The organism is Streptomyces albus subsp. chlorinus (genome assembly GCF_013302895.1).
Classification (GTDB): Bacteria; Actinomycetota; Actinomycetes; order Streptomycetales; family Streptomycetaceae; genus Streptomyces; species Streptomyces chlorinus.
This window is the reverse complement of record NZ_VJOK01000001.1, coordinates 2914600-2971469: the sequence shown is the minus strand read 5'-3', so window position 1 is coordinate 2971469 and position 56870 is coordinate 2914600. Positions and strand designations below refer to the sequence as shown.

Genomic DNA, 56870 nt, shown 5'->3' with positions numbered 1-56870 from the left:
AGTTCCGACGGGCCGGTGAGCTTCTTGACGTCGGCGTCCTCGCGGTACGGGTCGTCGCCGAGCGCGGTCAGTGCGGCCAGGATGCGCATGGCGTCGGGCCGGCTGACGGCCCGGAGTTGCCGCTGCGCCGCCGTGGTGAACCGGAAGGCGTATTTCACGCCGCCTCGCCGCCCCGCTCGGTGAAGAGATCCGCCAGCAGTTCCGCCATCGTCACGGTGGGGCCGCCCTCGGCCAGGACCGCCTCCGCCTCCCGCGCCAGCATCACATCGGCCGCTTCCTCCAGCGCCTCGAAGTCCGCGATCGGGACCACGGCCGCCACCGGAGCGCCGTTGCGCGTGATGACGGTCGGAACGCCTTCCTCGGCGCGGTTGATGTGGTCGGCGAGGTGCGCGCGGGCTTCCCGTACGGTCACGGTGTTCTCGGTCATGAGGCGAGTGTACGCGTCGACGTGTACACGCTCTCGGTCCGACGAGGCGGCCCCTGGCCGGCGGCCAGGCTCTCACTTGAGCAAGTGCCTCCTCTCCTGATAGAGGTGAAGGCACTCGTGCCAGGGCTTCAGCCGCCCCCTCGCGGGAACTTTCGTGAAATGTTTCACATGGAAAAGTGCCCGGTGAGGGCAGGTTTTTACGTGGGAGCAACCGGTGGTGCCGGGTGCGGCGGCGGCTCGGTCCGCGCGGTGCTCGGTCACCTGGGCGGCGCCCGGCCCGGCGTACCGGGTGGTCCACTCGCGCCGCCGCAGATCCCCGCAGCTCAAAAGGTGCACCAACGGTTCGCGGCGGCCAGTGGTTCCGTGTCCGTGCTGTGGGGTCGGTCACGGGGCGGCGAAGTGTAGCAGAGAGGGCGGGCATCCTTGTGAAGACCCTCACGAAGTGACCCCCGCCGGTGGGTGGATACTCGATTTCATGAGCACCACGGAGCGTCCCCGAATCCTCGTAGTGGGTGGCGGGTACGTCGGTCTGTACACAGCGCGGCGCATCCTCAAGAAGATGCGCTACGGCGAGGCGACCGTCACGGTCGTCGACCCCCGCTCGTACATGACGTACCAGCCCTTCCTCCCAGAAGCTGCGGCCGGCAGCATCTCCCCCCGCCACGTCGTGGTCCCCCTGCGACGCGTGCTCCCGAAGGCAGAGGTCCTCACCGGTCGCGTCACCTCCATCGACCAGGACCGCAAGGTGGCCACTGTCTCGCCGCTGGTCGGCGACGCGTACGAGCTGCCCTTCGACTACCTGGTCGTCGCCATGGGTGCCGTCTCGCGCACCTTCCCCGTGCCGGGTCTCGCCGAGAACGGCATCGGGATGAAGGGCGTCGAGGAGGCGATCGGCCTGCGCAACCACGTGCTGGAGCAGCTGGACAAGGCCGACTCCACGCGTGACGAGGAGGCCCGCCGCAAGGCCCTCACCTTCGTCTTCATCGGCGGCGGGTTCGCCGGCGCCGAGACCATCGGCGAGGTCGAGGACATGGCGCGCGACGCCGCCAAGTACTACCCCAACGTCAAGCGCGAGGACATGCGGTTCGTCCTCGTCGACGCGGCCCCCGGGATCCTGCCCGAGGTCGGCCCGAAGCTCGGCGAGTGGGGCCTGGAGCACCTCAAGAAGCGCGGCGTGGAGGTGTACCTCAACACCTCCATGGAGTCCTGTGTGGACGGCCACGTGGTGCTCAAGAACGGCCTGGAGGTCGACTCCAGCACCATCGTGTGGACCGCGGGCGTCAAGCCCAACCCGGTGCTCTCCCGCTTCGGCCTGCCGCTCGGCCCCAAGGGGCACGTGGACGTGGACGCCACCATGCAGGTCAAGGGCATGGACTACGCCTGGGCCGCCGGTGACAACGCGCAGGTCCCGGACCTGGCCTCCGACAAGGAGAACGCGTTCTGCCCGCCCAACGCGCAGCACGCGCTGCGCCAGGCCAAGGTGCTCGGCGACAACGTCATCTCCGGGATGCGCGGCTTCCCGCAGGGCAAGTACAAGCACCACAACAAGGGTGCCGTCGCGGGCCTGGGTCTGCACAAGGGCGTCGCGATGATCGTCTTCGGCAAGACGAAGATCAAGCTGCGGGGCCGGCTGGCCTGGTACTTCCACCGCGCGTACCACGGCTTGGCCGTGCCCACCTGGAACCGCAAGATCCGGGTCTTCGCCGACTGGACGCTGGGCATGTTCCTCAAGCGCGAGGTCGTCTCGCTGGGCGCCATGGAGCACCCGCGCGGCGAGTTCTACGAGGCGGCGGCGCCGGTGACGGCCGCGGCCCTCGCCAAGGCGGACGCCTCCGCGCCGGCCGACACCAGCAAGGCGACCGCCGACGGCCGGGCCGACAGCACGGTCGACGGCAAGGGGGAGAAGGCGGGCGCCTCCTCCTGACCGCCGCCCCTCCGCGCGGGGCGCGCGGAGGGGCACGCGGGGATACGCCGGGGAAAACGCCTGAGAGGGGCGTGAGCCATCCGTGGGGCTCACGCCCCTCGCCCGTATCCGCCGTACGCGAACGGCCGGTTCCTTGTGCACAGTGGGCATACATCACCCCCCGCCAGTGTTAGGTGTAGGGGGAATCCACCCCTTCCTTCCACGGAGGTGTGCTCTATGCCCGGTGCCGCCAGGCGGATCGTCGCGCTCGCGGAGAAGGTGCTGCCGGCCCCGCTCCCCGTGCGGGTGCGAGCCTGGGACCACAGTGAGGCGGGGCCGCCCGGGGCCCCCGTACTGGTCATCCGCAACCGCCGGGCCCTGCGCCGCGTGCTGTGGCGGCCGGGCGAACTGGGGCTGGCCCGGGCATGGGTCGCCGGGGACCTGGATGTCGAGGGCGACCTGTACGAGGCACTGGACGTGCTCGCGGGTCTGATCTGGGAGCGGGACGAGTCCCCCGCCGCGGCGTCCGCCGCCCCCGCCTCCCCCGCGCCGAGGGCCGGGCGGCTGGGCAGCGCGCTGGCGCTGGCCCGCGATCCGGCGGCCCGCGAGGCCGCCGCCGAACTGCTGAAGCTGGCAGGTCCCGGACTGCCGCCCCCGCCGCCCGCCGAGGAGTCCCGCCGCCGCACCGGTCTGCGCCACACCCTCGGCCGCGACCGCAAGGCCATCAGCCACCACTACGACGTCGGCAACGACTTCTACGAACTCGTGCTCGGCCCCAGCATGGTCTACTCCTGCGCCTACTGGCAGCCGGGCGGCACCCTGGAGCAGGCCCAGCACGACAAGATCGACCTCATCTGCCGCAAGCTCGCCCTGCGCGAGGGCCAGCGGCTGCTGGACGTCGGCGGCGGCTGGGGCTCGCTCGTCCTGCACGCGGCACGCGAGTACGGGGTGCGCGCCGTCGCCGTCACCCTCTCCCGCGAACAAGCCGCCTACGGCCGCAAACGCGTCGCCGAGGAGGGCCTCGCGGACCGCGTGGAGATCCGCGTCCAGGACTACCGCGAGATCGACGACGGCCCCTACGACGCGATCTCGTCGGTCGGCATGGCCGAGCACGTGGGCGCGGCCCGCTACCGCGAGTACGCCGACGACCTGTACGCCCTCCTGCGGCCCGGCGGGCGGCTGCTCAACCACCAGATCGCCCGCCGCCCCCTCGCGGACGAGGAGTCCTACAGCGTCGACGAGTTCATCGACGCCTACGTCTTCCCGGACGGCGAACTGGCCCCCGTCGGCCGCACGGTGAGCCTGCTGGAGCGGGCCGGCTTCGAGGTCCGGGACGTGGAGTCGCTGCGGGAGCACTACGCGCTGACACTGCGCGCCTGGGTGCGCAACCTGGAGGCCGGCTTCGCGCGGGCCGCCCGTCTCACCACGCCGGGCCGCGCCCGCGTCTGGCGCCTCTACATGGCCGCCTCCGCGCTCGCCTTCGAGCACAACCGCATCGGCGTCAACCAGGTGCTGGCCGTCAAGACCCCGGAGTCCGGGGCCTCCGGACTGCCGCTGCGCACCCGCACCTGGACGGCGGACGCCACCGCGCGCGACTGATCGGCCGCTCCCACCCGGAACCCACCCGAAAGCCGTCTTCCCCGTCCCTGGCCGGGACGGGGAAGACGGCTTTCTCCAGCGGTCGCCGTACGGAGCGGGTGACTGCCCCGCGCGGGTCACTCCGCCTTGATCGCGGCGAGCATGTTGAGCCTGGCCGCCCGCCGTGCGGGCCACAGCGCGGCCAGCACACCCACCAGGGCGGCGAGGGCGAGGAAGAGGGCCATCCGGCCCCAGGGGAGCACCAGGCTGTAGGTGTCCAGCCCGGCGCCGGTGATCAGCTCTCCGGCGGCCCAGCCGAAGAAGACGCCGAGGCCGATGCCGAGCACCCCGCCGAAGAGCGAGATGACCAGCGACTCCAGCCGCACCATCCGCTTGATGCCGCGCCGGTCGAGCCCGATGGCGCGCAGCATCCCGATCTCCTGGCCGCGTTCGAAGACCGACATGGCGAGCGTGTTGATCACGCCGAGGACGGCGACGATGACGGCCATCGCGAGCAGCCCGTAGAGCATGTTCAGCAGGATGTTGATCGTCTGCGCGACGCCCTCGGAGATGTCCTTCTTGTCCTGGACCTTGATCGCCGGGTTGTCACCGAGCTGCTTTTCGAGGGAGTCCTTGACCGCGCCGGTCGCCCCGTCCTTCGTCTTGGCGAGCACCTGCATGTCGGCGACCTGGGACATGTGCGGGGTGACGGCCTTGCTGTCGACGAGGATGCCCTTGATCATCTCGTTGCCCTTGTAGAGCCCGCCGACGGTCAACTGCCCCTTCGCGCCGTCCTCGTACGTCACCTGGAGGCGGGAGCCGACCTTCCACCCCTTGTTCTTGGCGGTGGTGTCGTCCACGACGATCTTCTGCCCGCTGCCGAGGCCGGACCAGCCGCCCGCCGTGAAGTCGAGCGAGGTCAGCTTGCCGATGGTCGAGCCGTTGACACCGGTCAGGTACTCGGTGTTGCCGCCGATGCGGGCCTGCGCGTTGCGCAGCGGGGAGGTCGCGGTGATCTCGTCGGACTGGGCCAGCTTCTTCTCCACCGCGGGGGAGAGCGGCGTGAAGTTCGCCATGGAGACGGTGTAGTCCGCCTTCAGCGAGTCCGACGCCATCTTGTCGATGCCCTTCTGCACACCGCCCGCGATGACCGTCAGACCCGTGATCAGCGTCAGACCGACCATCAGCGCGGAGGCGGTGGCCGCCGTGCGGCGCGGGTTGCGGACCGCGTTCTGGCGGGCCAGCTTGCCGCTGATGTGGAACATCCGCAGCACCGGCGCCGCCGCCGCGATCAGCGGACGGGACAGCAGCGGCGTCAGCACGAACACGCCGATCAGAAGCAGCGCCGCGCCCAGTCCCATGGGCCCCTTGCCGCCCTCGTCCATCTTCGTCGCCACCAGCACCAGCGCCGCACCCGCGGCGGACAGCAGCGCGCCGATGGTGTTGCGCACGACCAGGGAGCGCGTCGAGGCCGGGGCGTGCAGGGCGCCCATCGCGGCGACCGGCGGGATCTTGGCGGCACGCCGGGCCGGCAGCCAGGCCGCCAGGACGGTGACGACAATGCCGACGAGGAGCGCGACGAGGGTCGTGCTCGGCTCGATGACCAGCGGACCGTCGGGCATGGCGCCCATGTTGCCGATCACGGCGCGCAGCCCCGCGGCGATGCCGACGCCCGCCGCCATGCCGGCCAGGCCCGCGACCGCGCCCACGACCAGCGCCTCGATCAGCACCGAGCGGGTCACCTGGCGGCGGCTGGCACCCACCGCGCGCAGCAGCGCCAGCTCCTTGGTGCGCTGGGCGACCAGCATGGTGAAGGTGTTGGCGATGATGAAGATGCCGACGAACAGCGCGATCCCCGCGAAGGCCAGCAGACTGGTCTTCATGCCGGACATGCTGCTCTCGATGGCCTTCGACTCGTCGTCGGCGAGCTTCTTGCCGGTGACGGCCTCGGCGTCGGCGGGCAGGATCTTCTCGGCCCGCTCCTTGAGCGCGGCCTGGGAGACGCCGGGGTCCGCCTTGAGGGAGATCTCGGTGTACTCGCCGGGCTTGGCGAACAGCCGCTGCGCCGTGGCGTTGTCGAAGAGGACCAGCGTGCCGCCCGCGGCGACGCTGCCGTCGTCGGTGGTGAAGACGCCGGTGACCTTCTCCGTGCGCACGGGGCCGTTCACCGACATGCGCACGGTGTCCCCGACCTGGTAGCCGGTGCGCTCGGCGGTCTTGGCGTCCAGCGCGATCTGGCCCTGGGCGCGGGGCGCCGTGCCGTCCTTCATCGGGTACCGCGGGTCGGTGCCCTTGCCGTCGCCGCCCGCGTAGTAGTTGGCGCCCTGGGTGGAGAAGCCGTCACCGACGAGCTTGCCGTCCTTGTCGGAGAGCGCGGCGAAGCCGGAGACGACACCGGTCGCGGAGGCGACGCCGGGCAGCCGGCCGGCCTTCTCCAGGGTGCGCTGGCTCAGCGGCGAGACGGTGCTGCGGCCCTGGGGGGCGTCGCCGTTCTCCTGGCGTATGGAGACGTCGACATCCGCGTAGCCCTTCTCGGAGCTCTTGTGGAAGGCCTCGGAAATGGTGGAGGTGAAGACCAGGGTGCCGGAGACGAAGGCCACGCCGAGCAGTACGGCGAGCATCGTCATCAGCAGCCGGGCCTTGTGCGCGAAGACGTTGCGCAAGGCTGTACGGAGCATGGGGAGGTCCTGAAGCGTCCTTCTGGGAGAGGTCCTTGGGGGGTCGGCCGGGGCGTCGGCCGCGGCTCAGCTCGTGCGGGCCCTGGCGTCGAAGGACTTCATCCGCTCCAGCACGCTGTCGGCGGTCGGCCCCCGCATGTCGTCGACGATGCGCCCGTCGGCGAGGAAGACGACACGGTCGGCGTAGGCCGCGGCCACCGGGTCGTGGGTGACCATGACGACGGTCTGGCCCAGCTCCCGCACCGAGTTGCGCAGGAAGCCGAGCACCTCGGCGCCCGCCCGCGAGTCGAGGTTGCCGGTCGGCTCGTCCCCGAAGATGATCTCCGGCTTGGAGGCGAGGGCGCGGGCGACGGCCACGCGCTGCTGCTGCCCGCCGGAGAGCTGGTTGGGCCGGTGCTTGAGCCGGTCGGCCAGGCCGACGGTCCCGATGACGCGGTCCAGCCACGCCTTGTCGGGCTTGCGGCCGGCGATGTCCATCGGCAGCGTGATGTTCTCCAGCGCGGTGAGCGTGGGCAGCAGGTTGAACGCCTGGAAGATGAACCCGACGCGGTCGCGCCGCAGCTGGGTCAGCTTCTTGTCCTTCAGCCCGGTCAGCTCCGTGTCGCCGATGCGGGCGCTGCCGCTGGTGATCGAGTCGAGCCCCGCCATGCAGTGCATCAGCGTGGACTTGCCGGAGCCGGAGGGGCCCATGATGGCGGTGAACTCGGCCTGCCGGAACTCGACCGATATCCGGTCGAGGGCGACCACCTGGGTCTCGCCCTGGCCGTAGACCTTGCACAGGTCCGTGGCCCGCGCCGCGGCGACGCCGGTGTTCGGGTGGGCTTCGGGGGCTCCGGGGTACGGGCCACCCGCAAAGTGGTGCGGACGGGTGCTGGTCGTCACGGCGCGGTGCTCCTGTCGGGATCTCGGTTGGGAAGAGCGGAGGTTTCCAAGTGCTCACCATCGTTCCGTCCCGCCCGCGCCCCCGGATCCGTCCGGGCTCCGGTTTTCGGGGGAGCCTTCGGAGGTAGCTCCCGGCCCCTCCGTCATCCTTGGGTATGACGGCGGACCCTGAGACGGCCGGGAGCGGAACGGACTCGTTTGGAGGCGTGCGGTGCCGTGCGAAACGAGCCGAAGAGGCCGTTGGCATATGCCGATGGTCAGGAAGCGACGTACATCCGGGTGATCGAGCGGCGACTTTCCGTCATTTCTGGCGAGCCGGACGGACGCGGAAGAGCGCTGCGAAGTGGTGCATGTGACGCTGATGCCCCGTCAGTTGCCAATAAAATAAGACAACATCGGTCTGTCGATCCGCTGTTCGGGGGACGACCCTGGATAGGCTCGTCCCGCGTCCTGGGGAGGGCCGTGTGCGCCCAGCGGTGCACGGAGCGCTCCAGCAGACCGGTGCCCGGATGGTGGAATGCAGACACGACGAGCTTAAACCTCGTTGGCCCTAGGGGCCGTGCCGGTTCAAGTCCGGCTCCGGGCACCAACCGACGCAGGCCGGGCGCCTGCGTCCCGCCCTCTTCCGCTCCCGCCCCGGCGGGCCCGCGACCCGTACCGGGGTCACCCTCTTCGGGGACGCCTCCCCGCAGTACCGCGCCCCCCGGCAGCCGCTGCCAGGTTGGCGCGAAATCAGCGGCGCCGCGCGGGGATACGGCCGGAACCGGCCGTGCCCCCGCGCCGCCGGGCGGACGCGGCTCCCCGACGGGCTCGGTGGTTCCCGAGGAGTCCACCGGCTCCCGGAGGGGTTCAGCGGCTCTCCAGGCGGAGCCGCAGCTGCTTCTCCTGGTCGCCGGCCACCTCCAGCACCTCCACCACGCCGAAGGCCTCCAGCAGCGTGCGGTGCAGCCTCTCGACCGCGTACGGGGAGCCCTGCAGCTCGGCCGTCACCCGGGAGCCGAGCGGCACCACGTCCGGCTGCGCCGCCTCGCGGGTCACATCGAACCGGGACAGCCATACGTTCGCCTTGCGTCCCTCCGGGCGCAGCTCCCCCCAGTCCGAGGGAAACAACCCGCTCAGCACCCTGAAGACCGCTTCGGCGTCCTCGCAGGCGCAGTCGCTGAGCTCCACGGAGACTTCCATCTCCCCTTCGGACATCTCGGCCGTCATCTGGCGGGCCTCCCTTTCTCGCGAATTCGCTCCAGGCCCAATATCGGCCCGCAGGTACCCGTTCGGCGTGATCCCAACCGGCGATTCGCGGGCCCGGTGCGGCGCGCGCCTCCGCGCGATGAGTCCGCGCGGCGGGGAGAGTCCCTCTCCCGTGCTCCCTCCCGCCCGCGTCCGCGCCGGGAGGCCCGCCCCGAGAGGCGGGAGACGTCCACCCCGAGGAGGGATCCGCCATGGCACTCGCGACCGTCACCGTCAGCCTGCCCGTCGCAGACCGCATGAGGGCTTATACGTTCTACCGGGACGGACTGGGGCTGGAGGCCGTCGGCAAGCTCGCCGAGGACGGGGTGCCCGAGCCGCTGCGGTTCGTCGTCAACGACGGAATGCGGCTCATGCTCATCCCCACCGGTGGTTTCGGATGGGTCATCGGCGACCACACCGTCGCCGAACCCGGGAGCAGCGAGTGCGTCCTCGCCGTGCCCGTAGCCGACGAGAGCGACGTCGACGCACTGGTGGCCCGCGCCGTGCGCGCCGGTGCCGGCACCGTCTCCGCGCCCGCCCGGCGCCCGTGGGGCTACGCCGGAGCCTTCACCGACCCGGACGGCCACATCTGGCTCGTCCAGGCGCGGACGGCGGCCGAGGCCGGGTGACACGGGCGGCGTCCGCGCCCCGGGGCGGGCGGGGGCGAAAGCCGGTTGAGGCGCGGCCCCGGGCGGTGCGAGGGCGGCACGGTGACCGATCCCGGACTCTCCGGCCGCACGGTGCTGGTCACCGGCGCGGTGGGCGGCATCGGTGAGGCGACGGCCCGTGCGTTCGCGCGGCTGGGCGCGCGGGTGGCGGCGCACTGGTATCCGGGCGGCCCGAACCCCCGGGACGTGACGTACGCGCACACGGCGCCGACCCGCGCACAGGCCGAGGCGGTCCTCGCCCGGCTGCGCGAGGACGGCGCCGCACAGGCCGTGCCCCTCCCCGCCGACCTGGCCGCGCCGGACGCGGCCGAGTGCCTGCTGGAGGCCGTCACCGCCCGCCTCGGACCCGTCGACGTCCTCGTGAACAACGCGGCGCACTGCGAACTCCCGGACACCGCCGACGCGCTGACGTATCAGGCGATGGAGCGCACCTACCGGGTCAACACGTTCGCGCCCGCCGTACTGACCGCCGAACTCGCCCGGCGCGGACGCCCCGCCGCCGTCGTCAACGTCTCCACGGACGCGGCCCGCGCCTTTCCCGGCCAGGTCGCCTACGGCACCTCCAAGGCGGCGCTGGAGGCCGTCACCCGGGCCGCCGCGCTCGACCTGGGGCCGCGCGGCATCCGCGTCAACGCCGTGGTGCCCGGGTCCGTGCAGACCGGCTGGATGCCGCGGGAACCGGTCGAGCAGCGGTCGTGCCCGGGGTTCCGCCGCGCCGGGTCGGGACCCCCGAGGAGATCGCGGACGCGGTCGTGTTCCTGGCCTCCGGCCAGGCGCGCTGGATCACCGGACAGGTCCTCCAGGTCGCCGGCGGCCACGCGCTCTGACCCCGTCCGGACGCCCGGACGACCACATACCGGATACCAGTGGGCAGGTTCGCACAGGGTTCCTAAGCTGCGGGAATGACATCCAGCACCCTCGCGGGCCCCGCCCCCGCCGCAGCTCCCGCGCCCCCGCTCGCCGCCCGCGCCGCCTCGGTCGGAGCCTCGCCCGTACGCGAGATCCTGGCGCTCACGGAGCGCCCCGAGGTGATCTCCTTCGCCGGAGGACTCCCCGCGCCGGAACTGTTCGACACGGAGGGCGTACGGGCCGCCTTCGACCGGGTGCTCGCCGAGGAGCCGCAGCGCGTGCTCCAGTACTCCACCACCGAGGGTGACCCGGCGCTGCGGGCGGCGGTCGCCGACCGGCTCACGGGCACCGGCCTGCCGACCGGCCCCGCCGACCTGCTGGTGACCACCGGCTCCCAGCAGGCCCTCACCCTCCTGGCCACCGCCCTGCTGGAGCCGGGCGACACCGTGCTGGTGGAGAACCCCACCTATCTGGCCGCGCTGCAGTGCTTCGGCTTCGCGGGCGCGCGCGTCGTGCCCGTCAGCTCGGACGACGAGGGGATCGACCCCGGGGCGCTGGCCGAGGCGGTGGAGCGGGAGCGGCCCAAGCTGCTCTACCTGGTGCCCACCTTCCAGAACCCCACGGGCCGCACCCTCCCCCTGGCCCGGCGGCAGGCCGTCGCCGAGGTCGCCGCGCGGCACGGGCTGTGGCTGGTCGAGGACGACCCGTACGGCGAACTGCGGTTCGAGGGCGAGCCGGTGCCCCGGCTCGCGTCGCTGCCCGAGGCGGCCGACCGCACGGTGCTGATGGGCAGCTTCTCCAAGGTGATGTCGCCCGGGATGCGACTCGGCTGGCTGCGGGCGCCCGGCGCGCTGCGCCGCGCCTGTGTCATCGCCAAGCAGTCGTTCGACCTGCACTGCTCCACCGTCGACCAGGCGGCGGCGGCCCGCTACCTGACGGAGCACGACCTCGACGCGCACCTGGACCGCGTCCGCGCCTCCTACCGGCAGCGCCGCGACGCCCTGGTGGACGGACTGTCCGCCGCCCTCCCGCCCGGCAGCACATGGAACCGTCCGGAGGGCGGCATGTTCGTGTGGGCACGGCTGCCGGAGGGGCACGACGCGACGGCACTGCTGCGCGAGGCCGTCACCCATGACGTCGCCTACGTCCCCGGAGCGCCGTTCTTCGCCGGCTCCCCCGACCCGGCCACCCTCCGGCTGTCGTTCACCACCCACACCCCGGACGAGATCCGGGAGGGCCTGCGGCGACTGGGCACCGTACTGCGCGCCGGGAGCTGACCGCCGGGACGGTGGGACGGCAGTGCGCGGCGCCCCCTTCCGCCGTCCTCCCGCGCGGACCCGGGCCGGTCCCGGGAGGGGGAGGAGGAGAGCGAGAGCCGGCAGGGCGACGAGGCCGAGGACGGCGGCCATGGGGGCGAACACCGCGCCGCCCGGCGAGAACACCGCGGCGGGCCCGAGGACGGCCCTGAGAACCGGTCGCGGACGGCTCTTGAAACGCAGGCGGGAGGGCGGGTCGAATGGGCAGCCGTGCCGCGTGACGCTGCTGTGCGTACGGCAGTGGCATGGAGGCACCTGACGTGAGGAGTGCATCGTGCGTACACACACCGCCGGGCTCGTCTGACACGTGATCTTCTGATCCGCCGGCGGCCGGCGTTCCACCCGGCCGTCCCGGCGCGCTCGCTGCCCGCCAGGGGCCGAACCTGACTCCTCACCGGCCCAGCCGGTTCTTCCCACCCTGTCCCAGGCCCCACCCGCCCGCGTCCGGGCCGCCCGCCGAGGCGGCCCCGTGCGAACAGGGGCACCCGTGCGCCCGGAAGGCATCCATGAGCCGGAAGGCACCCGTGTGCGCGCAGGGGCCGCCACTCCCCATGGAGCTGTTTTCCTGAGCCCTTCTCCCTTTCCGCCCGCACCGCCCCGCGTCAGCGCTTTCAACCGCGCCGTCGTCGAGGAGTTCCGCGCCAACGCCGGCCGTGTCGGCGGGCCGTTCGAGGGTGGTGATCTGCTGCTGCTGACCACGCGGGGGGCGCGGACCGGCCAGGAGCAGACCTGCCCGCTCGGCTACGTCCGCGACGAGGACGGCGGCCTCCTCGTCGTCGCCTCCGCCGGTGGCGCGCCGCGCAACCCGGCCTGGTACCACAACCTGCTCGCCCACCCCGCCGTCCGCGTCGAGGTGGGGGCGGAGGCGTACGGGGCTGTCGCCGTGCCCACCGGGGGCGCCGAACGCGCGCGGCTGTTCGCACACGTCGTACGGCACGCACCCGGATACGCGGACTACCAGGCGCGGGTCGAGCGGCCGCTGCCCGTCGTACGGCTGGAGCGGCTCGTGCCGGAGGCGCCGTTCACCGGCCTCGTGGACAAGCTGCTGGAGATCCACGCCTGGCTGCGCGACCAGCTGCGGCACGTGGCCGACGAGGCGGAGGCGTACTTCGCTGCGCGGCGGACCGCACCGCACGCCCCGCCGCCGCTGGGGCTCCAACTGCGCCAGCACTGCCTCGCCTTCTGCGAGGGACTGCACACGCACCACACCTCGGAGGACCAGGGGGCCTTCCCGGCGCTGGCCGAGAAGTACCCCGGCCTCGCACCCGCGCTCGCCCGGCTGCGCGACGAGCACCGCACGGTGGACCGTATCCGCGGGGAGCTGGAGGACCTGCTGTCCTGTCTGGCGGCCCGCGGTCACGAACCGGGGCCGGGCACCGGAACCGGCACCGGCGCGGGCCACGGGCACGGTTCCGGAGCGGTCCCAGGCGCCGAGCGCTTCCGCGCCGAACTCGCCCGCATGACGCGGGAGCTGGAGGCCCACCTCGACTACGAGGAGGAGGTGCCGCTCCCGCCGCTGTCCGCGCTGCCCGTGCCCTGACGCGGCGGGCGCAGCCGCGCGCCGACGCGGCCCAGCGCGCGGGCGAGGACGTCGATCTCGTCGCGTTCGAGCACGTCGATCAGGGCTTCGCGGACGGCCGCCACGTGACCCGGGGCCGCGGCGCGCAGCACGTCGCGGCCCTCGTCCGTGAGGGCGGCGAGGACGCCGCGGACGTCGGTGGGGCAGGAGCGCCGCCGCACCAGGCCGCGCTTCTCCAGCTGGCCCACCTGGTAGGTGAGGTTGCTCTTGGAGGTGACCAGGCCCTCGGCCAGGTCCGTCATCCGTACCTCGCCATCGGGCGTGCCCGAGAGGCGGACGAGGATCTCGTACTGCGGGTGGGAGAGGCCCGCGTCCTCCTTCAGCTGCTGCTCCAGATGACGGGAGACCCGGCTGGTCGCCTCCAGGAAGCCCTGCCAGGCCGCCATCTCCCGCTCATCGAGCCACCTGGTCTCGGCCATACGGCCTATTCTACGTGTTGTTCAAATTCAAACCTCCTTGTTACGGTCGAGATCCTCGTTCGAATTCGAAACACTTCGCGTCGGTGGCCCGTCCCGGCCGCCCGAAGAAGGAGGCTCCGCTCATGACGTCCCCCCACACCGCCCAGGCCCCCGGGGCCCCGCGAGACGACCGGCTCCCCGCCGCCCCCCTCTCGCCCGGAGCGGCCCCGGCCGAGCAGTCCGGTCATGACGCCGGCCTGCTCCTGCTCCGCCTCGCGGTCGGCCTCACGATGGCGGCGCACGGCGCGCAGAAGCTCTTCGGCTGGTTCGGCGGCGGGCTGGAGGGCACCGCGCAGTTCTTCGCCTCGGCGGGCTACCCCTCGCACACGACCATGGCCGTCGTCGCCGGGCTCAGCGAGACACTCGGCGGACTCGGCCTCGCGCTGGGCCTGCTCACTCCGCTGGCGGGCGCCGCGGTCTTCGGCACGATGCTCAACGCGCTCGCCGTGAAGTGGGGCGGCGGCTTCTTCGCCCCCGAAGGCGTCGAGTACGAGCTGCTGCTCCTGGTGGCGGCCGCCGCGCTCACCCTCACCGGCCCCGGCAGGCTGGCGGCCGACCGGGTCCTTCCGCTGCCGCGGCCCCACCGGCTCGCCCACGGCGCGGGCGCCCTCGTCCTCGGCGCCGTGCTCGCGGGGGCCGTCCTGGTGCTGCGCTCCTGAACCGCGGTGCGCCGCCTGCCTCACCCGGGCGGGTGAGGCAGGCGCGGGTGGCCGGGGGCGAGGAACAACGAACGCCTTTTCCTCGTTGTTGACTCTGGACTAGCGTGCTGTTTTTACTAACGCATTACGCTGGACTGCGAGGCCGCGCCGTGTGGCCATGGAGGAGTGAGATGAGGAGCAGCAACCCGGTCTTCTCGCGACGGGGGTTCAGCCGCACCAGCGGCTATGCCGGCTTCAACGCGCAGCAGCAGCCGCCGCAGGCCGGGAACCCGTACGCGACGAACCCCTACGCCGCCAACCCGTACGCGCAGCAGCCCGATGCCGCGCAGCAGACGCAGACCGCCGGTCAGCCGTACGCGCCCCCGGCGGCCCCGTCCGCCGGACGGATGACGATGGACGACGTGGTCGCCCGCACGGGCATGACCCTCGGCCTCGTCGTCGTCACCGCCGCCGTGGCCTGGTTCACCGGGCTTTCGCTCGGCCTCGCCGTCGGCGCCGGCCTCGTCGCGATGGTGCTGGGCTTCGTCCAGACGTTCAAGCGCAAGGCGTCGCCCGCGCTGATCCTCGCGTACGCCGCCTTCGAGGGGCTGTTCCTCGGCGCCCTGAGCAACTACGTCAACCAGTGGGTGAACGGCGCCGCCATGCAGGCGGTGCTCGGCACCATGGCGGTCTTCACCGCCGTCCTGGTGCTCTACAAGACCCGTGTGATCCGTGTCACCCAGCGGTTCTACCGCTTCGTGATGGCCGCGGCCATCGGCTTCGTGCTGCTGATGGCGGTCAACCTGCTCTTCGCCGCCTTCGGCGGCGGTGACGGGCTCGGCTTCCGCAGCGGCGGCCTGGGCATCCTCTTCGGCGTCATCGGCGTCGTGCTCGGCGCGTTGTTCCTCGCCCTGGACTTCAAGCAGGTCGAGGACGGCATCGCCTACGGCGCCCCGAAGGAGGAGGCGTGGCTGTCCGCCTTCGGTCTGACGCTGACGCTGGTGTGGATCTACCTGGAGTTCCTCCGGCTGATCGCCATCCTGCAGGGCGACAACTGAGCGCCAGCTGAGCGTCGCCATCGAGCGACGAGGACGCAGACGAAGAGGGCCCGGGAGGTGTGCCTGCCTCCCGGGCCCTCCGCGCTGTTCGCTGCTGGTGGTTCGCGTCCTTCGTCCTGTTTCTCCTGACGCCTGGGACTTCGGGCCCTGCGTCCAGGCGGCACGGGCCCGGTCTAGAAGTGGCGTGCGGCGCGGCGCAGGTCGTGCTCGTGGATGATGGCCTTGGCGTGCCCGTAGGCGAGGTTGTGCTCGCCGCGGAGCCAGCTCACCTTCTCCTCGAAGCGGAGCAGGGCGGGGCCTTCGTCCACCATGCGGAGCCAGTCGGAGACTTCACGACCGGTGCACTGCGGGATGCGGGAGAGCATGTTCCGGTGGGTCTCTTCGGAGAAGACTTGGGACATCGGCGCCTCCGGACGCTTCTGCAATGAGTCCTTGACGCCACGTTGCCTGAGTGTTCGGGCGTTGGCAACAGTGCGGGATCGCCGGGTCGGGCGACGCACTGGATAAGGTGAGGGCGTGCCGTCCGTGGATACCCGCCCCCTGACCGACGCCGTGGAACGGCTCGCCGACCGGCTGCGGGCCATGCCGCAGAGCACCTTGCGGCGGGGAGCCGCAGCCGAGGGGCTGGCTCTCGCGAGGGAGTTGGCGCTGCGGGCCCAGCGGCTGGAGTTCCCGGAGGGCGGCGGCCCCGGCGGGAGGGAGCTGCCCGACGCCGGGATCTTCGCCGTCGGGGACCAACTGGCCGTCGCCGGGCACGACCTGGCCGCCGCGCTGGAGGAGGCGCCGCCCGCCGTGGCCGGGCCCGCCCTCGCGGAGGCGCTCCACCTGATCGGAACGGCACCCGTCTTCCCGCCCAGCCGCACCCCCCGCCCGTAGTGCGCGGGGGCTGCGGCTGGGCGGGCGGCTACAGCGGGGTGATGACGCGGTCGGCCAGCAGGTAGGCCGTGCTGCCGTCCGGGTAGGCGAAGGTGAGGGTGTAGGAGCCGGCGATGCCGGAACCGCCCATCAGGACGGGCGGTTCGCCGCGGCGTACGGCGTCGGCCAGCGCCTCGCTGGTGACGCGGTCGCCCGGCGACAGGCACACCGTCGTACCGTCCTCGAACAGGTACAGGTCCAGCGTGCCCAGCGGGCCGGGCCGTACGTCGGCCAGCGGGGTGCGGGCGTCGGCCAGCTGAGCGAGCCGTTCGATGGTGCGCTCGTGATAGGTGACCGTCGGCGCGGGCGAGGGCGCCGCCTGGGGGGTGACCGGTTCGCCCTTGAGGTTGTAGTCGGGCTGGGAGGGGTGGCGGCGGCGCGCCGCCGCCAGGTCCGGGGGCTCCTCCCCGGACCCGGTCCCGGGCTCGCTCCCGGCGCCCTGGTACGGGGCGACGTCCACCTCCACGTCCACGTCGCCGTCCTCGGGGCCGGGCTGGCGCGGGATGAACAGCTCGCCCGTCTCGGAACCCGTGGGCGGGCGGTGGCCGGCGGCGCGGTCGCCGGCGCCCGGCGTCCCGGCCGTCTCGTCACCGGGTCCGGTGGGGCCGGAGTCCGGGAGACCGGTGTCCGTGAGGGGGGCGTCCGGGAGGGCGGTGTCCGCGAAGGGGTAGTCCGTGAGGGAGGCGTCCGGGAGGGCGGTGCCGGTCCGGGAGGCGTCCGGCAGGTGCGGGAAGCCGTCGTCGAGATCGCTCGGCGCGACCTCGTACTCCGTGCCGTGGCCCGCCAGCAGGGCGCCCGACCCGGGGCCCGCGTCGCGGGCTTCCTGCGCGGCCCAGAAGGCGCGCGCCTCCGCCAGTTCGCGTTCCCGCTCGTCCGCCAGCGCGGCGGCGACAGCGGCGCGGATCTGCCGCTCGAAGGCGCCCTCCTCCGCTTCGCCGCTCTCCGTTCCGCCGCTCTCAGTCCCGCCGTGCTCCTGGCTCCCCGGCGCCGTCCGGGCGTGCGGGACCGTGCCGGCGGCTGCGGTTGTCGGCTCCAGTTCGGCGCGCAGCGCTGTCAGCTGACGGCGCAGGCCGCGTGCCGTGTGCAGTGCCGCACCGCCCAACGCGGTGGCCACGGCCGCCGCACACAGCAGGATGAGGGATATGGCGCTCACTGACATGACTCCCGGTTCCGGTTCGACCCCCCTGACACGTCCCCCCGGTCGTTCCCCTGACTTCCTACAACAGCGCTGTCGCGAAGGTTGTCCAAGGTTCTCCGACCGTAGTGCAAATCCCGGCGAATGGGACAGGGTGCGAACCGAGCAGCGCGCAGCCATACCGCTCTGACCTGCGCTTATGCCGCGCCCCCAGGGTGTATATCACATCCTGGGGGCGCTTCGGTCTCGCCAACGTATCGGCGCGTGCACAGCCGGTGGTGCGGGGTGCCCTGCCCCGGACGCGCCGGGGCAGCGGCCCTGCCGGGAGCATACGGAGCCCCCGGCGGAGCCCGAAGGGGGCTCAGCTGAGGCGTTCCAGCACCATCGCCATGCCCTGGCCGCCGCCCACGCACATCGTCTCCAGGCCGAACTGCTTGTCGTGCCACTGGAGCGAGTTGAGCAGCGTGGTGGTGATGCGGGCACCGGTCATCCCGAAGGGGTGACCCACGGCGATGGCCCCGCCGTTGACGTTCAGCTTGTCGAGGTCGATGCCGAGGTCCTGGTAGGAGGGGATCACCTGGGCCGCGAACGCCTCGTTGATCTCGACCAGGTCGATGTCGCCGATTGACATGCCCGCGCGGGCCAGCGCCTGCTTGCTGGCCTCGACGGGGCCGTACCCCATGATCTCGGGGGAGAGGGCGGAGACGCCGGTCGAGACGATACGGGCCAGCGGGGTCAGGCCCAGCTCGCGCGCCTTGGTGTCGGACATGATCACGAGCGCGGCGGCGCCGTCGTTGAGCGGGCAGCAGTTGCCCGCCGTGACCAGGCCGTCGGGGCGGAAGACGGGCTTGAGCCCTTCGACGCCCTCCAGTGTGACGCCGGGACGCGGGCCGTCGTCCTTGCTGACCACCGTGCCTCCCCCGGAGCCTTCGGCCCCGGAGGCGCCCCCAGGCGTGGTGACGGGCGTGATCTCCCGCTCCCAGAAGCCGTCGGCGAGGGCCTTCTCGGCGAGGTTCTGGGACCGCACACCGAACTCGTCCATCTCACGCCGCGAGATGCCCTTGTACCGGGCCAGGTTCTCGGCGGTCTGGCCCATCGCGATGTAGATGTCCGGCAGCCGGCCGTCCTCCCGCGGGTCGGTCCAGCCCTCGCCGCCCTTCTCCGCGCGGGCCGCGGTACGCGCCTCGGCGTCGGCGAAGAGCGGGTTGTGGGTGTCGGGCATTCCGTCGGAGGTGCCCTTGACGGAGCGGGAGACCACCTCGACACCCGCGGAGATGAACACCTCCCCTTCGCCGGCCTTGATCGCGTGCAGCGCCATGCGGGTCGTCTGGAGGGACGAGGAGCAGTACCGGGTGATGGTGCAGCCCGGCAGGTGGTCCATGCCCATCTGCACGGCGACGACACGGCCGAGGTTGTGCCCCTGCTCACCGCCCGGGAGGCCGCAGCCCAGCATCAGGTCGTCGATGTCGGCCGGGTCCAGCTCCGGCACCTTGGCCAGGGCGGCCTTGATGATCTCTGCCGTCAGATCGTCCGGGCGGACGTCCTTGAGGGAGCCCTTGAAGGCGCGGCCGATGGGGGAGCGGGTGGCGGAGACGATCACTGCTTCGGGCATCGGTACTCCAGGGAGTGGGCGGGTCGGACGGCTACGCAGCGGAAGCTACCCGCCCGTAGGGTGCGGGTCACGGCCTGCACGGTGTGATGCGGGCCTCTTCTAAGCGTTTGCTTTTCCCGCCTCGCCGGTCAAGCCGCCGGTCAGGACACCCGCGCCGGACCTCGGGCGCGCGTCATCGGGCGGGTCCCGGGAGGGCCTCCTCGGACAGATCGTGGGAGTGCCTCCTCGGACAGGTCCTGGTGCGGGTCCTATCGGACAGGTCCTGGTGCAGGTCTCAGTGGCGGCCGGCTTCGGGCTGGGGTTCGCGGGTGATCTCTTCCGGGGGCGGCAGCCTGCGGCGGCGGCGGTGTTTGAGGAGGGCCCAGGGGCCGCGCATCCCCGCGACCTCGGTGCCGCCCTCGGCGGCGGCCTCCGCCGCGGCGCGGGCGACGGGGAGCACGCCCTCGCGGCGCCGGGCGTCGGGCCGTTCGTCCTCCGTCGGCCACAGCCCCAGCGCCGCGCACAGGGTGGGCAGGACGGCCATCGCGGCGGTGGCGTACCCCTCGGCGGAGGGGTGGTAGTTGTCGGGGCCGAACAGCTCGCGCGGGTTCGCGGAGAACTCCGGGCCGAGCAGGTCGCCCAGCGAGACCGTGCGGCCGCCCTCCTCGACGACGGCGATGGTCTGCGCGGCCGCGAGCTGACGCGAAAGCCGCCGCGCGATCCAGCGCAGCGGCTGTCCCACGGGCTCGACGCTGCCCAGGTCGGGGCAGGTGCCGACCACCACCTCGCAGCCGGCGGTACGCAGCCGTGCCACCGCGTCCGACAGGTAGCGGACCGAGCGCGCCGGGGGCATGCGATGGGTGACGTCGTTGGCGCCGATCATGATCACGCACACGTCCGGTGCCTCGGCGAGGTCCCGCTCGCTGAGCAGCAGGGTGATCTGCCGTTCCAGGTCGTCGGACATGGCCCCGGACAGCGCGACGTTGCGCAGCTCGACGGGGCGTTCGGCGATGGCCGCCAGCGCGGAGGCCAGCAGGGCGCCGGGCGTCTGGCGCGGCCGGTGGACGCCTTGTCCCGCGGCGGTCGAGTCACCCAGGAAGGCCAGTCGCAGGGGCTGCCCCGGGTAGAGCCTGCCGAAGGCGCCGCCGTACAGACCGTCGGCCTTGGGCGGCTCGTCCCCGGAGCCGCCGATATGACGTTTCGCCAGTTGGATCTCGGTGAAGAGCAGCCCGACCGCCGCCCCACCGACCAGGCCGATCCCGCCGCCTCCGTAGGCGGCCGCGGTCGCGATCCGCCGGGCTACTCTCGCGCTCGACGCCTTCGACATCGGCATTCTCCTCTTCCGCCTCCCGCGTTGTCGTGCTGCTGCGTTGGTGTGGTCATCGGTCCGTACCTTTTCAAGGAGTGGTGAACTCTCCGTCGCGCGCGGGGCTCGAACCCCTCATGACTGTGTTGCCCCGTGCGGACCTTGCTGCAACGCGCCCCCGGCGTGCACGTGTTGCCCAATATGGTGTCGGCACGGGCTCGCGACCCCGCGGCCCACGACCACGACTACGCGCGGAGACCACGGTGCAGTATCACGAGTCGATGATCGAGCTTGTCGGCAACACCCCGCTGATCAAGCTCAACAGCGTGACGGAGGGCATCGAGGCCACCGTCCTGGCGAAGGTCGAGTACTTCAACCCGGGCGGCTCCGTGAAGGACCGGATCGCGCTGCGCATGATCGAGGCGGCCGAGGCGTCCGGCGCGCTGCGGCCCGGCGGGGTGATCGTCGAGCCCACCTCCGGCAACACGGGTGTCGGACTGGCCATCGTCGCCCAGCAGAAGGGCTACCGCTGCCTGTTCGTCTGCCCCGACAAGGTCTCCATGGACAAGATCAACGTCCTGCGCGCGTACGGGGCCGAGGTCGTGGTGTGCCCGACCGCCGTCGACCCCGAGCACCCCGACTCCTACTACAACGTCTCCGACCGGCTGGTCCGGGAGACCCCCGGCGCCTGGAAACCCGACCAGTACAGCAACCCGGACAACCCCCGCTCGCACTACGAGACGACCGGCCCCGAGCTGTGGGAGCAGACCGAGGGACGGATCACCCATTTCGTCGCCGGCATCGGCACCGGCGGCACCATCAGCGGGACCGGGCGGTATCTGAAGGAGGTCAGCGACGGCCGCGTACGGATCATCGGCGCCGACCCGGAGGGTTCCGTCTACTCGGGCGGTTCGGGCCGTCCGTACCTGGTCGAGGGCGTCGGTGAGGACTTCTGGCCCGACGCGTACGACCGGAACATCACCGACGAGATCGTCGCCGTCTCCGACAAGGACTCCTTCCGGATGACCCGGCGCCTGGCCCGGGAGGAGGGGCTGCTGGTCGGCGGCTCCTGCGGGATGGCCGTCGTCGGCGCGCTGGAGGTCGCCAGGCGCCTGGGGCCCGACGACGTGGTGGTCGTGCTGCTGCCGGACAGCGGACGCGGCTACCTCAGCAAGATCTTCAACGACGAGTGGATGAACGACTACGGGTTCCTGGAGGAGAGCGGCACCGCCGGGGCCCGGGTCGGCGATGTGCTGCGGTTCAAGGAGGGGCCCATGCCCTCCCTGGTGCACATGCACCCCGAGGAGACGGTGGGGGAGGCCATCGAGGTGCTGCGCGAGTACGGCGTCTCCCAGATGCCCGTCGTCAAGCGCGGTGCCGGCCACCCGGATGTGATGGCCGCGGAGGTCATCGGGTCGGTGGTGGAACGGGAGCTGCTGGACGCGCTGTTCGCGCAGCGCGCCTCCCTCGACGACGCGCTGGACAAGCACATGAGCGCACCGCTGCCGCACGTGGGCTCGGGGGAGCCCGTGGCCGACCTGATGGCCGTGCTGGAAGGGGCCGACGCGGCGGTCGTCCTGGCGGAGGGGCGGCCCAGCGGGGTGGTCAGCCGCCAGGACCTGCTGGCGTTCCTCGCCAGCGACGCCCGGTGAGCCCGTCCGCCCAGTGAGCCCGTCCGGCCGGTGGGGACCGGGACCGGTCCCCACCTCCGCTCCCGCCCCTTCCCGGAGGCCGCCCGGGGAGGGGCGTCGCGCGTCCGCCGGGGGCTCGGCGCGGCGCTCAGGGCTTCTCGTCTCTTCGGGAGAACCAGGTGCGGCTGGCCTGGAGGGCGTTGACGGCGACGATGCCGGCCCAGCAGGTGAGGAGCCCCGTCATGCCGGCGTTGACGACGGCGATCGCCGAGAGCGGGATCGCCAGGACCAGGGAGGCCACCGCCAGGCCCAGGCGGGCGCCGAGTCCGTCGGGGTAGACGGGCGAGGTCTGCTGGGGTCTCGTCGCCGAGGTGCCCCGCGCCGCCATCATCTGCTGCTCCGCCAGCTGGCGCCGCACCCGTTTGTCGACCACGGTGTCGAGCCGCTGCTCGACCTTCTCCAGGAACGAGTCGATCAACTCGTCCTCGTACTCGGGCCCCAGCTCCCTGCGCGTCTGCAGGGTGGCGTCGAGTTCCTTCTTCAGCTCGGAGTCGGGTGCGCTCATGCCCTCACGGTACGGCCGATCCGGGGCGGCGGCAGTGGTGCTAGGGCGAGTATCCGCGGGGGAACCCCAGCCGCCTGATCGAGGGCGCGGGCACAGGCCGGCCGCCGGCGGGTGGTGCCGGGCCGCCCCGGGGCCCGCCGCGGACGCTCGCCCTGGCACTACCGCGGACACTCGCCCTGGCACTACTGACTCCCGCCGCCGGAGGGGGCACTGTACTGCGTGAAGATGATTGAAACGGATATTGACGCGTCATCTTCGAACACATAGCTTTCCGGCATCCGGCTCCAAGGGAGGACCCCGGCGTGCGCAGACGTTCGCTCCTCGCAGCCGCCGCGACGACGCTCGGCGCCTCGGCGTTCGCGGCCGGCTGCGGCAGTCCCCCCGCCTCCTCGTCCTCCGGCAGGCGCGGCGGGCACCTCACCTACGGCGTCTGGGACGTCTACCAGGTGCCCGCCATGAAGAAGGCCGCCAAGGAGTTCGAGCGCACCCGGCCGGGCGTCACGGTGGAGGTGCAGCTCACCCCCAACGCCACGTACTGGACGAAGCTGCGTACCGCCTGCTCCGGCGGCTCGGCGCCCGACGTGTTCTGGATGAACGGGCCCAACTTCGGCCTCTACGCGGAGAACGGGCAGCTCCTGCCGCTGGAGACCGAGGGTGACGACGCCGTCCTCGACCCGGCCGACTTCCCGTCCGACCTGGCCAGGCTCTACCGCTGGAAGGGCACGCAGTACGGGGCGCCGAAGGATTTCGACACGGTCGCGCTGTGGTTCAACAAGGAGCTCTTCGACCGGGCGGGTGTGGACCACCCGGACGAGAAGTGGACCTGGCAGGACCTGATCGACAACGCCCAGCGCCTCACCGACCGGCGCCGCGGGGTCTACGGGATCGGCGCTCCGGTGCGGGCGCAGGAGAACTACTACAACTCGATCCCGCAGGCCGGTGGATGGGTGCTGTCGAAGGACCGGAAGCACTCCGGCTACTCCGACCCGGAGACCCTGGAGGGGCTCCGGCTGTGGATCGACATGATCCACCGGTACCGCGCCTCGCCCAGCCTCCAGCAGCTCACCGACACCGACCCCACCCAGATGTTCCAGGCGGGCAAGCTCGCCATGACCTACGAGTGCTCGTACAACGCGGCCACCTTCTGGGCCGATCCCGCGCTGCGCTCGAAGATCGGCGTCGCACCGCTGCCCCGGGGCCGGCGCCGCGCCAGCGTCATCCACGGCCTGGCCAACGTGGTGTACGCCAGGACACCGCACCCCGAGCTGGCCCGTGACTTCGTGCGGTTCATGTCCGGCAAGCACGGCTCCCTCATCCAGGCCGAGCACGGCACGGCCATCCCGGCGCGCAACGGCACCCAGCAGCCGTGGGCCGACGCGATGCCCACGTTCGACCTGAAGGTCCATCTGGACGCCGTGGCCTACGCGGTGCCGTATCCGATCTCCACCAACACCGCCGCATGGTCGCACAAGGAGCTGCAGTTGCTGTCCCGGGCGTGGAGCGGGAACGAGAGCCTGGAGAGCGTGTCGCGTGCCCTCACCAAGGCGATGAACCAGCTGCTCGCCCAGGAGGGAACGGCATGAGCGTCGAGGTCGAAGCCGGTGCGGCCAGGGGCACGGCACCGCCTCCGTCCGCGCGGCCGGGCGGGCCGGAGGCGTCCCCTGTCAGCCAGCGGGCGCTGCGCAAACGGGAGCGCCGTTTCCTGCACCGCGACAAGTGGTGGGGATACGCGCTGATCGCCCCGGCGGGGCTGGGCCTCGCGGTGTTCTACCTGTGGCCCGTGGTGCAGACGCTGTACTTCAGCTTCACCGAGTGGGGCCCCTTCGGCGGCACCACCTGGATCGGGCTGGCGAACTACCGCACACTGCTGCACGACCCCGAGGTGTGGCAGTCGCTGGGCAACAGCCTGGTGTACACCGTGCTGGTGCTGCTGGGCATCCCCGTCTCGATGGTGCTGGCCGTGCTGCTCAACCTGAGGGGGATGCGCGGCACCGGGCTGTACCGGACGCTGTACTTCCTGCCGGTGGTCACCATGCCCGCCGCGGTGGCGGTCGTGTGGCGGTGGCTCTACAACGGCGACGTCGGCATCCTCAACCAGGCGCTGGACGCCATCGGCATCGACGGCACCTACTGGGTGTCCGATCCGGACGCGGTGCGGTTCGCGGTCGCCGCGGTGGGCGTGTGGATGACCGTCGGCTACAACATGATCCTGCTGCTGGCCGGGCTGCAGAGCATCCCGCAGGACTACTACGAGGCCGCGTCCTTGGACGGTGCCGGGCGGGTACGGCAGTTCTTCTCGGTGACGATGCCGCTGCTGAGTCCGACGCTGTTCTTCACCACGGTGCTGTCGGTGATCCAGTCCCTCCAGGTGTTCGACCTGATCTACATGATCCTGGGCGCCAACACCGCGGTGGGTGTCACGAACCCGGCCTACAGCGAGGGCCAGACGATCGTGATGCTGTTCTTCCAGAAGTCCTTCTTCGACAACCAGCGCGCGTACGGGGCGGCCATCGTCTGTGTGCTGTTCGTCCTGATCATGGCACTGACCGCCCTCCAGTTCCGGTTGCAGAAGAGGTGGGTCCACTATGGCTGAGACGCACCCGCGCGCCTCGCGTCCGCCGCGCCGCCCGCGCCCCACGCGCCGCGAGGGGCGGCTGTGGCCCGCGCACCTGGTGCTGTCCCTGGGGGCGGTCATCACCGTCTTCCCGCTGCTGTGGCAGGTGCTGACCTCCTTCAAGTCCTTCGGGGAGTCCACCCGGGTACCGCCGACGATCCTGCCGGAGCACTGGGAGTGGTCGAACTACGCGACGGTCTTCTCCTCGATCCCGTTCACCGACCAGCTGGTCAACACCGTGCTGATGACGCTGCTGCGCACGGCCGCGCAACTGCTGCTGTGCTCGATGGCGGCCTACGCGTTCGCCCGCATACCCTTCCCCGGGCGCGGCGCGCTCTTCCTCGGGTTCCTGGCGGTGCTGATGGTGCCGGGCCAGCTGTTCCTGCTGCCGCAGTACCAGATCATGCAGGACCTCGGCTGGCTCAACTCCCTCCAGGCACTGGTGGTTCCCGGCATGTTCAGCGCGTTCGGCACCTTCCTGCTGCGCCAGTTCTTCCTGGGGCTGCCCGCCGAACTGGAGGAGGCCGCCCGCCTGGACGGCGCCAACCCGTTCACCGTCTTCTGGCGGATCGCCCTGCCGCTGGCCCGCCCCGGGCTGCTGGCGCTGGGCATCCTCACCTTCCTGTGGTCCTGGAACGACCTGATGTGGCCGCTGGTCGTCAACACCGACCCGTCCAGGATGCCGCTGTCGGCCGGGCTGGCCACGCTCCAGGGCGCGCATCTCACGGAGTACCCGGTGCTGATGGCCGGCTCCGTGCTGGCCACGCTGCCGGTGATCGTCGTCTTCGTCACGATGCAGCGGCAGTTCATCCAGGGCATCGCTTTCTCCGGAATGAAGGGCTGAGCAGCATGACCGACACGACCGTGGACCAGGCGACCGGCGAAGCCGGCGGCTCCCGCTCCCGCGAGCTGCGCCTGGCCGTCATCGGGCTCGGCCTGCGCGCCACCGTCGCCCGGCACGCGCACCGGCCCGGCGAGGGCTCCCGCGTGGTGGCCGCCGTCGACACCTCCCCGCGGATGTTCGACCGCGCCCGCGCGTGGTTCGGCGACGACGTGCGCCTGTACGCCGGCCACCGCGCGCTGCTGGACGCCGAGGAGCTGGACGCGGTCTTCGTCATCACCCCCGACCACACCCACGAGCAGCTCGCGTGCGAGCTGCTGGCGGCCGGTGTCGCCGTCTTCGTGGAGAAGCCGCTGGCCATCACCACGGAGGGCTGCGACCGCGTGCTGGAGGCCGCCCGTGCGGGCGGCGCCCGGCTGTACGTGGGCCACAACATGCGGCACATGCCCGTGGTGCGGACGATGCGCGAGCTGATACGGCGCGGCGAGATCGGCGAGGTCAAGGCGATCTGGTGCCGCCACTTCGTGGGCCACGGCGGTGACTTCTACTTCAAGGACTGGCACGCCGACCGCCGGAACACCACCGGCCTGCTCCTCCAGAAGGGTGCCCATGACCTGGATGTCATCCACTGGCTGGCCGGTGCCTACACCGAGCGGGTCACGGCGCTGGGCGGGCTGACCGTCTACGGGGACATCACCGACCGCTCGGGCCAGCCCCCCGGCGCGGTGATGCCGGACTGGTACGACCCGGAGAACAACTGGCCGCCGCTGTCGCTGACCGGTCTCAACCCGGTGGTGGACGTGGAGGACCTGTCGATGATGGTGATGCGCCTGGAGGGCGGGGTGCACGCCAGCTACCAGCAGTGCCACTACACGCCCGACTACTGGCGCAACTACACCGTCATCGGCACCGAGGGCCGGCTGGAGAACTTCGGGGACCACGGCGAGAGCGCCGAGGTGCGGGTCTGGAAGCGGCGCAGCGGCTACCGTGCCGACGCCGATCTCGTCATCCCCGTGCCGATACCCGACGAGGACGGGCACGGCGGCTCCGACCCGCTGCTGGTGGCGGAGTTCCTGCGGTTCGTGCGGGAGGGCGGCAGGACGGACACCAGTCCGGTGGCCGCGCGGGAGGCGGTGGCCGCCGGGGTCGCGGCCACCGAGTCGCTGCGGGACGGCGGACGGCCCGTGACGGTCGCCAGGGTGGCGCCGGAGCTGGCCCGCTGGTTCGAGGAGGGGCAGCGGGTGGAGGAGAGGCAGGGCTTCGAAGGGGGGCAGCGGGTGGAGGAGGGGTAGCGGGTCGAGGGGAGGCAAGGGTCAAAGGAGGGGCATCGGATCGAGGAGAGGCAGGTGTCTGAGGAGGGGCAGGGGTGACGTCTCCCGTGTCGCCTCCGTCCCGCCTTGCCCGGGCCGGGCCCGCTGCATAGGGTTATGCAAGGGAGGAGCGGGCTGAATGAGAGGTGCGGGATGAGCAGCGCCAGCGCGCGGTTGCTGAAGCTCTTCGAGGGGCACCGGCTGACACCCACGCAGCGCCGGATCGCGCACTGCATGGTGCGCCGGGCCGGAGACGCGCCGTTCCTCTCCAGTGTGGAGCTGGCGGAACTGGCCGGGGTCAGCCAGCCGTCGGTCACCCGGTTCGCGGTGGCGCTCGGTTTCGACGGCTACCCGGCGCTCCGCCGCCATCTGCGCGAGAGCGAACCGGCGGAGGGGACCGAGCCCGCCGCGGGGGGCGAGGAGCGCGGCGGCCTCAACGAGTACCAGCAGGCCGTGCACGCCGAGATCGAGAACCTGCGGCACCTGGCCGCACTGCTGGAGGACCCGGCGCCCGTCGAGCGCGCCGGCGCGCTGCTGGCCGCCTCGCGCCCGCTGCCCGTCCTGGGGCTGCGGGCCGCCGCGGCGCAGGCGAGCGGCTTCTCCTACTTCGCGGCAAAGGTCCATCCCGATGTGCGGCTGCTCACCGAGGGCGGCTCGATGCTGGAGGACCGCCTCGACGGCTGCGTCCGTGCCGGGGCCACCGCGCTGCTGTGCTTCGCCCTGCCCCGGCATCCGCGCGAGACGTTGGAGGCGCTGGAGCGGGCGCGCGCGGCGGGGCTGGCCGTCGTCACCGTCGCCGACAGCGCCTTCGCGCCCGTCGCCCGCCCCGGTGACCTGCTGCTGCCCGCCGCCGTCGGTACGGGCCTGGCCTTCGACACCGCCTGCGCCCCCATGCTGCTGGGGCGCGTCCTGCTGGAGGCCATGTGCGACGGGCTGCCCGACGCGCAGGCGCGGCTGGAGGAGTTCGACGCCCGCGCCGGGGAACGGGGCCTGTTCGCGGAGTAACGCGCGGAGCGAGGCGTGGAGTGACGCGCGGAGCGGGGGGGGTGCGCCGTCCGGTCCGTGAAAACCAGGTGCCCTCGGCGGGCCGGCGGCCCTACTGTGTGCGGCTGTCCTTTCCGACAGCTGTGAGGAGGCCCTGATTGGGCGACGCCGGTGCGGTGGGGTACGCGGACCCCGCTCTGGTCAGGACGTGGGTCACCGGCTGGACGGTCTCGCGGGGCACCCCCGCGCCCACCCGGCTGCCGTGGGGCCTGTACATGGACGTCGGGTCCGCACGGATCGTGGGGCGGCACGTGCTGCTGCGTGCCGACGAGGAGGCGGTGCGCGAGGCCACCGCCGGGGTGACCGTGCCGGAGACCTGGATCATGGTCTTCGCCGAGCCGGACGAGGTCGCCGCCTGGCTGCCGCACGGCTGGCAGGTGGACCACGGGGAAACCGGCCACCTGATGACCGCCGACCTCACCCTCGCGGGCCCCGGCACAGGCCACGGACGCGCGGTCGGCGGACCGGACGCCTTGCCCGACGGTTACGCCCGCACGGTGGAGACACGCGACGGCGTCACCCTCGTCCGGATCGACGACGCGGCCGGCGAGCCCGCCGCGCGCGGGCAGATGGCCGTGCGCGACGGTGCCGCGGTGATGGACCGGATCAGCACCGAGGAGGCACACCGGCGCCGGGGCCTGGGCAGCGTGGTGATGCGTACGCTCGCCGACCGCGCCGTGGCCGCGGGCGCGACCCTCGGCCTGCTGGGCGCCACCCCGCAGGGGCGGGCACTGTACGAGACGCTCGGCTGGCGTGTGCGCAGCGTCCTGACGGAGTGCGTCTACCGGCCGTGAGGCCCGCGCCCACCCAACCCCCTACAGCACCCGGAGCGGAGACCCCTACGGCACCCGGCCGAGGAAGGCCAGCAGTCTGTCCCCCGGGGGCGCGTCGCGCGGCACCGGGACCTCGGGGGCGAACAGCGGTGGCCGGGCCCCCTCGTGGGGCACCAGCTGCCGGGCTACCGGCAGCAGCCGGGCGGCCAGCGGTGCGGGCACCGGGCGGTCCGGCCGGCCGGTGGCCTGCGCGATGTCCCAGCCGTGCACGGCCAGCTCCACCGCGCCCGTCAGCGCCAGGGCCGTCGCCGTCAGCGGCGCGTCGGCCACCGTGAGCAGTTCGCGCCCCGGCGCGGCGGCCCAGGCCCCCAGCAGACGCGCGGCCCGCCTCCTGAAGACCCCCGCCGGGTCGGCCCCGTGGACCCTCCGCACCTCGTCGGCCGTGTTGTCCCCGGCGATCCCGTGGGGCCCGCCGACCCCGTGGGTGTGGGTCGTGTGGGCCGCAACGGCTTCCTGCCCGGTCGCGGTCCTGGTCCCTGATGTGGTCCCGGCCCCGGTTGTGGGTCCGGCCCCGGCCCCGGTCCCGCGTCCGGTCCCGTCCGTGGGCCCGGTTTGGGGCCCGCCCGTCGAGTCCGGGCCGGTCCCGATCCTGAACCCGGTCCCGGTCCCGGTCCCGCGTCCGGTCCCGGGAGCGGTCGCCGGGCCGCCGTCCGAGGTGGTCGCGGCGGGGCCCGCCCCGGAGGCGGGTGTCGGCCCGGGAGGGTATGGGACCGTCCCCTCCCGGGCCCCGTGCCCTCCCGGTCGCGGCGCCGTGCCGCCCCCCGGCGGGTGCAGGGCCACCGCGCCGTCGGCGATGCCCTCGTGCAGCGCCGCCAGGGAGTCGTCCAGGTGGGACATCAGCCGGCGCAGGTCCCACTCCGCGCACGGTGTCGGCCGGTCCAGCAGTGCGGGCGTCACGGCCTGGGCGGTGCCCAGCGCGTAGCCGACCGCGTGCCGCAGCAGTTCGACGGCCTGGTGCCGGGCGGCCGTCCGTACCGGGACGCCCCCGCTCTCCGTCTGCCCCGGCACGGCGCTAGGCGGTGGGGCTGTCGTCGGTGACCTCGAAGAGCTGGACGTAGTTGCCGTCCGGGTCCTCCAGGGTGCCCAGCAGCACCCGTTCGCCGGCCGCCTCCACCGGGCGGATCCAGCGGGGGTTGAGCGTCGCGGTGAGCCGCTTCTCGTGGGCGCAGATGCCGGTGACCTCGAAGGTGACCAGGATCCGGCCGGGCTCGACGGACTTGCGCCCCACGTCGTCCCGGCTCTCGAAGATCACGTATGTGCCGCCCAGCTCCAGGGAGAGCAGGGGCGCTTCCCCGCCGCCCTCGCCGCCTCCGCCTCCGTGGCCGTGGTCGCGGTCGTCGCCGTCACGCGGCGGCGCGAAGGCGGTGCGGTACCACTCCCACAGCCGCCGCGGGTCCGTGCTCCCCAGCACCACACCGCCCACTCGGCAACTCCCCGGCTCCGACATGACGCTCCGCCTCCTTCACGCTGTGCGCGCCGGGCCCGGTGCGCGGCGCTCGGAAGGTGGACCGTCCCCGGCGCCGGAACTCATCGCACCCGCCCCCACCGCACCGCACCGGACCGCACCGGACGGCCTCGCACCGCGAGGGCGCGTTCGCCCGGTACGACAGCGGGCTCGCGCCGGACGCCGCTGGGGTACGGTGAGCAGCACCGCACCGACATCCGCACGGAAACCGGCTGAGCAGCGCGATCCCGCGCGGGTCATCGTCAGCCCCGCACAGAACCAGGACCGCCGTGGACAGACTCGCCGCCGTCCAGCAGAAGCTGCGCGCCGCGCCTCCGCACACGCTCGTCTCCGTCGTGGCAGCCGAGCTGGAGGAGCGGTTCGGCGCCGACGCGGTCGAACTCCGCATGGTCGACTACGGGATGTCCTCGCTGCAGGCGGTGTCCGGTGGGGACCCGGACGGCAGTCCGCCGGTGCCCGTCCACGACAGCCCGCAGGGGCGCGCGTTCGGCGCCCAGGAGCCGTACATCACGCGGGGGCGGGGTGCGGGGATCGTCGTCCACCTGCCGGTGACGATCCGGGGCGACCGGCTGGGCACGCTGTCGGTGGGGCTGCCCACCACCGTCGATCCCCGGGCGCTCCTGCCCGAGCTGCGGGAGCTGTGCGAGGCGCTCGGCCACGAGATCGTCGTCGCCGAACGGGACACGGACCTGTTCGTGCTGGCACGGCGGGCCACCCGGCTCACCCTGGCGGCGGAGATGCAGTGGCAGCTGCTGCCCGGACGCTCCTGCGTCCGCCCCGAGTTCGAGGTCGGCGCCCATCTGGAGCCCGCCTACGCGATCTTCGGTGACAGTTTCGACTGGGAGGCGTCCGAGCGCTATCTGACGCTCAGCATCACCAACGGCATGGGCGAGGGCATGGACGCCGCCCTGCTGACCAGCCTCGCCGCCAACGCGCTGCGCAACGCCCGCCGCGCCGGTCTCGACCTGGCGGGCCAGGCGACCCTCGCCGACCAGGCCGTCTACGCCCAGTACCAGGGCTCCGCCCATGTGGCGGTGCTCCTGCTGCGGTTCGAGCTGGCCACCGGGAAGGTCGAGGCGGTCGACGCGGGTTCGCCCCGGCTGTGGCGGCTGCGCGGCGGCCGTACGGTCACGGAGGTCACCTTCGACCACCAGCTCCCGCTGGGCATGTTCGAGGACACCGTCTACACGGAGGAGCACTTCACGGTGCTGCCGGATGACCGGCTGCTGATCGGCAGCGACGGTGTCTACGAAACGTCGGGCCGGGGCGGCGAGAAGTACGGCGACCGCTCCCTGGCCCGCTCCCTGGCCGCCAACCGGCTGCTGCCCGCCGCCCAGGTCCCCGTCGCCGTGCTGCGGGAACTGGCCGGCTACCGGCGCGAGGCCGCCCTCCAGGACGACGCTCTGATCATGTGCGTCGACTGGCACGGCCGTCCGGAGACCGCGGACTGACTGCCCGGGGCGGGGGCTGTGGACTGACTGCCCGGGGCCGCGGCTGACCGCCCAGGGGCCGCGGACTGACTGAGCGCGGCGGTCCGGGCCGGCCGCGGGCGGGCCCGCCCCGTCCCGCACCACGGGCCCGCCCCGTCCCGCACCACGGGCCGGGCCCGCACCGTGCCGCCTACCCCGTGCTGTCCGGCCTGCGGGGGCCGGCGACCGCGTCCGACAGTGCCTCGAACTCGGCGTCCGTCAGCTCGATCCGGGCCGCGTCGGTGTTCTCCTCCAGGTGCGCCACCCGCGAGGTGCCGGGGATCGGCAGCATCACCGGGGAGCGGCGCAGCAGCCAGGCGAGGGCGAGCTGGGAGGGGCTCGCGCCGTGCTGCCGGGCGGCGGCGTCCAGCGGGCCGCCCGGCTTGGCGAGTTCGCCGGTCGCCATCGGGAACCAGGGGATGAACGCCAGGCTGTCGCCGCGGGCCGTCTCCCGTTCCGCGTACTCCAGCACGTCCTCCGCGCTGCGGTCGGCGATGTTGTAGAGGTTCTGCACGGAGACGACGGTCTCCAGCTTCCTGGCCTCCGCCAGCTGGGCGACGGTCACCTCGGACAGCCCGATGAACCGGATCTTGCCCTCCTGCTGGAGCAGCGCGAGTTCGCCGAGCTGGTCGGCGACCGGCACCTTCGCATCGATGCGGTGCAGCTGGTAGAGGTCGATGCGCTCCAGGCCCAGGTGGCGCAGGCTCAGTTCGCACTGCTGGCGCAGGTACTCGGGCCGGCCCACCGGGCGCCAGTCGTCGGGGCCGGAGCGGGTCAGCCCGCCCTTGGTGGCGATGACCAGGTCGTCCGGGTACGGGTGCAGGGCCTGGTGGATCAGGCGTTCGCTGACGAACGGGCCGTAGGAGTCGGCCGTGTCGATGAGGTTGACGCCCAGCTCGACCGCGCGCCGCAGTACCCGGACGGCCTCGTCCGGGTCCCGCGGCTCACCCCAGACGCCGGGGCCGGTCAGCTGCATCGCGCCGTATCCGAGCCGGTTGACGGGCAGTTCTCCGCCCAGCAGGAAGGTGCCGGAGGCGTCGGCCGGCCGGCTGCCGGGCTGTGCGGTGCTGGTCATCGCTGTGTTCCATTCGCCGGGAGGGACGGTACGTGCCTCATCCGAGCATCTTGATGATCTCCGTGGCAACGGGTCCGGCGGAGGCCGGGTTCTGGCCGGTCACCAGGTTGCGGTCCACCACCACGTGCGGTTCCCAGGGCCTGCCCTCCTCGAAGTGCGCCCCGGACTCCACCAGCCGGTCCTGGAGCAGCCACTTGGCCTTGGTGGCCAGGCCCGTCTCGTGCTCCTCGGCGTTGGTGAAGGCGGTCAGCCGGTATCCGTAGACCGCGCTGGCGCCCTGCTGGGTGTGGGCGGCCAGCAGCGCCGCCGGGCCGTGGCAGACGACGCCCAGCGGACGTCCCGACGCCAGCGTGCGTACCAGCAGCGTGCCGGAGTCGCTGTCGGTGGCCAGGTCCTCCATGGGGCCGTGGCCGCCGGGGTAGAAGACGGCGTCGTAGCCGGCGGGGCCGCCGCCGCTGTCGATGCGGACGTCCTCGATGCTCAGCGGCTGTCCGAGTTCCACGAAGGCGTCGAGCCCCGCCGCGACCCGGTCGGCGGCCTCCTGTCCGCCGTTCGCGTCGGCGGACAGGCTGGCCTGGTCGACGCTGGGGACGACTCCGCCGGGGGTGGCGACGGTCACCTGGTGGCCCGCCGCCTTGAACGCCTCGTAGGGGGCGACCGCCTCGTCGGCCCAGAACCCGGTGGGGTGCCGGGTCCCGTCGGCGAGCGTCCAGTGCTGGGCGCCGGTGAGCACGAAAAGAATCTGCGACATGTCGTTCTCCGGGGCTGCGGGGGAGGGGCGGGGGGAGGAGGGGAACGGGGCGGGGACGGGACGGAGGGGAACGGGACGGGACGGAGGGGAACGGGACGGGACGGAGGGGGACGGGACGGGGCGACCGGGACGGCAGGGGCTGCGCGGGCGTGTGCTGACGTGCAGTACCCGGAGCGCGGGGTTTCCGAACCAGGGATGTGGGGTCGGCACCAGGGGCGTGGCGTCGGCGCGCTTCCCGACGACCGTAGGCGGCGGCGGGCGCGGGCGGCGACCGGAACACCTCCGACCGGCCCTGGAAGGTGCCCCGACCGGACGCGGGCGGTCGCGGCGGGGAAGCCCGCTCCCCCTGTTGACTAGATCTATTCACTGCGTATGGTTAGTGAATAGATCAGATACGGCTGGAGTCGAGGAGGCAGGGCCATATGACCAGCACCGCAGGACCGCGCCCGGTCAGGGCACCGCGCGGCAGCGAGCTGAGCGCGCTCGGATGGCAGCAGGAGGCCGCTCTGCGGATGCTGCAGAACAACCTCGACCCCGAGGTCGCCGAGCACCCCGACAAACTCGTCGTCTACGGCGGCACCGGCAAGGCCGCCCGCGACTGGGCGTCCTTCGACGCGATGGTCCGCACCCTGCGCACCCTGCGCGGCGACGAGACGATGCTCGTCCAGTCCGGCCGCCCCGTCGGGGTGATGACCACACACGAATGGGCCCCGCGCGTCCTGATCGCGAACTCGCACCTGGTCGGCGACTGGGCGAACTGGGAGGAGTTCCGCCGTCTGGAGCAGCTCGGCCTGACCATGTACGGCCAGATGACGGCCGGCTCCTGGATCTACATCGGCACCCAGGGCATCCTCCAGGGCACCTACGAGACCTTCGCGGCCGTCGCCGCCAAGCGCTTCGGCGGTTCACTCGCCGGAACCATCACCCTGACGGCCGGACTCGGCGGCATGGGCGGCGCCCAGCCGCTCGCCGTCACCATGAACGACGGCGTCGCCCTCGTCGTCGAGTGCGACCCCTCGCGCATCGACCGCCGCATCGAACACGGTTATCTCGACGTCCGCGCGGAGAACACCGCCGAGGCGCTGCGGCTCGCCGTCGAGGCCCGCGACGCCCGCCGCCCCCTGTCCATCGGCCTGCTCGGCAACGCCGCCGAGGTGCTGCCGCGACTGCTGGCCGACGGCGCCCCCATCGACATCGTCACCGACCAGACCTCCGCCCACGACCCGCTCTCGTACCTGCCGGTCGGCATCGACTTCGCGGACATGGCCACCTACGCGGCCGAGAAACCCGCCGACTTCACCCGGCGCGCCCGCGCGTCCATGGCCGCGCACGTCGAGGCCATGGTCGGCTTCCAGGACGCGGGCGCCGAGGTCTTCGACTACGGCAACTCCCTCCGCGGCGAGGCCCAGCTCGCCGGGTACGAACGCGCCTTCGCCTTCCCCGGCTTCGTCCCCGCCTACATCCGCCCCCTCTTCTGCGAGGGCAAGGGCCCCTTCCGCTGGGCGGCCCTCTCCGGCGACCCCGCCGACATCGCCGCCACCGACCGCGCCCTGCTCGATCTCTTCCCCGAGAACACCTCCCTCGCCCGCTGGCTCCGCCTCGCCGGCGAACGCGTCCACTACCAGGGACTGCCCGCCCGCATCTGCTGGCTCGGCTACGGCGAACGGGACGCGGCCGGCGAACGCTTCAACGACATGGTCGCCTCCGGTGAACTCTCCGCGCCCCTCGTGCTGGGCCGCGACCACCTCGACTGCGGCTCCGTCGCCTCCCCCTACCGCGAGACCGAGGCCATGCGCGACGGCTCCGACGCCATCGCCGACTGGCCGATGCTCAACGCCATGCTCAACGTCGCCTCCGGCGCCACCTGGGTCTCCCTCCACCACGGCGGCGGTGTCGGCATGGGCCGCTCCCTGCACGCCGGCCAGGTCACCGTCGCCGACGGGACCGCCCTCGCGGGCGAGAAACTGCGACGGGTCCTCACCAACGACCCCGGCACCGGTGTCATCCGGCACGTCGACGCGGGGTACCCCGAGGCCGAGGCGGTCGCCGCCGACCGCAACGTCCGCATCCCCATGCGAGAGGGAGAAGCCTGATGGAGCCCGATCCCACGGAACCCGGACATCCTCCGGTTGTGGGCATCACCCCGCCGTCCCGTGGGGGCGATCGGTCCGCAGGGGCTGAACCGGGGGCACTTCCCGGCCGGGAGGCGGGCCGCCCGCAGCCGGGGGCGGGGAAGGGGGCCGGCTTCCACGAGATGTGGAAGGAGCTGCTCCCTCTCGGGCGTGCCGCCTCCGGCGGCTACCGCCGGTTCGCGTGGACGGTCCCCGACCAGGAGTGCCGGGAGTGGTTCCGCGGGCAGGCGGAGTCCCGGGGCCTGGACTACGAGGTGGACGGGAACGGCAACCAGTGGGCGTGGGCCGGCGACAAGGACGCCGGGGACGCCGTGGTGACCGGCTCCCACCTGGACTCCGTCCCGGACGGCGGCGCCTTCGACGGCCCGCTGGGCGTCATCTCCGCGTTCGCGGCCCTCGATGAACTCCGCGCACGGAACGTACCGTTCACCCGACCCCTGGCGATCGTGAACTTCACCGACGAGGAGGGCGCCCGCTTCGGACTCTCGTGCGTGGGCTCCCGGCTGATGACCGGCGCGCTCACCAGGGAGGGCGCCCACGCCCTGACGGACGCGGAGGGCGTCTCGCTGCCGCGGGCGATGGAGGCGGCGGGCCACGACCCCGGGGCGCTCGGCCCGGACCCCGGTCGGCTGGCCCGCATCGGCGCGTTCGTCGAACTCCACATCGAACAGGGCCGCGCCCTCGCGGAGACGGAGCACCGGATCGCCGTTGCGTCGGCGATCTGGCCGCACGGCCGGTGGCGGTTCGACTTCCGCGGCGAGGCCAACCACGCGGGCACCACCCGTCTGGAGGACCGCCACGACCCGATGCTGACGTACGCCAACACGGTGCTCGCCGCGCGGAAGAAGGCGCGGCTGGCGGGCGCGCTGGCGACCTTCGGCAAGGTGGCGGTGGAGCCGAACGGCGTCAACGCCGTGCCGTCGCTGGTCAGCGGCTGGCTCGACTCGCGGGCTCCCGACGAGGAGACGCTGGCCGCCGTCGTCGAGGAGATCGAGCGTGCGGCGGGGGAGCGGGGCGGCCGGGACGGGGTGGCGGTCGAGGTGACGCGCGAGTCGGCGACGCCCCTGGTGGAGTTCGACCACGTGCTGCGGGACCGGCTGGTCGCGCTGCTCGGCGGCCGGGTGCCCGTCCTGCCCACGGGCGCGGGACACGACGCGGGTATTTTGTCCGGTTCGGTGCCCACCGCCATGCTGTACGTCCGCAACCCCACCGGCGTCTCGCACTCGCCTGCCGAGTCCGCCGAGGAGGACGACTGCACGGCGGGCGTCACCGCGCTCGCCGAGGTACTGGAAGGTCTGGTGTGACGACGAGGACGCGAACGAACCCGAACGCCACCGGACCCGACCCGGGTCCCGGTGACGTCCCGGCCGAGAAGTCCTACTGGTGCGAGCTGGCCTGGCTCAACGGCACCGTCGAGCCGCACGTCGTGCTGGAGGTGACCGCGCGGGGGCGGCTCGGCGCGATCCGTACGGGCGTCGAGGCGCCGCCGCCCGGGGCGGTCGTGCTGCGCGGGCTCACGCTGCCCGGCCTGGCGAACGCGCACTCGCACGCCTTCCACCGGGCGCTGCGCGGCACCGTCCAGGTCGGCTCGGGCACGTTCTGGACGTGGCGGGACACCATGTACCAGACGGCCGCCCGGCTCACCCCGGACAGCTACTACGCGCTGGCCCGCGCGGTGTACGCGGAGATGGCGCTGGCGGGCATCACCTGCGTGGGAGAGTTCCACTACCTGCACCACGCGCCCGGCGGGGAGCGCTACGACGACCCCAACGCGATGGGCCACGCGCTGGTCGCCGCCGCGGCCGACGCCGGTATCCGCATCACCTTGCTGGACACCGCCTACCTGGCCTCCGGCATCGGCCGCAAGGGCCGCGGCGAGCCGCCCACCCGGCAGCAGCTGCGCTTCAGCGACGGCACCGCCGAGGCGTGGGCCGAGCGGGTCTCCGCGTTCAAGCCGGAGGGCGACCACGTGCGGGTGGGCGCCGCCGCGCACTCCGTGCGGGCGGTTCCCGCCCGGGAGCTGGGCACCGTCGCCTCGTGGGCCGAGGAGCGGGGCGCGCCGCTGCACGTCCACCTGTCCGAGCAGACCGCGGAGAACGACGCCTGCGAGAGCGCGCACGGTATGACGCCGACCGCGCTGCTGGCCGAGCACGGCGTCCTCGGGCCGCGCACCACCGCCGTCCACGCCACCCATCTGACCGGGGACGACATCCGCCGGGTGGGCCGTTCGGGAACGGGCGTGTGCATGTGCCCCACGACCGAACGCGACCTGGCCGACGGCATCGGGCCGGCCCCCGCGCTCGACCGGGCCGGGGCCACACTGTCGCTGGGCAGCGACAGCCACGCCGTCATCGACCTGTTCGAGGAGGCCCGCGCGATGGAGCTGAACGAGCGGCTCGCCAGCCGCACGCGGGGCCACTGGACGGCGGGGCAGCTGCTGCGGGCCGCGACCGAGGGCGGTCACGCAGCGCTGGGCTGGCCGGAGGCGAGCCGCCTGGAGACCGGGGCGCTCGCCGACTTCACCACGGTCGCGCTCGACTCGGTGCGCACGGCCGGGCCGGTGGCCCGGCTCGCGGCGGAGGCGGCCGTCTTCGCGGCCACGTCCGCCGACGTCCGCCACACCGTGGTCGCCGGCCGCCACGTCGTACGGGACGGCAACCACACCCTGGTGGACTCCGTCCCGCACGCCCTGACCGAAGCCCTGGCCGCACTCCGCCCCTGACGACCGCGGGGCCGGGCCCCGCCTCTGATGACCGCGGCCCCCGCCCCGCCCACCCAAGGACCCGTATGCCTCACGCGACAGCCCTCACCAACATCGGCGCCCTGGTGACGAACGACCCCGCCCTCGGGGACGGCAGCGCCCTCGGTGTCATCGAGAACGCCACCCTCGTCATGGAGGACGGCGAGGTGGCCTGGGTGGGCCCCGCCGAGCGGGCACCGGCCGCCGACACCGCGCACGACGCGGGCGGCAGGGCCGCCGTCCCCGGCTTCGTGGACAGCCACTCCCACCTCCTCTACGCGGGCGACCGCACCGAGGAGTTCAACGCCCGCATGTCCGGCCGCCCCTACACGGCGGGCGGCATCCGCACCACCGTCCAGGCGACCCGCGAGGCCTCCGACGAAGCCCTCGCGGCGACGCTGGACGCACACCTGGCCGAGATGCGCGCCCAGGGCACCACCACGCTGGAGACCAAGTCGGGGTACGGCCTCAGCCCCCGGCACGAGGCGCGGGCGCTGCGGGTGGCGGCCGCGTCGGAGGTGGACGAGGTCACCTACCTCGGCGCCCATGTGGTGCCGCCGGAGTACGCGTCCGACCCGGACGGGTACACCGCGCTGGTGGCGGGGGAGATGCTGGAGGCGTGCGCCCCCCACGCCCGCTGGGTGGACGTCTTCTGCGAGGAGGGCGCCTTCGACGAGGACCAGTCCCGGGCGATCCTCACCGCGGGCAAGGCCAGGGGCCTGACCCCCCGCGTCCACGCCAACCAGCTCTCCTACGGGCCGGGTGTGCGGCTGGCCGTGGAGCTGGGCGCGGCCTCGGCGGACCACTGCACCCATCTGACCGACGCGGACATCGACGCGCTGGCACAGGGCAGCACCGTGGCCACGCTGCTGCCCGGCTGCGAGTTCTCCACGCGCGCGGTCTACCCGGACGCCCGCCGGCTGCTGGACGCGGGGATCACGGTGGCGCTGTCCACCGACTGCAACCCGGGTTCCTCCTACACGTCCTCCATGCCGTTCTGCATCGCGATCGCCGTCCGGGAGATGAATATGACCCCCGACGAGGCCCTCTGGTCGGCGACGGCGGGCGGCGCGCGGGCGCTGCACCGCACCGACGTCGGCCGCCTGAGCCCCGGCGCCCGCGCCGATGTCGCCCTCCTGGACGCCCCCTCCCACGTCCACCTCTCCTACCGTCCGGGCGTCCCGCTGGTCGCCGGGGTGTGGCACCGGGGCGTACGCGTTCCCTGAACCGGCCGCAGGGGGCCCGGAGGCGCGCGGCCGGCGGCGGTGCCCGCACGGTGCCGGACTGTCGGTGGTTGGTTGTAGCATCACAATCGTTGTAGTGGTGAAAACAATCCCGGGGGGTCCCTTGTCCGACGCCGAACCCACCCCGTGCCGCCGCCTCCTGATCCTGGCGATCTGCTGCATGTCGCTGCTGATCGTCAGCCTGGACACGACGGCGCTGAACGTGGCACTGCCGGACATCCGCACGGACCTGGGCACCTCCGTCTCCGGGCTCCAGTGGGTCGTCGACGCCTACACCCTCGTGCTGGCGGCGCTGCTGATGCTGGCCGGCTCCACGGCGGACCGGATGGGCCGGCGCCGGGTCTTCCGCTGGGGGCTCGCCCTCTTCGTGCTCGGCTCGCTGCTGTGCAGCCTGGCGCCGGGGCTGGGGTGGCTGGTGGCGGCCCGCGCGCTCCAGGCGGTGGGCGGTTCGATGCTCAACCCCGTGGCGATGTCGATCATCACCAACACCTTCACCGATCCGCGCGAACGCGCCCGCGCGATCGGGGTGTGGGGCGGCGTCGTCGGCATCAGCATGGCGGCGGGCCCCATCCTGGGCGGACTGCTGGTCGAGGTGAGCGGCTGGCAGGCGATCTTCTGGGTCAATGTGCCGGTGGGTCTGGCCGCCCTGCTGCTGACGACGCGTTACGTCCCCGAGTCCCGTGCGCCCCGCTCCCGCCGGGTGGACCCGGTCGGCCAGATACTGATGATCGTGCTGCTGGGCAGCCTCACCTACGGCATCATCGAGAGCCCGCACCACGGGCCCGCCTCGCCGCTGGTGGCGGGCTGTGCCGCCGCGGCGCTGCTGTCCCTGGCCGGGCTGGTGGTCCACGAGTCGCGCCGCCCCGAGCCCCTCATCGACCCGCGCTTCTTCCGCAGCGTCCCGTTCGCGGGCGCGACGGCCACCGCGGTGTGCGCCTTCGCCGCGCTGGGCGGCTTCCTCTTCCTGACGTCCCTGTACCTGCAGGAGATACGCGGCATGAGCGCGCTGCACGCTGGCCTGTGCACGCTGCCGATGGCGGCCATGACGCTGGTCTTCGCCCCGCTCTCGGGCCGCCTGGTCGGCAGCCGCGGCCCCCGGCTGCCCCTGGTGGCGGCGGGCCTGGGCCTGACGGCCTCGGGGCTGCTCCTGGCGTGGACGGCCTCGGCCGACCTCTCCCTGGGCGTCCTCTTCTGCGGCTACGTCCTCTTCGGCATCGGCTTCGGACTGGTCAACGCGCCCATCACCAACACCGCCGTCTCCGGGATGCCCCGCGCGCAGGCGGGTGTCGCCGCCGCCGTGGCCTCGACCAGCCGGCAGGTCGGCTCCTCCCTGGGCGTGGCCGTCATCGGTGCCGTGATGGCGAGCGCCACGGCGGGCGGGGTGGGCGCCGGCGGCGGACTGGGCGGCGCGGCCGGGTTCCAGGACGCGCAGCGCACGGCATGGTGGATCATCACCGGGTGCGGCCTCGCCGTCCTGCTCCTGGGCGTGCTGACCACGGGCCGCCGGGCCCGCGAGTCGGCACGGCGCGCGGCCCTCCTCCTGGGCGGCGAGGCACCCGGGGCGCCGGCCGCCCGGCCGACGAACCGTACGAACAGCGAGGCGACGACGGGATGAACGACTCCCCGCGCGACCCCCGGCCGACCCCCGGCGCCGCCCCCGGCCCCGGTCCCGACCACACCACCGGCCCCGGTCCCGACCCCGGCCACACCTCCACGCCCAACGAGACCCCCGCCCCCGAGGAAACCCCGGCCCACGACCCCGTCGAGGCACCGGCCCCCTCGTCCGCACCCCCGGACGCGCTCTTGTCCGCACTTCCGGACGCGCTCCCGGCGGACCCGAGGGCGGTGCGGGTCTGGCGCGATCTGCGGGCCCTCGTCCTGGAGGCGGCCGATGTCCGGGGGCGGGTGACCGAGGCGCTCGGGATGAGCTACTTCCGGGCGAAGGCGCTGCGCCACATCGCCGCCGAGGGGCCGCTGACGCTCCGGGCGCTGGCGGCGGCGCTGTTCGCCGACGCCCCCTACACCACGCTGACCGTCGAGTACCTGGTCAAGCGGGGTCTCGTGACCCGCGAGCCGAACCCGGCCGACCGCCGTTCCAAGCTGGTCGAGGTCACCCCTCAGGGCGCGCGGGCCGCGGCGGAGATGGCCCGCATCACCGACACCCCGCCCCCGGCGCTGCGCGGACTGCCGCCCGCGGACCTGACGGCGCTGGAGCGGATCCTGGACGGCGCGCTGCGGGACCGGGCGGTGAGCGAGGGCCCGGCCTGAAGAGCGGGCCGTCCCGGGAGGACCGCACCGGAAGGGCCCCACCGGGGGACCGCGGCAGGCGGGCCGCACCGGGCGGCGCCGTACAGGCCGAGGGCCCGGCCGGACGTGGACGTCCGGCCGGGCCCTCGGCACGCGGAGCGTGTCGCACACGGGGTGCGACGCCCCCGCGTCATTCCTCGATCATCAGTCCCTTGCGGAGCTTGCCCAGGGTGCGGGACAGGAGGCGGGAGACGTGCATCTGGGAGATGCCCAGCTCCTCCCCGATCTCCGACTGGGTCATGTTCGCCACGAAGCGCAGCGAGAGGATTCTGCGGTCACGCGCGGGGAGTTCGGCGATGAGGGGCTTGAGGGACTCGACGTACTCGATGCCTTCGAGCCCGTGGTCCTCGTAGCCGATGCGGTCGGCCAGGGCGCCCTCGGTGTCGTCCTCCTCGGGCTGGGCGTCCAGCGAGCTGGCCGTGTAGGCGTTGCTCGCGGCCATGCCCTCGACGACCTCCTCGGTGGAGATCTTCAGGCGCTGGGCCAGCTCCTCGACGGTCGGCGCGCGGTCCAGCTTCTGGGCGAGTTCGTCGCCCGCCTTGGCCAGGTCGAGCCGCAGCTCCTGGAGGCGGCGGGGTACCCGCACCGACCAGGAGGTGTCGCGGAAGAAGCGCTTGATCTCGCCGACGATGGTCGGCATCGCGAAGGTGGGGAACTCCACGCCGCGGTCGAGTTCGAAGCGGTCGATCGCCTTGATCAGACCGATCGTGCCGACCTGGACGATGTCCTCCATCGGCTCGCTGCGCGAGCGGAAGCGGGAGGCCGCGAACTTGACGAGCGCCAGATTGAGTTCGACGAGCGTGTTGCGTACGTACGCGTATTCGTGGGTGCCCTCTTCGAGGGTCTCCAGACGCCGGAAGAGCGTCTTGGACAGGGCCCGCGCGTCCAGCGGGCCGACCTCGTCGTAGGGTGGGATCTCGGGGAGCTGGAGCTGATCGAAGAGGTCGGCTTCCACCGCCTCGGCGATCTGCTCCGCACTCGTGGGATCGCCGCCGAGGGCGTCGGTGGGCAGAGGGTGGGAATCCGGCAGGGAGTCCGGGCTGGGCTGCTCCGGAACGGCGGGAGCGGTCGCGACCTGCGTATCAGCGGGGTCGGATATCCCGTTGGCGAGCCGGGGTGACATGGCTGTCCTCCATGGTTTCTCGGCATATGGCTGCCGAAGCCGTGACGTGCACTGCGGGGTGCGGCGCCTCCAAGGCCGACGTTGGTTCGGTATCCCTATTAGACCTACCTGCTTCTCCACAGCCAGAGCAAGTTCGTTTTGTTCACATCACATGCGTTATGTCCAATGTTCGGCTACCGGTAGAGCCGTCGAAGGCGTAGGGTTCGAACCGCTCGACGGGGGAAGCAGTGAAGGCCCTCACGCGACGAGAAGGGGTGTGCATGGACCGCGGGATGCCCGGCAGCACAAGCCGGGGCCGGCTGACGGTCGACGTACGGCACGTAGGAGAGAGTGCCGTGGTGACCCCGGAGGGTGAGCTGGACCACCACACCGCGGAACTGCTGCGCGAGCCGCTGGAGCGCAGCGTCGACGAGGGGTACAGCCGCCTCGTCGTGGACTGCTCGCGGCTCGAGTTCTGCGACTCGACGGGGCTGAACGTCCTGCTCGGCGCCCGGCTGAAGGCCGAGGCCGCGGGGGGCGGTGTGCACCTGGCGGGGATGCTCCCGGTCGTCGCGCGCGTGTTCGAGATCACCGGAGCCGCCGTGGTCTTCACCGTGCACGACGACCTCGACTCGGCTCTGCGGCCCCCCTCGGGTGCGGCACAGAAGCCCGACGCGTGACCGACGCGTTACACGCATCACACAGGTCCGGCCGAATCCGTAAGTGTTCTCACGGTGCGTCCGGGCAGGAGTCCAACGAATCTGTCAGACATTCGTGTACAGCGCGTCAAGGAACCGCCCTGGGCGGACCGGACGTGGGACGGCGAATCGGCAACCGGTGATCGGTGAGGTGAACCACTGATGAGCACCACCCGGCCGCAACCGGCGGGCGACCGCGGTCCGGAGCCCGAGGGTGCCCCGGACGCCGCGGCCCACGGGTGCGCCGGAGGCGCGGCGGCGGACACCGCTGAGGCGGGGGCCGCCGGTGCGCGGGTGCGAGCCGGTACGGATACTGGGCGTGGGCCGACATCCGGAGTCTTCGATTCCGCGGCTGCTTCCACGTCCGCACCCGAACCCGAAGGGGGGAGTGGCGCCATGGGGACCGCTGCGGAGAGTGCGGCCTCGGCCGCCGCAGGGACCGCGCGCCAGGCAGGCCGGCCGATGCGGCAGGTGCGCAGACTGCGGCTCGTCGGTGCCAGCGGCGCCGTGCCCCGCGCGCGGGACTTCACCCGCCAGGCCCTCCACGACTGGGGCTGGCTGCCGGCCGCCACCGCCGACCAGCGCGCCGCCGCCGAGGACGTGCTGCTGGTCGTCTCCGAGCTGGTCACCAACGCGTGCCTGCACGCCAACGGGCCGGAGGAGCTGCGCGTGGGCGCCAACTCGAAGGTGCTCCGCCTGGAGATCGTCGACCTGGGCAGCGGCTCGCCCTCCCCGCGGACCCCGCACCGCGCCGGGCGGCCCGGCGGGCACGGCATGTTCATCGTCCAGCGGCTGTGCCTCGACTGGGGCGTGGTGCGCAACCCGGACGGGGTGGGCAAGACGGTGTGGGCGGAACTCGCGGCCCCCAACTGACCGGGGCGCACCACGACATCGCACGGGCGGGGGCCCGGTGGCCGGTACCGGCCACCGGGCCCCCGCCCTTTTCGCTCCGGTGTGCCGGTGGTCTTCCCTCGGCAAGGGGCTGGGGCTACTGTCGGCGCCAAATCTGATGTGTCGTCAGTAACTTGCGAGTCCGGATGAAGGGGGAACCCCCGTGTCCCACAGCAAGAAACGCCCCGTCCGCGCGGCCGCCGCCACGGCGGTGGCGACCCTCGTCGCCGGATCAGCCGTACTGCTGACGGCCCCGGCCGCGAGCGCCACGACCGTCGATGTCGACTACCAGTGCAAGACGCCCATCGGCGACAAGGGTGCCGTCTCGCCCATCGACATCAAGTCCGTGAAGAGCGGCAGCGGTTACAAGCTGACGATGTCCTTCGAGAAGGGCGTCTCCTCCAGCCCCATCGAACTGGGCAAAGGCGCGATGAACCCCAGCGCCAAGATCAAGCTCGGCGGCGCCGAGACCGGCACCATCCCCGTGACCGGACCGCCCAACGACAAGGCGATCCCCGCGAACACGCCCATCAAGATCCCGGACCTCTCCGGCACCTACACGCCGAAGAAGAGCGGCAAGGTCACCTTCACCGCCAGCACGCTCACCATCAAGGCGCTGGGCACGACCACCACCTGCGAGCCCAAGAACAACCCCAAGCCCTCCCTCACCCTCGACGTGACCGCGGCGGGCGGCGGTGGTTCCGGCGGCGGTACCGGCGGCGGGGACGCCTCCGGCGGCGCGACGGGCGGAGGCGGCGACGCGACATCCGGCGGCGCGGCGGCCACCGGCGGATCGGCCCCCAGCGGCGGCGGACTGCCCAAGACCGGCCCCGCCGACTCGGCCGTCGCCCTCGGCACCCTCGGCGGAACCGTCCTCCTGGCCGGGGTCGGCGGAGCCCTGTGGGTCACGCGGCGCAGGGCCGCGGTCCGGCACTGACCCGTGAGGGACCCTGCCGCGCCCGCCACCCCGGGCACCCGCCCCCCGGCCGGCGAGCCAGCAACCGCCCCCGCCGCACCGCACCCCCGACCCGGCCCCGTCCGGCCCCCGTCCCGGGGCGGCCGGACGGGTGGGCGGGGGGTCGGGCTGGCGGTGCGGGGGGTGGTGCTGGGGGTGCTGCTCGCTGTGGTGTGCGTGTGCGTGTGCGTGTGCGGCGGGACGGCCGTGGCCGCGCCGCACGAGGAGGGCGGGCCCTCCTGGTCGGCGGCGCCCTCGCCGCCCGCGGGGGATGCGAACCGGAGCGCGGAAGGGGACGCGCGGTCCTTCTTCTACCTTGAGGGTGCGCCCGGCACCGTGCTGAGGGATTCCCTCGCGCTCACCAACCGCGGCGACGAGCCCCGCACCTTCCGGCTGCGCGGTGCCGACGCCTACAACGCGCGCGGCGGCGGGTTCGCCCTCCGCGACGAGGGGCGCAGCGCGGGCGCGGGCACATGGATCGCGCTCGCCCGGGACACGGTGGAGGTGCCGCCCCGGACCAGGGCGGAGGTGCCGCTGAGCGTCACCGTGCCCGAGAGCGCGGTGCCCGGCGACCACCCGGCCGCGATCGTCGTCAGCGCCCCGGAGCGCACCTCGGGTGTCCGCGTCCACCTGCGGGTCAGCGGCCCGTCCCTGGCCGCGCTCGGCATCGAGGACGTCTCGGTCACACGGCGGGACGACGGCGCCGCGACGCTCACCTACACGCTGGTCAACCGCGGGAACACGGCGTTGCGCCCCCGGCTGACCGTCCGCGCCGACGGACTGTTCGGGCGGCTGAACGTACCCGCGCCCCGGCTGCTGCCGCTGGAACTGCTGCCGGGCCAGCGCGTCACCCGGCACGAGAAGTGGGCCGACCCGCCGCGCGCTGACCTGGCGGACGTGCGGCTCACCGCCACGGCGGGCGGCGGCGCGCGGGACACGGCCACCGCCTCCTACACCGCCCTCCCGTGGGGGTGGGCGGCCGGCCTCCTGCTGGTGGCGGCGGCGGGCGGCGCGGGCTGGTGTCTGCGCGGGCGCCGGCGAACGGACGGCGCGGTGGCGTCGGGCGGCGGCACCGGTGCCACCGACGGTACGGGCGCCGCCGGCAGCACCGGCGTCGGGAACAGCGGGGACAACGGGGGCACCGGGAACAGCGGGGGCTCTGGGGGGAGCGGGGTCGTCGGTGGTGGCGGTGGCAGGGGTGACGGCGGGTCCGGCGGCGAGGACAGCGGGCCCGGCGGCGGGGACAGCGGGCCCGGCGGCGGGGCACGGCGGGTCCGGCGGGTCCGGCGGCGGCGAGGACAGCGGGGGGCAGCGCGAGCTGACGGGAGCGGCGAAGTGAGGACGAGTGTCCGGGCGACCGCGTGTCTGGTGGGTTTCGTGGTGGTGGGCGTGCTGCTGGCGGTCCACCCCGCCGCCGGCGCGGCCGACCGCCCGAGGATCACCCTCTCCCGCGCGGAGGTGGGCGCCGGTGCGAGCCTCACCGTGCGGGGTGCCGGCTGGCGGCCCGAGACCCTGCTCACCCTGCTGGTGTGCGGCCGGAAGGCCATCGGCGGCACCAACACCTGCGCCAACGCGGAGGGGCGGGCCGTCACCACCGACGCGGACGGCCGCTTCCGCGAGGAGCTGCCCGTGGCCGAGCCGCCCGAGCCGTGCCCGTGCGTGGTGCGGGCGGCGACGGTGACCGGTGCGTACGCGGCGGCCGACGCCGCCCTCCGGGTCGCCGGCCACCCGGTCAAGCCGCTGCCCGAGCGCCGTACGGGCGGACGGCTTGCCGTCCTGGCGGCGCGTCTGGAGGGGGAGAGCGGGCTGCTCAACTGGTTCGGCGCCCCGGAGCGGCGCACGCTCGTGCTGACGGTCGGCAACCTGGGCTCCGACCGTGCCAGGGATCCCGTCTTCGACGTGGGCACCGCGCACGGCGTCCTCGCCCCCGAGTGGGAGCGGCAGCAGTGGCGCGGCACGGTGGATCCGGGGGAGAAGGCGCGGATCGAACTGGATGTCGAGCTGGCCTCGGGCGCCCACGGGGACTACACCGTCGCGGCCAAGCTGGGCCGGCGGGTGCTGACGGAACAGCCCTGGGACGTCGGGCGGCCGTGGGGGGTGACCCTCTTCTGGATCCTGCTGTGCGCGGTGGTTCCGGTGGCGGTCTTCCGGCTGGGCATGGCGGCGGTCAACCGGCTGCGCCCGCTCCCCGACCGCCGCCCTTCGGCGGTTCCTCCCCGCCGCGGAGGCGGACGGCGGACCAACGAGGGCCCGCAGGCACCCCGAGGGGCCCACCCCGCCACCGACCCCGCGGAGCCGTCACCGTAGACGGTCCCCGGCCGCTCGCCGACCACAGTCGACGGCCGACGCCGAACCGACGCCGCCATCGAAACCGACGCCGAAGCCGACGACGTGCCCCGAGGCCGACGCCGGGACAGCCACGCGATACCGGGGCAGTAGCAGATCGCTGCCGGGACGGCTACGGACCGCACGCGCCGACGCCGGGACCGTCACAGACCGCCGCCGGGCCAGTCACGGACCGCCACAAACCGCCGCCAGGACCGCCACACGGACCGCCGCGGTTCGTCGCTCCGGTTCGTCGCTCCGGTTCGTCGTCGTCCGCCGCGCCTCAACGACGCCTGCCGCCGGCGGTCCAGGACCGCCGGCGGCAGGCACCGGTGCAGGGAGAGGGAGGGGCGGCTCTCCAGGGAGCGCCGGAGGGCACCCTCCCCGCAGGGCGAAGAGCTATTTCACCGAGCCCAGGAGGGGCCTCATCTTGTTGCGGGCGGCCAGGAAGGCGATGCCCGCGAGGGCGGCGATGACGCCCTGGACGGCGAAGCCCGTCTTGCCGCTGGCGGCGTCCCCGACGACGAGCTTGACGATGGCGAAGACGCAGTCACCGGCGGTGACGGCCAGGAACCACACGCCCATGAGCTGGCTGGCGTACTTGGCGGGCGCCAGCTTGGTGGTCACCGACAGGCCGACCGGGGAGAGGCACAGCTCGGCGATCGTCTGGATCAGGTAGACCGTGATCAGCCACATGGGGCTGACCTGGACGCCGCCGGCGGCCGCGCCCATGGCCAGCATCATCAGGCCGAAGGAGGCGCCGATGCCGATCAGGCCGACGGAGAACTTCGAGGTGGTGGACGGGTTCCGCCTGCCCAGCTTGACCCACAGGGCCGCCAGGACGGGTGCGAGGATCATCACCCACAGGGAGTTGACCGACTGGAACCAGCTGGTGGGGAAGGTGAGGCCGAACAGGCTCTTGGAGGTGTTCTCCTCGGCGAAGAGGTTCAGCGTGGAACCGGCCTGGTCGAAGATCATCCAGAAGATGGCCGCCGCGACGAAGAACCAGATGTAGGCGGTCAGTTTGGACTTCTCGCCGGGCGAGACCTCGCGGTCGCGGCGCATCCGCGTGAAGTAGTAGGTCGGCAGCAGGATGCCGAGGATGGAGACCGGCCACAGCACCCAGTCGATGGTGAACAGGTCGGCGAAGACGATGACGGCGTAGAAGACCGCCAGCACCACGACGCTGACGACCAGGTTGCGCAGCGCCTTGGCGCGCTCCTGGGCGCTCAGCGGGTTGGGGACCACGGTGGAGTCAGCGGCCAGGTGCCGGCTGCCGCGGAGGAACTGGATCAGGCCGAGGCCCATACCGGCGGCGGCCAGCCCGAAGCCCAGGTGCCAGCTGATCTTCTCGCCGGCCCAGCCGATGAGCAGCGGGGCGGAGAAGCCGCCGATGTTGATGCCCATGTAGAAGACGGTGAAGCCGCCGTCGCGGCGCGGGTCCTCGGGGCCCTTGTAGAGCTGGCCGACCATCGTGGAGATGTTGGCCTTCAGCAGGCCGGAGCCGACGCCGATGAAGACGAGGCCGACGAAGAACAGCGCGTTCACGCCGACGGCCAGCAGCGCGTGCCCGATCATGATGACCGCGGCGGAGATGGTGACCGTCTTGCGCGGCCCCCACACCCGGTCGCCGAGCCAGCCGCCCGGCATCGACATCAGGTAGACCGTGGCGTTGTAGACGGAGTACAGGGCCACGGCGGTGGACGCCGCCATGCCCATGCCGCCGTCCGCCGCGGCGGCCGTCAGGTAGAGCACCAGCAGGGCACGCATGCCGTAGAAGCTGAAGCGCTCCCACATCTCGGTCATGAACAGGGTGGCCAGACCTCGTGGGTGGCCGAAGAAGGTCTTGCCGCCGGTGTAGCCGGCCGCGTCCTTCGTCAGACTGGACGCCATGTGGGTTTTCCTCGGGGTCGGGACGCGCGTGCCCGACGAAGGGGGCAGCGCGCCCGGGTGGGGGGTGACCGCGGCCTGGGACCGCGGCTCGCACAGCTACGGGACCGTGAGGTGTCGAGAAGGACACAGGTCCCCGCCGGTCACGACAGATCCTTCTCACCATAAGTCACCGGTTCCGGGGCCGGGGAAGAGCTTGTGAGATACATCGCAGGTGAAAGAGGGAACCATGTGGCGTTTTCGTTGGTGACGTGTCCACTTCACCTGGAGATCGTCAGCGGCCACCCCCGGCCCGGCGGCTGCCCCGGGGGAGCGCACGGCCCCGCGACCGTCCGCCCTCACGCTCGGCCACGCGGACTACCATCGGTGCATGACCCGTGTACTGCTCGCCGAGGATGACGCGTCGATCTCGGAGCCCCTGGCCCGTGCCCTGCGCCGGGAGGGGTACGAGGTCGAGGTGCGCGAGGACGGTCCCACCGCGCTGGACGCCGGACTGCGCGAGGGCATCGACCTGGTCGTGCTGGATCTGGGACTGCCCGGGATGGACGGTCTCGAGGTGTGCCGCAGGCTGCGGAACGAGGGCCACACCTTCCCCGTCCTCGTCCTGACCGCGCGCGCCGACGAGGTGGACACCGTCGTCGGCCTCGACGCGGGCGCGGACGACTACGTCACCAAGCCGTTCCGCCTCGCCGAGCTGCTGGCGCGGGTGCGGGCCCTGCTGCGCCGCGGTTCACCGGCCGAGTCCGCCCAGCCCCCGACCACCCACGGGGTGCGGATCGACGTCGAGTCGCACCGCGCCTGGATGGGCGACGAGGAGCTGCAACTGACCGCCAAGGAGTTCGACCTGCTGCGGGTGCTGGTGCGGGACGCGGGCCGGGTCGTCACCCGGGACCAGCTGATGCGCGAGGTGTGGGACACCACCTGGTGGTCGTCCACCAAGACGCTCGACATGCACATCTCCTGGCTGCGCAAGAAGCTCGGGGACGACGCGGCCAATCCGCGCTACATCGCCACCGTGCGCGGCGTCGGCTTCCGCTTCGAGAAGAGCTAGGGAAGTAACCAGCACGTGCGCCGCCGGCTGATCCTGTCCACCCTCGCCGTCGTCCTCGTCGTGGTCGCGGTCTTCGGCGTCTCGCTCGTCATCGTCGAGTCACGCACCATCGAGAGCAGCACCCGCGACAGCGTCCGGGCCGAGGCATCCCGGCTCGTCTCCACCGTCGAGAGCCGGCTGGTCGCGGGGGAGAGGGTGACGAAGGCGTCGATCGGCGTCACCGCCTCCAAGGACCGCTACGTCCGCTACATCCGTGTCGACATGCCCGGCGACCGCGCGCCCATCGAGGTGGGCGAGCGGCCCTCGGGCGAGGTCGTCGAGGCGCGGGAGACGGGCGCGCACGGCGAGCGCGTCACCGTGCAGGCGTCCCGCTCGGCGGTGCGCGCCGAGGTCGGCCGCACCCTGCTGATCATCCTGGCGGTGGCGCTGCTCGCCGTCGTCGCCGCCGCGGCGCTGGCCGTACGCCAGGCCCACCGGGTGGCCGCGCCGCTGACCGACCTGGCCGAGACCGCCGAACGCCTCGGCTCCGGCGACCCGCGCCCCAGGCACCGCCGCTACGGGGTGCCCGAGCTGGACCGGGTCGCGGACGTGCTGGACGCCAGCGCGGACCGCATCGGCCGCATGCTGACCGCCGAGCGGCGGCTGGCCGCCGACGCCTCGCACCAGCTGCGCACCCCGCTGACGGCCCTGTCCATGCGGCTGGAGGAGATCATCGCGACCTCCGAGGGCGAGGCGCCCGAGGACCGGGCGGTCGTCAAGGAGGAGGCCACCATCGCGCTGGCCCAGGTCGAGCGGCTCACCGACGTGGTGCAGCGGCTGCTGACCAACTCCCGGGACCCGCGCACGGGCTCGGCCGTGGGCTTCGACCTGGACGAGGTCGTCAAGCAGCAGATCGAGGAGTGGAAGCCCGCCTACCGCAGCGCGGGCCGGGCCATAGTGCGCTCCGGGAAGACGGGGCTGCGCGCCGTGGGGACCCCCGGAGCGGTGGCGCAGGTGCTCGCGACGCTGATCGAGAACTCGCTGATGCACGGGGACGGCACCGTCGCTCTGCGCACCCGGGTCACCGGCAACCAGGTCGTGGTCGAGGTCACGGACGAGGGGCCCGGTGTGGACGAGGCGCTGGGGTCCCGGGTGTTCGAGCGGACGGTCAGCGGCCACAACTCCACCGGGCTCGGCCTCGCCGTCGCCCGCGATCTGGCGGAGGCGGACGGCGGCCGGCTGGAACTCCTACAGCAGCTGCCGCCGGTCTTCGCGCTGTTCCTCAGCCGCGAGGCCACCGACGCCGCCCCCTGCCCCGACACCGCCGGCCCCGACGCCACCGGCACCACCGGTACCACCGGTACCGGGACTCCCGCTGCCGGGGGAGCCTGCCCCGACGCCACCGGCTCCGACGCCACCGGCCCCGACACCACCGGCCCCGACACCTCCGGCGAGACCGCTCGTCCCGGCGCCTGACCCCGCGGGCGCCGGACCGACCGGGTACGGCACCCCGGCGGACCGGGCGCCGTCGGCGGCCTCGTGCGGGACGGCCTCGCGGACTCCCGTCCCGCGGCCGGTCTCCCCGGCTTCCCCGGCCTCCGCCGCCGCCTGCTGCGCCCCCACCCGGAAGACCCAGGTGCGGTACGACCAGAAGCGGAAGGCGGTGCCGAGCAGCAGCCCGATGACGTTCTTGGCGATGTTGTCGGCGAGCGGCGAGGTGTAGCCGAACCCGTAGTGCGAGAGGGCGAGGATGCCGTTCTCCAGGACGAGACCGATTCCGCTGAAGAAGAAGAACAGCGTCGTCTCGCGGTGGATGCGGCTCTTGTCGATGTCCCGGTACGTCCAGTAGCGGTTGCCCAGGTAGTTGGTGCCGATCGCGACGACCTGCGAGATGACGCCGGAGCGGATGGGCGCGAGCTGGAACGTGTGGATGCACAGATTGAAGATCGCGACGTTCACCAGGAAGCCCAGCGCGCCGACGGCGCCGAACTTGGCGAGTTCGCGCACGAGCCGTTCCAGTCGCGGGCGCACAGAGCGCCGTTCACCCCTAGCGATGGTTTCAGCCCCGTTCCTGGTCGGCGTCGAAGGGCTGCCCCATGCTAACCAGCCGTCGCTCCGCCCCGTGGGGCGATCGGCGCAGCCCGTGGTCCCCGGCTGGACGGGCCATCGTCTCACCGGTCCGCCGCGTTCGCACATCGGAGCGAACCACTCCGGTGCTCCCGCGCCGAGAGTGCGCTGGTCAGTCGCGGACAGTGATGCGGAACGTGACGTCCCTGACAGGGCGCGCGGCGTCGAAGCGCTGGTGCCGCGTCCCGCACCCGGAGTACCCGCGCAAACGGACTCGGTGGTGCCCGGGCGTGGGGGATGGCCTGTTTCGTACGGCGCATTCCCTGCCCCCGTTGCCCTTCAGGTCCCTGACAAGAACGTGGCGGCGAGCACGGAGAGGCGCCCCGTTGTCCGGCGGGGCGGGTGGGGCCGGAGGGGCGCTGCCGGGTGCCCCGTACCCTGGACCCGTGACGTTCCCGGTAGTCGGCATGGTCGGCGGGGGCCAGCTCGCTCGTATGACCCACGAGGCGGGCATCCCGCTCGGCATCAGATTCAGGCTTCTCTCCGATGGTCCGCAGGACTCGGCGGCGCAGGTCGTCAACGATGTTGTCGTTGGCGACTACCGAGATCTGGACACCTTGCGGCGCTTCGCACAGGGCTGCGATGTGATCACCTTCGATCACGAGCATGTCCCGACCGAGCACCTCCGCACGCTGGAGGCGGACGGCATCCCTGTCCGCCCCGGGCCGGACGCGCTGGTGCACGCCCAGGACAAGGGCGTGATGCGCGCGCGGCTGGGCGAGCTGGGCATCCCGGCTCCGCGCAACCGGATCGTCAGCGGGCCCGAGGACGTCGCGGCGTTCGCCAGGGAGGGCGCGCCCGAGGGCGGCGACGGCTTCCCCGTCGTCCTCAAGACCGTGCGCGGCGGGTACGACGGCAAGGGGGTGTGGATCGTCCGCGGCGCCGACGACCCGAACGCCGCCGAGCCCTTCAAGGCGGGCGTGGCCGTGCTCGCCGAGGAGAAGGTGGATTTCGCGCGGGAACTGGCCGCCAACGTCGTACGGTCCCCGCACGGGCAGGCCGTCGCCTACCCCGTGGTGGAGTCCATCCAGGTCGAGGGCGTCTGCGACACCGTGATCGCACCCGCGCCCGGCCTGTCGGAGGAAGCGGCCGTGCACGCCCAGCAGCTTGCGCTGCGGATCGCGCACGAACTGGGCGTGGTCGGCCACCTCGCCGTCGAGCTGTTCGAGACGAGGGACGGGAGGGTGCTCGTCAACGAGCTGGCCATGCGCCCGCACAACTCCGGGCACTGGACCCAGGACGGCGCGGTGACCTCGCAGTTCGCCAACCATGTGCGGGCCGTCCTCGACCTGCCGCTCGGCGACCCGCGCTGCCGTGCGCGCTGGACCGTCATGGCCAATGTGCTGGGCGGCGACTACCCGGACATGTACTCCGCCTACCTGCACTGCATGGCCAGGGACCCCCAGCTGAAGATCCACATGTACGGCAAGGGCGTGAAGCCCGGCCGCAAGGTGGGACATGTCAACGTGTACGGGGACGACCTCGCCGACCTGCGCGAGCGGGCGGCCCACGCCGCGGGGTACCTGCGCGGCACGATCACCAAGTGAGCACTCCCCGGCGCCCGGCAACCACCCATCCTCCCTTCACCTAGGAGTCGTATGACTAGTCCAAGCCCTCTCGTGGGGATCGTCATGGGGTCCGACTCGGACTGGCCCGTCATGGAGGAGGCCGCCAAGGCGCTCGACGACTTCGAGGTGCCCTACGAGGTGGACGTCGTCTCCGCGCACCGCATGCCGCGCGAGATGGTCGCCTACGGGGAGGACGCCGCCGACCGGGGCCTCAAGGCGGTCATCGCGGGCGCGGGCGGCGCGGCCCATCTGCCGGGCATGCTCGCCTCGGTGACCCCGCTGCCCGTCATCGGCGTCCCCGTGCCGCTCAAGTACCTGGACGGCATGGACTCGCTGCTGTCCATCGTGCAGATGCCCGCGGGCGTGCCGGTGGCCACCGTCTCGGTGGGCGGCGCCCGCAACGCGGGGCTGCTGGCGGTCCGGATGCTCGCCGCGCACGACGAGGAACTCCGGGCGCGGATGCGCGACTTCCAGCAGGAGCTGAACGAGCAGGCCACCGAGAAGGGCCGGCGGCTGCGCGCCAAGGTCGCCGGGGAGACCGGGTTCGGCTTCGGCGGCCAGGCGGGAGGCGCCCGATGACCGCCGCCGGCACCGCGTCCGGCTCCAGCCTGGAGCGCGCCCGCGCGCTGCTGGCCGAGCACCCCGTCGTGGACGGGCACAACGACCTGCCCTGGGCGCTGCGGGAACAGGTGCGCTACGACCTGGACAAGCTCGACATCGCCCAGGACCAGAGCGAGCGGCTGCACACCGACCTGGCGCGGCTGCGCGCCGGGGGCGTCGGCGCCCAGTTCTGGTCCGTCTACGTGCCCGGCGAGCTGACCGGGGACGACGCGGTGAGCGCCACCCTGGAGCAGATCGACGCGGTGCGGCTGCTGGTCGCCCGCTACCCCGAGGACCTGCAACTGGCCTTCACCGCCGAGGACATGGAGGCGGCGCACGCCCAGCGGCGGATCGCCTCCCTGATGGGCGCCGAGGGCGGGCACTCCATCAACAACTCCCTGGCCGCCCTGCGCGCCCTCCACCGGCTGGGCGTCCGCTACATGACGCTCACCCACAACAACTCGCTCGACTGGGCCGACTCGGCCACCGACGAGCCCCGCGCCGGCGGACTGAGCCGCTTCGGCGAGGAGGTGGTCCGCGAGATGAACCGGCTGGGCATGCTGGTGGACCTCTCGCACGTGGCGGCCGAGACGATGCGGGACGCCCTGCGGGTGACCGAGGCGCCGGTGCTCTTCTCGCACTCCTCCGCGCGCGCCGTCTGCGACCACCCCCGCAACATCCCCGACGACGTGCTCGCGCAGCTTCCGGACAACGGGGGCGTGGCCATGGCGACGTTCGTGCCGAAGTTCATCCTGCCGGAGGCGGTGGCCTGGACCGAGGCGGCCGACGCGAACATGCGTGCGCACGGTTTGGACCGCCTCGACCTGAGCGAGGAGGGGCGCAGGGTGCAGCGCGCCTTCGAGGAGGCCAACCCGCGGCCGGTGCCCGACGCCCGTACGGTCGCCGACCACCTCGACCACATGCGCGAGGTCGCGGGCATCGACCACATCGGCCTCGGCGGCGACTACGACGGCACGGCCTTCACCCCGGCGCAGCTGGAGGACGTCTCCGGCTATCCGAACCTGATCGCCGAGCTGCTGGACCGCCACTGGTCCGAGGCGGACCTGGCGAAGCTGACCTGGTCCAACGCCGTCCGGGTGCTGCGCGAGGCCGAGGAGGTGGCCCGCACCCTCCAGACGCGGCGCGGCCCCTCGCTGGCCACCATCGGCGACCTCGACGGCTGACAGCGCCTCAACTCCCTTCGGACGACACGGTTCCGGTACGCGGGCCCCGGGCGGCGAGCGGTCTTGACTCGCCTCCCCGGGCCCGCGAGCATCAGCGGGCCCACGCGTTGCGACCAGGGAGGACCCGTTGGTCACCTCGGAATCGTCCGACTCGCACCCCGCACCCGCCTCCACCCCCGCCTCAGCCTCCGGTACCACCCCCGCCACTCCGCCGGCCCCCACCGCTCCCTCCTGCACGTTCTCCGCCGCGCCCGACCCCGCCGCGCCCTCC

49 protein-coding genes, 1 tRNA gene and 2 pseudogenes (1 of these 52 running past the window's edge) are annotated in these 56870 nt (G+C 72.9%); 34 read left to right on the top strand and 18 right to left on the bottom strand.

From position 1 onward, the window contains the following. Window positions 1-158, bottom strand: partial view of a type II toxin-antitoxin system RelE/ParE family toxin gene (locus FM076_RS13235; RefSeq protein ID WP_173870545.1) — the 5' portion only. It extends 112 nt beyond the left edge of the window; the window shows 158 of its 270 coding nt (coding positions 1-158); its start codon is at window positions 156-158; its stop codon lies off the left edge, out of view. Next, the gene (locus FM076_RS13230; protein ID WP_173870543.1) at window positions 155-427 is read right to left on the bottom strand and encodes a type II toxin-antitoxin system Phd/YefM family antitoxin; all 273 of its coding nucleotides are present in this window, start codon (window positions 425-427) and stop codon (window positions 155-157) included. Before FM076_RS13230 ends, FM076_RS13235 begins: the two co-directional genes overlap by 4 nt. 475 nt (window positions 428-902) lie before the next feature. On the opposite strand from FM076_RS13230, the gene FM076_RS13225 reads away from it, so the two are divergent. Continuing rightward, window positions 903-2351, top strand: coding sequence for an NAD(P)/FAD-dependent oxidoreductase (locus tag FM076_RS13225; RefSeq protein WP_173870541.1), 1449 nt, complete (start codon window positions 903-905; stop codon window positions 2349-2351). 216 nt (window positions 2352-2567) lie between these two features. Beyond that, window positions 2568-3929, top strand: coding sequence for an SAM-dependent methyltransferase (locus tag FM076_RS13220; RefSeq protein ID WP_173870539.1), 1362 nt, complete (start codon window positions 2568-2570; stop codon window positions 3927-3929). Between the two features lie 116 nt (window positions 3930-4045). Here the strand turns inward: FM076_RS13220 and FM076_RS13215 are convergent, their stop codons facing one another. Together FM076_RS13215 and FM076_RS13210 are read right to left on the bottom strand one after the other, a co-directional pair. After that, complete coding sequence (locus FM076_RS13215; RefSeq protein WP_173870537.1) at window positions 4046-6586, bottom strand: ABC transporter permease; 2541 nt, start codon at window positions 6584-6586, stop codon at window positions 4046-4048. Between the two features lie 66 nt (window positions 6587-6652). Next, complete coding sequence (locus tag FM076_RS13210; protein ID WP_173874714.1) at window positions 6653-7366, bottom strand: ABC transporter ATP-binding protein; 714 nt, start codon at window positions 7364-7366, stop codon at window positions 6653-6655. Window positions 7367-7971: 605 nt separating this feature from the next. On the opposite strand from FM076_RS13210, the gene FM076_RS13205 reads away from it, so the two are divergent. Next, window positions 7972-8057, top strand: a tRNA-Leu gene (locus FM076_RS13205). A 260-nt stretch (window positions 8058-8317) separates the two neighbouring features. On the opposite strand, the gene FM076_RS13200 is transcribed toward FM076_RS13205, so the two are convergent. Next, on the bottom strand, window positions 8318-8677 hold the full coding sequence (locus tag FM076_RS13200) for a hypothetical protein (RefSeq protein ID WP_173870536.1): 360 nt from the start codon (window positions 8675-8677) through the stop codon (window positions 8318-8320). A 230-nt stretch (window positions 8678-8907) separates the two neighbouring features. Here FM076_RS13200 and FM076_RS13195 point away from each other — a divergent pair, with 230 nt between their 5' ends. From FM076_RS13195 to FM076_RS13180, 5 genes and pseudogenes are all read left to right on the top strand, one after another. Further along, window positions 8908-9324 carry a VOC family protein gene (locus FM076_RS13195; RefSeq protein WP_173870534.1) on the top strand — a complete coding sequence of 139 codons (417 nt, stop codon included), beginning with the start codon at window positions 8908-8910 and terminating at the stop codon, window positions 9322-9324. A gap of 81 nt (window positions 9325-9405) precedes the next feature. Next, window positions 9406-9969, top strand: a pseudogene (locus FM076_RS13190) (SDR family NAD(P)-dependent oxidoreductase); the annotation flags it as partial. 89 nt (window positions 9970-10058) lie between these two features. Next, window positions 10059-10190, top strand: coding sequence for an SDR family oxidoreductase (locus FM076_RS34625; RefSeq protein WP_345945416.1), 132 nt, complete (start codon window positions 10059-10061; stop codon window positions 10188-10190). A 75-nt stretch (window positions 10191-10265) separates the two neighbouring features. Further along, window positions 10266-11489 carry a PLP-dependent aminotransferase family protein gene (locus FM076_RS13185; protein WP_173870531.1) on the top strand — a complete coding sequence of 408 codons (1224 nt, stop codon included), beginning with the start codon at window positions 10266-10268 and terminating at the stop codon, window positions 11487-11489. A gap of 604 nt (window positions 11490-12093) precedes the next feature. Beyond that, the gene (locus FM076_RS13180; RefSeq protein ID WP_173874713.1) at window positions 12094-13068 is read left to right on the top strand and encodes a nitroreductase/quinone reductase family protein; all 975 of its coding nucleotides are present in this window, start codon (window positions 12094-12096) and stop codon (window positions 13066-13068) included. On the opposite strand, the gene FM076_RS13175 is transcribed toward FM076_RS13180, so the two are convergent. After that, window positions 13017-13526: a MarR family winged helix-turn-helix transcriptional regulator gene (locus FM076_RS13175; protein WP_173870530.1), complete on the bottom strand. Its 510-nt coding sequence runs from the start codon at window positions 13524-13526 to the stop codon at window positions 13017-13019. The genes FM076_RS13180 and FM076_RS13175 overlap by 52 nt on opposite strands. Window positions 13527-13648: 122 nt before the next feature. Here FM076_RS13175 and FM076_RS13170 point away from each other — a divergent pair, with 122 nt between their 5' ends. After that, on the top strand, window positions 13649-14224 hold the full coding sequence (locus FM076_RS13170; RefSeq protein ID WP_173870528.1) for a DoxX family protein: 576 nt from the start codon (window positions 13649-13651) through the stop codon (window positions 14222-14224). 170 nt (window positions 14225-14394) lie between these two features. After that, window positions 14395-15261, top strand: coding sequence for a Bax inhibitor-1/YccA family protein (locus tag FM076_RS13165; RefSeq protein WP_173870526.1), 867 nt, complete (start codon window positions 14395-14397; stop codon window positions 15259-15261). A gap of 173 nt (window positions 15262-15434) precedes the next feature. On the opposite strand, the gene FM076_RS13160 is transcribed toward FM076_RS13165, so the two are convergent. Next, the gene (locus FM076_RS13160) at window positions 15435-15662 is read right to left on the bottom strand and encodes a DUF4287 domain-containing protein (protein WP_173870524.1); all 228 of its coding nucleotides are present in this window, start codon (window positions 15660-15662) and stop codon (window positions 15435-15437) included. A gap of 181 nt (window positions 15663-15843) precedes the next feature. Between FM076_RS13160 and FM076_RS13155 the strand changes: the two genes are divergently transcribed. Next, window positions 15844-16137, top strand: a complete 294-nt coding sequence (locus FM076_RS13155; RefSeq protein WP_173874712.1) for a hypothetical protein — start codon at window positions 15844-15846, stop codon at window positions 16135-16137. Window positions 16138-16165: 28 nt separating this feature from the next. On the opposite strand, the gene FM076_RS13150 is transcribed toward FM076_RS13155, so the two are convergent. The 3 genes from FM076_RS13150 to FM076_RS13140 form a co-directional block, all read right to left on the bottom strand. Continuing rightward, complete coding sequence (locus FM076_RS13150; RefSeq protein WP_180217765.1) at window positions 16166-17335, bottom strand: hypothetical protein; 1170 nt, start codon at window positions 17333-17335, stop codon at window positions 16166-16168. A gap of 337 nt (window positions 17336-17672) precedes the next feature. Next, window positions 17673-18923, bottom strand: a complete 1251-nt coding sequence (locus FM076_RS13145) for an acetyl-CoA C-acetyltransferase (protein WP_173870520.1) — start codon at window positions 18921-18923, stop codon at window positions 17673-17675. Window positions 18924-19197: 274 nt separating this feature from the next. Further along, complete coding sequence (locus FM076_RS13140) at window positions 19198-20235, bottom strand: SGNH/GDSL hydrolase family protein (protein ID WP_173870518.1); 1038 nt, start codon at window positions 20233-20235, stop codon at window positions 19198-19200. 236 nt (window positions 20236-20471) lie between these two features. Here FM076_RS13140 and FM076_RS13135 point away from each other — a divergent pair, with 236 nt between their 5' ends. Next, entirely contained in the window at window positions 20472-21860 is a 1389-nt protein-coding gene (locus FM076_RS13135; RefSeq protein WP_173870516.1) for a cystathionine beta-synthase, read from the top strand. Between the two features lie 127 nt (window positions 21861-21987). Here the strand turns inward: FM076_RS13135 and FM076_RS13130 are convergent, their stop codons facing one another. Beyond that, window positions 21988-22404, bottom strand: a complete 417-nt coding sequence (locus FM076_RS13130) for a hypothetical protein (RefSeq protein WP_173870514.1) — start codon at window positions 22402-22404, stop codon at window positions 21988-21990. A gap of 302 nt (window positions 22405-22706) precedes the next feature. Here FM076_RS13130 and FM076_RS13125 point away from each other — a divergent pair, with 302 nt between their 5' ends. The 6 genes from FM076_RS13125 to FM076_RS13100 all read left to right on the top strand — a co-directional run bounded on the left by FM076_RS13125 (window position 22707) and on the right by FM076_RS13100 (window position 29007). Further along, window positions 22707-23987: an extracellular solute-binding protein gene (locus FM076_RS13125; protein ID WP_173870512.1), complete on the top strand. Its 1281-nt coding sequence runs from the start codon at window positions 22707-22709 to the stop codon at window positions 23985-23987. Continuing rightward, complete coding sequence (locus FM076_RS13120) at window positions 23984-24997, top strand: carbohydrate ABC transporter permease (RefSeq protein WP_173870510.1); 1014 nt, start codon at window positions 23984-23986, stop codon at window positions 24995-24997. The genes FM076_RS13125 and FM076_RS13120 overlap by 4 nt, the downstream gene beginning before the upstream one ends. After that, entirely contained in the window at window positions 24990-25862 is an 873-nt protein-coding gene (locus FM076_RS13115) for a carbohydrate ABC transporter permease (RefSeq protein ID WP_202034916.1), read from the top strand. The genes FM076_RS13120 and FM076_RS13115 overlap by 8 nt, the downstream gene beginning before the upstream one ends. Before the next feature lie 5 nt (window positions 25863-25867). Next, a complete protein-coding gene (locus tag FM076_RS13110; RefSeq protein ID WP_173870508.1) occupies window positions 25868-27151 on the top strand; it encodes a Gfo/Idh/MocA family protein in 1284 nt (427 codons plus the stop codon). Window positions 27152-27322: 171 nt separating this feature from the next. Next, the gene (locus tag FM076_RS13105) at window positions 27323-28174 is read left to right on the top strand and encodes a MurR/RpiR family transcriptional regulator (protein WP_173870506.1); all 852 of its coding nucleotides are present in this window, start codon (window positions 27323-27325) and stop codon (window positions 28172-28174) included. 137 nt (window positions 28175-28311) lie between these two features. Next, window positions 28312-29007 (top strand): GNAT family N-acetyltransferase, encoded by a 696-nt coding sequence (locus FM076_RS13100; RefSeq protein ID WP_243274465.1) that lies wholly within the window; start codon window positions 28312-28314, stop codon window positions 29005-29007. Window positions 29008-29052: 45 nt separating this feature from the next. On the opposite strand, the gene FM076_RS13095 is transcribed toward FM076_RS13100, so the two are convergent. Together FM076_RS13095 and FM076_RS13090 are read right to left on the bottom strand one after the other, a co-directional pair. Then, on the bottom strand, window positions 29053-30054 hold the full coding sequence (locus FM076_RS13095) for a hypothetical protein (RefSeq protein WP_173870504.1): 1002 nt from the start codon (window positions 30052-30054) through the stop codon (window positions 29053-29055). Between the two features lie 4 nt (window positions 30055-30058). After that, complete coding sequence (locus tag FM076_RS13090; RefSeq protein ID WP_173870503.1) at window positions 30059-30493, bottom strand: hypothetical protein; 435 nt, start codon at window positions 30491-30493, stop codon at window positions 30059-30061. A 287-nt stretch (window positions 30494-30780) separates the two neighbouring features. On the opposite strand from FM076_RS13090, the gene FM076_RS13085 reads away from it, so the two are divergent. After that, window positions 30781-31962, top strand: a complete 1182-nt coding sequence (locus FM076_RS13085) for a SpoIIE family protein phosphatase (protein ID WP_173870501.1) — start codon at window positions 30781-30783, stop codon at window positions 31960-31962. Window positions 31963-32131: 169 nt separating this feature from the next. Here FM076_RS13085 and FM076_RS13080 read toward each other — a convergent pair whose 3' ends face one another. Both FM076_RS13080 and FM076_RS13075 read right to left on the bottom strand, forming a co-directional pair. After that, window positions 32132-33055, bottom strand: a complete 924-nt coding sequence (locus FM076_RS13080; protein ID WP_173870499.1) for an aldo/keto reductase — start codon at window positions 33053-33055, stop codon at window positions 32132-32134. A gap of 37 nt (window positions 33056-33092) precedes the next feature. Further along, window positions 33093-33806, bottom strand: coding sequence for a type 1 glutamine amidotransferase domain-containing protein (locus FM076_RS13075; protein WP_173870497.1), 714 nt, complete (start codon window positions 33804-33806; stop codon window positions 33093-33095). Window positions 33807-34228: 422 nt separating this feature from the next. On the opposite strand from FM076_RS13075, the gene hutU reads away from it, so the two are divergent. The 6 genes from hutU (at window position 34229) to FM076_RS13045 (ending at window position 42190) form a co-directional block, all read left to right on the top strand. Continuing rightward, window positions 34229-35899, top strand: a complete 1671-nt coding sequence (hutU, locus tag FM076_RS13070) for a urocanate hydratase (RefSeq protein WP_173870495.1) — start codon at window positions 34229-34231, stop codon at window positions 35897-35899. A gap of 161 nt (window positions 35900-36060) precedes the next feature. Next, window positions 36061-37242: an allantoate amidohydrolase gene (locus tag FM076_RS13065; RefSeq protein WP_173870494.1), complete on the top strand. Its 1182-nt coding sequence runs from the start codon at window positions 36061-36063 to the stop codon at window positions 37240-37242. Window positions 37243-37328: 86 nt separating this feature from the next. Continuing rightward, window positions 37329-38660: a formimidoylglutamate deiminase gene (locus tag FM076_RS13060; protein ID WP_243274904.1), complete on the top strand. Its 1332-nt coding sequence runs from the start codon at window positions 37329-37331 to the stop codon at window positions 38658-38660. A gap of 65 nt (window positions 38661-38725) precedes the next feature. Further along, on the top strand, window positions 38726-39904 hold the full coding sequence (gene hutI, locus FM076_RS13055; protein ID WP_173870490.1) for an imidazolonepropionase: 1179 nt from the start codon (window positions 38726-38728) through the stop codon (window positions 39902-39904). Window positions 39905-40025: 121 nt separating this feature from the next. Beyond that, complete coding sequence (locus tag FM076_RS13050) at window positions 40026-41537, top strand: MFS transporter (protein WP_173870487.1); 1512 nt, start codon at window positions 40026-40028, stop codon at window positions 41535-41537. Continuing rightward, complete coding sequence (locus FM076_RS13045) at window positions 41534-42190, top strand: MarR family winged helix-turn-helix transcriptional regulator (RefSeq protein WP_243274464.1); 657 nt, start codon at window positions 41534-41536, stop codon at window positions 42188-42190. Before FM076_RS13050 ends, FM076_RS13045 begins: the two co-directional genes overlap by 4 nt. 169 nt (window positions 42191-42359) lie before the next feature. Here the strand turns inward: FM076_RS13045 and FM076_RS13040 are convergent, their stop codons facing one another. Continuing rightward, window positions 42360-43352 carry an RNA polymerase sigma factor SigF gene (locus FM076_RS13040; protein ID WP_173870485.1) on the bottom strand — a complete coding sequence of 331 codons (993 nt, stop codon included), beginning with the start codon at window positions 43350-43352 and terminating at the stop codon, window positions 42360-42362. Window positions 43353-43612: 260 nt separating this feature from the next. Here FM076_RS13040 and FM076_RS13035 point away from each other — a divergent pair, with 260 nt between their 5' ends. The 4 genes from FM076_RS13035 to FM076_RS35300 all read left to right on the top strand — a co-directional run bounded on the left by FM076_RS13035 (window position 43613) and on the right by FM076_RS35300 (window position 48182). Continuing rightward, the gene (locus FM076_RS13035) at window positions 43613-44011 is read left to right on the top strand and encodes an STAS domain-containing protein (RefSeq protein WP_173870483.1); all 399 of its coding nucleotides are present in this window, start codon (window positions 43613-43615) and stop codon (window positions 44009-44011) included. Between the two features lie 414 nt (window positions 44012-44425). After that, window positions 44426-44902: an ATP-binding protein gene (locus FM076_RS13030; RefSeq protein ID WP_173870481.1), complete on the top strand. Its 477-nt coding sequence runs from the start codon at window positions 44426-44428 to the stop codon at window positions 44900-44902. A gap of 181 nt (window positions 44903-45083) precedes the next feature. Then, window positions 45084-45857, top strand: coding sequence for an LPXTG cell wall anchor domain-containing protein (locus FM076_RS13025; RefSeq protein WP_173870479.1), 774 nt, complete (start codon window positions 45084-45086; stop codon window positions 45855-45857). Window positions 45858-46031: 174 nt separating this feature from the next. After that, window positions 46032-48182 (top strand): hypothetical protein, encoded by a 2151-nt coding sequence (locus FM076_RS35300; protein ID WP_173870477.1) that lies wholly within the window; start codon window positions 46032-46034, stop codon window positions 48180-48182. A gap of 417 nt (window positions 48183-48599) precedes the next feature. Here the strand turns inward: FM076_RS35300 and FM076_RS13015 are convergent, their stop codons facing one another. Next, the gene (locus FM076_RS13015) at window positions 48600-50093 is read right to left on the bottom strand and encodes a peptide MFS transporter (protein WP_173870475.1); all 1494 of its coding nucleotides are present in this window, start codon (window positions 50091-50093) and stop codon (window positions 48600-48602) included. 367 nt (window positions 50094-50460) lie between these two features. Between FM076_RS13015 and FM076_RS13010 the strand changes: the two genes are divergently transcribed. Together FM076_RS13010 and FM076_RS13005 are read left to right on the top strand one after the other, a co-directional pair. Continuing rightward, window positions 50461-51141 carry a response regulator transcription factor gene (locus FM076_RS13010; protein WP_173870473.1) on the top strand — a complete coding sequence of 227 codons (681 nt, stop codon included), beginning with the start codon at window positions 50461-50463 and terminating at the stop codon, window positions 51139-51141. Between the two features lie 15 nt (window positions 51142-51156). Next, window positions 51157-52596, top strand: coding sequence for an ATP-binding protein (locus tag FM076_RS13005; RefSeq protein WP_345944985.1), 1440 nt, complete (start codon window positions 51157-51159; stop codon window positions 52594-52596). A gap of 93 nt (window positions 52597-52689) precedes the next feature. On the opposite strand, the pseudogene FM076_RS34620 reads toward FM076_RS13005, so the two are convergent. Continuing rightward, window positions 52690-53151: pseudogene (locus FM076_RS34620) on the bottom strand (GtrA family protein); the annotation flags it as partial. Window positions 53152-53633: 482 nt separating this feature from the next. Between FM076_RS34620 and FM076_RS12995 the strand changes: the two are divergent. Genes FM076_RS12995 through FM076_RS12985 form a run of 3 tightly spaced genes read left to right on the top strand, consistent with a single transcriptional unit; the run spans window position 53634 to window position 56599 of the window. Next, complete coding sequence (locus FM076_RS12995; protein ID WP_173870469.1) at window positions 53634-54794, top strand: 5-(carboxyamino)imidazole ribonucleotide synthase; 1161 nt, start codon at window positions 53634-53636, stop codon at window positions 54792-54794. A gap of 51 nt (window positions 54795-54845) precedes the next feature. Then, window positions 54846-55394: a 5-(carboxyamino)imidazole ribonucleotide mutase gene (gene purE / locus FM076_RS12990; protein ID WP_173870467.1), complete on the top strand. Its 549-nt coding sequence runs from the start codon at window positions 54846-54848 to the stop codon at window positions 55392-55394. After that, on the top strand, window positions 55391-56599 hold the full coding sequence (locus FM076_RS12985) for a dipeptidase (protein ID WP_173870464.1): 1209 nt from the start codon (window positions 55391-55393) through the stop codon (window positions 56597-56599). Before purE ends, FM076_RS12985 begins: the two co-directional genes overlap by 4 nt. Window positions 56600-56870: the final 271 nt, after the last annotated feature.

Coding starts and splice junctions, on each gene's coding strand:
- FM076_RS13170 (WP_173870528.1), top strand. CDS start 13,649: ATGACGTCCCCCCACACCGCCCAGGCCCCCGGGGCCCCGCGAGACGAC.
- FM076_RS13010 (WP_173870473.1), top strand. CDS start 50,461: ATGACCCGTGTACTGCTCGCCGAGGATGACGCGTCGATCTCGGAGCCC.
- purE (WP_173870467.1), top strand. CDS start 54,846: ATGACTAGTCCAAGCCCTCTCGTGGGGATCGTCATGGGGTCCGACTCG.
- FM076_RS13105 (WP_173870506.1), top strand. CDS start 27,323: ATGAGCAGCGCCAGCGCGCGGTTGCTGAAGCTCTTCGAGGGGCACCGG.
- FM076_RS13120 (WP_173870510.1), top strand. CDS start 23,984: ATGAGCGTCGAGGTCGAAGCCGGTGCGGCCAGGGGCACGGCACCGCCT.
- hutI (WP_173870490.1), top strand. CDS start 38,726: ATGCCTCACGCGACAGCCCTCACCAACATCGGCGCCCTGGTGACGAAC.
- FM076_RS13155 (WP_173874712.1), top strand. CDS start 15,844: ATGCCGCAGAGCACCTTGCGGCGGGGAGCCGCAGCCGAGGGGCTGGCT.
- FM076_RS13110 (WP_173870508.1), top strand. CDS start 25,868: ATGACCGACACGACCGTGGACCAGGCGACCGGCGAAGCCGGCGGCTCC.
- FM076_RS13160 (WP_173870524.1), bottom strand. CDS start 15,662: ATGTCCCAAGTCTTCTCCGAAGAGACCCACCGGAACATGCTCTCCCGC.
- FM076_RS13115 (WP_202034916.1), top strand. CDS start 24,990: ATGGCTGAGACGCACCCGCGCGCCTCGCGTCCGCCGCGCCGCCCGCGC.
- FM076_RS12985 (WP_173870464.1), top strand. CDS start 55,391: ATGACCGCCGCCGGCACCGCGTCCGGCTCCAGCCTGGAGCGCGCCCGC.
- FM076_RS13015 (WP_173870475.1), bottom strand. CDS start 50,093: ATGGCGTCCAGTCTGACGAAGGACGCGGCCGGCTACACCGGCGGCAAG.
- FM076_RS13045 (WP_243274464.1), top strand. CDS start 41,534: ATGAACGACTCCCCGCGCGACCCCCGGCCGACCCCCGGCGCCGCCCCC.
- FM076_RS13140 (WP_173870518.1), bottom strand. CDS start 20,235: ATGCCGATGTCGAAGGCGTCGAGCGCGAGAGTAGCCCGGCGGATCGCG.
- FM076_RS13225 (WP_173870541.1), top strand. CDS start 903: ATGAGCACCACGGAGCGTCCCCGAATCCTCGTAGTGGGTGGCGGGTAC.
- hutU (WP_173870495.1), top strand. CDS start 34,229: ATGACCAGCACCGCAGGACCGCGCCCGGTCAGGGCACCGCGCGGCAGC.
- FM076_RS13075 (WP_173870497.1), bottom strand. CDS start 33,806: ATGTCGCAGATTCTTTTCGTGCTCACCGGCGCCCAGCACTGGACGCTC.
- FM076_RS13030 (WP_173870481.1), top strand. CDS start 44,426: ATGGGGACCGCTGCGGAGAGTGCGGCCTCGGCCGCCGCAGGGACCGCG.
- FM076_RS13035 (WP_173870483.1), top strand. CDS start 43,613: ATGGACCGCGGGATGCCCGGCAGCACAAGCCGGGGCCGGCTGACGGTC.
- FM076_RS13090 (WP_173870503.1), bottom strand. CDS start 30,493: ATGTCGGAGCCGGGGAGTTGCCGAGTGGGCGGTGTGGTGCTGGGGAGC.
- FM076_RS13195 (WP_173870534.1), top strand. CDS start 8,908: ATGGCACTCGCGACCGTCACCGTCAGCCTGCCCGTCGCAGACCGCATG.
- FM076_RS13040 (WP_173870485.1), bottom strand. CDS start 43,352: ATGTCACCCCGGCTCGCCAACGGGATATCCGACCCCGCTGATACGCAG.
- FM076_RS13165 (WP_173870526.1), top strand. CDS start 14,395: ATGAGGAGCAGCAACCCGGTCTTCTCGCGACGGGGGTTCAGCCGCACC.
- FM076_RS13220 (WP_173870539.1), top strand. CDS start 2,568: ATGCCCGGTGCCGCCAGGCGGATCGTCGCGCTCGCGGAGAAGGTGCTG.
- FM076_RS13185 (WP_173870531.1), top strand. CDS start 10,266: ATGACATCCAGCACCCTCGCGGGCCCCGCCCCCGCCGCAGCTCCCGCG.
- FM076_RS13215 (WP_173870537.1), bottom strand. CDS start 6,586: ATGCTCCGTACAGCCTTGCGCAACGTCTTCGCGCACAAGGCCCGGCTG.
- FM076_RS13175 (WP_173870530.1), bottom strand. CDS start 13,526: ATGGCCGAGACCAGGTGGCTCGATGAGCGGGAGATGGCGGCCTGGCAG.
- FM076_RS13230 (WP_173870543.1), bottom strand. CDS start 427: ATGACCGAGAACACCGTGACCGTACGGGAAGCCCGCGCGCACCTCGCC.
- FM076_RS13080 (WP_173870499.1), bottom strand. CDS start 33,055: ATGACCAGCACCGCACAGCCCGGCAGCCGGCCGGCCGACGCCTCCGGC.
- FM076_RS13065 (WP_173870494.1), top strand. CDS start 36,061: ATGTGGAAGGAGCTGCTCCCTCTCGGGCGTGCCGCCTCCGGCGGCTAC.
- FM076_RS13145 (WP_173870520.1), bottom strand. CDS start 18,923: ATGCCCGAAGCAGTGATCGTCTCCGCCACCCGCTCCCCCATCGGCCGC.
- FM076_RS13130 (WP_173870514.1), bottom strand. CDS start 22,404: ATGAGCGCACCCGACTCCGAGCTGAAGAAGGAACTCGACGCCACCCTG.
- FM076_RS13200 (WP_173870536.1), bottom strand. CDS start 8,677: ATGACGGCCGAGATGTCCGAAGGGGAGATGGAAGTCTCCGTGGAGCTC.
- FM076_RS13150 (WP_180217765.1), bottom strand. CDS start 17,335: ATGTCAGTGAGCGCCATATCCCTCATCCTGCTGTGTGCGGCGGCCGTG.